General features: G+C 63.7%; 57 protein-coding genes, 1 tRNA gene, 2 pseudogenes and 1 other annotated feature (1 of these 61 cut by a window edge). Of the genes and pseudogenes, 35 read left to right on the top strand and 25 right to left on the bottom strand.

Annotated features, from left to right (window positions below):
- The 11 genes from C7H85_RS06240 to C7H85_RS06185 form a co-directional block, all read left to right on the top strand.
- Window positions 1–372, top strand: partial view of a DUF2802 domain-containing protein gene (locus C7H85_RS06240; RefSeq protein ID WP_106728858.1) — the 3' portion only. It extends 33 nt beyond the left edge of the window; 372 of the gene's 405 nt are visible here — the last part of the coding sequence; its start codon lies beyond the left edge, outside the window; the stop codon is at window positions 370–372.
- 251 nt (window positions 373–623) lie between these two features.
- Window positions 624–1,256: a cytochrome c biogenesis heme-transporting ATPase CcmA gene (gene ccmA / locus C7H85_RS06230; RefSeq protein ID WP_106728856.1), complete on the top strand. Its 633-nt coding sequence runs from the start codon at window positions 624–626 to the stop codon at window positions 1,254–1,256.
- Window positions 1,253–1,921, top strand: a complete 669-nt coding sequence (gene ccmB, locus C7H85_RS06225; RefSeq protein ID WP_106728855.1) for a heme exporter protein CcmB — start codon at window positions 1,253–1,255, stop codon at window positions 1,919–1,921. The genes ccmA and ccmB overlap by 4 nt, the downstream gene beginning before the upstream one ends.
- Window positions 1,922–2,011: 90 nt before the next feature.
- On the top strand, window positions 2,012–2,758 hold the full coding sequence (locus C7H85_RS06220) for a heme ABC transporter permease (protein WP_106728854.1): 747 nt from the start codon (window positions 2,012–2,014) through the stop codon (window positions 2,756–2,758).
- Window positions 2,748–2,954: a heme exporter protein CcmD gene (gene ccmD / locus C7H85_RS06215; protein WP_106728853.1), complete on the top strand. Its 207-nt coding sequence runs from the start codon at window positions 2,748–2,750 to the stop codon at window positions 2,952–2,954. The genes C7H85_RS06220 and ccmD overlap by 11 nt, the downstream gene beginning before the upstream one ends.
- The gene (gene ccmE, locus C7H85_RS06210) at window positions 2,951–3,445 is read left to right on the top strand and encodes a cytochrome c maturation protein CcmE (protein ID WP_106728852.1); all 495 of its coding nucleotides are present in this window, start codon (window positions 2,951–2,953) and stop codon (window positions 3,443–3,445) included. The genes ccmD and ccmE overlap by 4 nt, the downstream gene beginning before the upstream one ends.
- Window positions 3,442–5,400, top strand: coding sequence for a heme lyase CcmF/NrfE family subunit (locus tag C7H85_RS06205; protein WP_106728851.1), 1,959 nt, complete (start codon window positions 3,442–3,444; stop codon window positions 5,398–5,400). The genes ccmE and C7H85_RS06205 overlap by 4 nt, the downstream gene beginning before the upstream one ends.
- Window positions 5,397–5,930: a DsbE family thiol:disulfide interchange protein gene (locus C7H85_RS06200; RefSeq protein ID WP_106728850.1), complete on the top strand. Its 534-nt coding sequence runs from the start codon at window positions 5,397–5,399 to the stop codon at window positions 5,928–5,930. The genes C7H85_RS06205 and C7H85_RS06200 overlap by 4 nt, the downstream gene beginning before the upstream one ends.
- Window positions 5,931–5,933: 3 nt before the next feature.
- The gene (locus C7H85_RS06195; protein WP_106728849.1) at window positions 5,934–6,401 is read left to right on the top strand and encodes a cytochrome c-type biogenesis protein; all 468 of its coding nucleotides are present in this window, start codon (window positions 5,934–5,936) and stop codon (window positions 6,399–6,401) included.
- A gap of 1 nt (window position 6,402) precedes the next feature.
- Complete coding sequence (gene ccmI / locus C7H85_RS06190) at window positions 6,403–7,614, top strand: c-type cytochrome biogenesis protein CcmI (RefSeq protein WP_106728848.1); 1,212 nt, start codon at window positions 6,403–6,405, stop codon at window positions 7,612–7,614.
- 75 nt (window positions 7,615–7,689) lie between these two features.
- Window positions 7,690–8,481 (top strand): MlaA family lipoprotein, encoded by a 792-nt coding sequence (locus C7H85_RS06185; RefSeq protein WP_106728847.1) that lies wholly within the window; start codon window positions 7,690–7,692, stop codon window positions 8,479–8,481.
- Between the two features lie 115 nt (window positions 8,482–8,596).
- Here C7H85_RS06185 and C7H85_RS06180 read toward each other — a convergent pair whose 3' ends face one another.
- Both C7H85_RS06180 and C7H85_RS06175 read right to left on the bottom strand, forming a co-directional pair.
- Window positions 8,597–9,190 (bottom strand): DUF502 domain-containing protein, encoded by a 594-nt coding sequence (locus C7H85_RS06180; RefSeq protein WP_106728846.1) that lies wholly within the window; start codon window positions 9,188–9,190, stop codon window positions 8,597–8,599.
- A gap of 113 nt (window positions 9,191–9,303) precedes the next feature.
- Window positions 9,304–9,588, bottom strand: coding sequence for a hypothetical protein (locus tag C7H85_RS06175; RefSeq protein WP_106728845.1), 285 nt, complete (start codon window positions 9,586–9,588; stop codon window positions 9,304–9,306).
- Between the two features lie 241 nt (window positions 9,589–9,829).
- Between C7H85_RS06175 and C7H85_RS06170 the strand changes: the two genes are divergently transcribed.
- Window positions 9,830–10,903 (top strand): 3-deoxy-7-phosphoheptulonate synthase, encoded by a 1,074-nt coding sequence (locus C7H85_RS06170; RefSeq protein WP_106728844.1) that lies wholly within the window; start codon window positions 9,830–9,832, stop codon window positions 10,901–10,903.
- A 135-nt stretch (window positions 10,904–11,038) separates the two neighbouring features.
- Window positions 11,039–12,169: a bifunctional chorismate mutase/prephenate dehydrogenase gene (tyrA, locus tag C7H85_RS06165; RefSeq protein WP_106728843.1), complete on the top strand. Its 1,131-nt coding sequence runs from the start codon at window positions 11,039–11,041 to the stop codon at window positions 12,167–12,169.
- A 209-nt stretch (window positions 12,170–12,378) separates the two neighbouring features.
- Here tyrA and C7H85_RS20070 read toward each other — a convergent pair.
- From C7H85_RS20070 to hpf, 3 genes and pseudogenes are all read right to left on the bottom strand, one after another.
- Window positions 12,379–12,867: pseudogene (locus C7H85_RS20070) on the bottom strand (chorismate mutase); the annotation flags it as partial.
- Window positions 12,868–13,125: 258 nt separating this feature from the next.
- A pseudogene (locus C7H85_RS20065) lies at window positions 13,126–14,274 on the bottom strand (chorismate mutase); the annotation flags it as partial.
- A gap of 33 nt (window positions 14,275–14,307) precedes the next feature.
- Window positions 14,308–14,430, bottom strand: a sequence feature (Phe leader region).
- Between the two features lie 187 nt (window positions 14,431–14,617).
- A complete protein-coding gene (gene hpf, locus C7H85_RS06155; RefSeq protein WP_106728841.1) occupies window positions 14,618–14,944 on the bottom strand; it encodes a ribosome hibernation-promoting factor, HPF/YfiA family in 327 nt (108 codons plus the stop codon).
- A 352-nt stretch (window positions 14,945–15,296) separates the two neighbouring features.
- On the opposite strand from hpf, the gene C7H85_RS06150 reads away from it, so the two are divergent.
- Window positions 15,297–17,204, top strand: coding sequence for a transglycosylase SLT domain-containing protein (locus tag C7H85_RS06150; protein WP_245879588.1), 1,908 nt, complete (start codon window positions 15,297–15,299; stop codon window positions 17,202–17,204).
- Window positions 17,194–18,009, top strand: coding sequence for a Rossmann-fold NAD(P)-binding domain-containing protein (locus tag C7H85_RS06145; RefSeq protein ID WP_106728839.1), 816 nt, complete (start codon window positions 17,194–17,196; stop codon window positions 18,007–18,009). Before C7H85_RS06150 ends, C7H85_RS06145 begins: the two co-directional genes overlap by 11 nt.
- On the opposite strand, the gene yjjX is transcribed toward C7H85_RS06145, so the two are convergent.
- Window positions 17,933–18,514, bottom strand: coding sequence for an inosine/xanthosine triphosphatase (gene yjjX, locus C7H85_RS06140; RefSeq protein WP_106728838.1), 582 nt, complete (start codon window positions 18,512–18,514; stop codon window positions 17,933–17,935). The two genes, C7H85_RS06145 and yjjX, sit on opposite strands and share 77 nt — an antisense overlap.
- An 89-nt stretch (window positions 18,515–18,603) precedes the next feature.
- Here yjjX and yciA point away from each other — a divergent pair, with 89 nt between their 5' ends.
- Window positions 18,604–19,002, top strand: a complete 399-nt coding sequence (gene yciA, locus C7H85_RS06135) for an acyl-CoA thioester hydrolase YciA (protein WP_106728837.1) — start codon at window positions 18,604–18,606, stop codon at window positions 19,000–19,002.
- 200 nt (window positions 19,003–19,202) lie between these two features.
- On the opposite strand, the gene C7H85_RS06130 is transcribed toward yciA, so the two are convergent.
- Window positions 19,203–20,321: a LysM peptidoglycan-binding domain-containing protein gene (locus C7H85_RS06130; RefSeq protein WP_245879587.1), complete on the bottom strand. Its 1,119-nt coding sequence runs from the start codon at window positions 20,319–20,321 to the stop codon at window positions 19,203–19,205.
- A gap of 360 nt (window positions 20,322–20,681) precedes the next feature.
- Complete coding sequence (gloB, locus tag C7H85_RS06125) at window positions 20,682–21,452, bottom strand: hydroxyacylglutathione hydrolase (RefSeq protein ID WP_106728835.1); 771 nt, start codon at window positions 21,450–21,452, stop codon at window positions 20,682–20,684.
- 48 nt (window positions 21,453–21,500) lie between these two features.
- Here gloB and C7H85_RS06120 point away from each other — a divergent pair, with 48 nt between their 5' ends.
- Window positions 21,501–22,214: a class I SAM-dependent methyltransferase gene (locus tag C7H85_RS06120; RefSeq protein WP_106728834.1), complete on the top strand. Its 714-nt coding sequence runs from the start codon at window positions 21,501–21,503 to the stop codon at window positions 22,212–22,214.
- On the opposite strand, the gene rnhA is transcribed toward C7H85_RS06120, so the two are convergent.
- Window positions 22,202–22,663, bottom strand: coding sequence for a ribonuclease HI (gene rnhA / locus C7H85_RS06115; protein WP_106728833.1), 462 nt, complete (start codon window positions 22,661–22,663; stop codon window positions 22,202–22,204). The two genes, C7H85_RS06120 and rnhA, sit on opposite strands and share 13 nt — an antisense overlap.
- Window positions 22,664–22,790: 127 nt before the next feature.
- Here rnhA and dnaQ point away from each other — a divergent pair, with 127 nt between their 5' ends.
- From dnaQ to C7H85_RS06085, 6 genes are all read left to right on the top strand, one after another.
- Window positions 22,791–23,525: a DNA polymerase III subunit epsilon gene (dnaQ, locus tag C7H85_RS06110; protein WP_106728832.1), complete on the top strand. Its 735-nt coding sequence runs from the start codon at window positions 22,791–22,793 to the stop codon at window positions 23,523–23,525.
- Complete coding sequence (locus tag C7H85_RS06105) at window positions 23,513–24,640, top strand: hypothetical protein (RefSeq protein WP_106728831.1); 1,128 nt, start codon at window positions 23,513–23,515, stop codon at window positions 24,638–24,640. Before dnaQ ends, C7H85_RS06105 begins: the two co-directional genes overlap by 13 nt.
- Before the next feature lie 140 nt (window positions 24,641–24,780).
- Window positions 24,781–24,857, top strand: a tRNA-Asp gene (locus C7H85_RS06100).
- Window positions 24,858–25,121: 264 nt separating this feature from the next.
- A complete protein-coding gene (locus C7H85_RS06095) occupies window positions 25,122–26,756 on the top strand; it encodes a BCCT family transporter (RefSeq protein WP_106728830.1) in 1,635 nt (544 codons plus the stop codon).
- 83 nt (window positions 26,757–26,839) lie between these two features.
- Window positions 26,840–28,708, top strand: coding sequence for a putative nucleotidyltransferase substrate binding domain-containing protein (locus C7H85_RS06090; RefSeq protein ID WP_106728829.1), 1,869 nt, complete (start codon window positions 26,840–26,842; stop codon window positions 28,706–28,708).
- Window positions 28,709–28,717: 9 nt separating this feature from the next.
- Window positions 28,718–29,449 (top strand): 3'-5' exonuclease, encoded by a 732-nt coding sequence (locus C7H85_RS06085; RefSeq protein WP_106728828.1) that lies wholly within the window; start codon window positions 28,718–28,720, stop codon window positions 29,447–29,449.
- Window positions 29,450–29,451: 2 nt separating this feature from the next.
- Here the strand turns inward: C7H85_RS06085 and C7H85_RS06080 are convergent, their stop codons facing one another.
- A complete protein-coding gene (locus tag C7H85_RS06080) occupies window positions 29,452–30,000 on the bottom strand; it encodes a DUF3750 domain-containing protein (RefSeq protein WP_106728827.1) in 549 nt (182 codons plus the stop codon).
- A gap of 107 nt (window positions 30,001–30,107) precedes the next feature.
- Window positions 30,108–30,731, bottom strand: a complete 624-nt coding sequence (locus C7H85_RS06075) for a DUF2726 domain-containing protein (RefSeq protein WP_106728826.1) — start codon at window positions 30,729–30,731, stop codon at window positions 30,108–30,110.
- A gap of 219 nt (window positions 30,732–30,950) precedes the next feature.
- Between C7H85_RS06075 and C7H85_RS06070 the strand changes: the two genes are divergently transcribed.
- The 4 genes from C7H85_RS06070 to rlmM are packed head-to-tail and all read left to right on the top strand — an operon-like array spanning window position 30,951 to window position 33,937.
- A complete protein-coding gene (locus C7H85_RS06070) occupies window positions 30,951–31,862 on the top strand; it encodes a transcriptional regulator GcvA (protein WP_106728825.1) in 912 nt (303 codons plus the stop codon).
- Entirely contained in the window at window positions 31,859–32,473 is a 615-nt protein-coding gene (locus C7H85_RS06065) for an alpha/beta fold hydrolase (protein ID WP_106728824.1), read from the top strand. The genes C7H85_RS06070 and C7H85_RS06065 overlap by 4 nt, the downstream gene beginning before the upstream one ends.
- The gene (locus C7H85_RS06060; RefSeq protein WP_210433583.1) at window positions 32,463–32,849 is read left to right on the top strand and encodes a DUF423 domain-containing protein; all 387 of its coding nucleotides are present in this window, start codon (window positions 32,463–32,465) and stop codon (window positions 32,847–32,849) included. The genes C7H85_RS06065 and C7H85_RS06060 overlap by 11 nt, the downstream gene beginning before the upstream one ends.
- Window positions 32,846–33,937, top strand: coding sequence for a 23S rRNA (cytidine(2498)-2'-O)-methyltransferase RlmM (gene rlmM / locus C7H85_RS06055; RefSeq protein WP_106728823.1), 1,092 nt, complete (start codon window positions 32,846–32,848; stop codon window positions 33,935–33,937). The genes C7H85_RS06060 and rlmM overlap by 4 nt, the downstream gene beginning before the upstream one ends.
- Here the strand turns inward: rlmM and C7H85_RS06050 are convergent.
- From C7H85_RS06050 to queF, 7 genes are all read right to left on the bottom strand, one after another.
- Window positions 33,914–34,309, bottom strand: coding sequence for a hypothetical protein (locus C7H85_RS06050; RefSeq protein WP_106728822.1), 396 nt, complete (start codon window positions 34,307–34,309; stop codon window positions 33,914–33,916). The genes rlmM and C7H85_RS06050 overlap by 24 nt on opposite strands.
- Window positions 34,310–34,404: 95 nt before the next feature.
- Window positions 34,405–35,412 carry an isocitrate dehydrogenase gene (locus C7H85_RS06045; protein WP_106728821.1) on the bottom strand — a complete coding sequence of 336 codons (1,008 nt, stop codon included), beginning with the start codon at window positions 35,410–35,412 and terminating at the stop codon, window positions 34,405–34,407.
- A gap of 80 nt (window positions 35,413–35,492) precedes the next feature.
- On the bottom strand, window positions 35,493–36,275 hold the full coding sequence (xni, locus tag C7H85_RS06040; RefSeq protein ID WP_106728820.1) for a flap endonuclease Xni: 783 nt from the start codon (window positions 36,273–36,275) through the stop codon (window positions 35,493–35,495).
- Between the two features lie 43 nt (window positions 36,276–36,318).
- The gene (ppnN, locus tag C7H85_RS06035; protein ID WP_106728819.1) at window positions 36,319–37,674 is read right to left on the bottom strand and encodes a nucleotide 5'-monophosphate nucleosidase PpnN; all 1,356 of its coding nucleotides are present in this window, start codon (window positions 37,672–37,674) and stop codon (window positions 36,319–36,321) included.
- Window positions 37,675–37,703: 29 nt separating this feature from the next.
- Window positions 37,704–39,215, bottom strand: a complete 1,512-nt coding sequence (locus C7H85_RS06030) for a GGDEF domain-containing protein (protein WP_106729379.1) — start codon at window positions 39,213–39,215, stop codon at window positions 37,704–37,706.
- Between the two features lie 64 nt (window positions 39,216–39,279).
- Entirely contained in the window at window positions 39,280–41,442 is a 2,163-nt protein-coding gene (locus C7H85_RS06025) for a tetratricopeptide repeat protein (protein WP_245879586.1), read from the bottom strand.
- 215 nt (window positions 41,443–41,657) lie between these two features.
- Window positions 41,658–42,509 (bottom strand): NADPH-dependent 7-cyano-7-deazaguanine reductase QueF, encoded by an 852-nt coding sequence (gene queF, locus C7H85_RS06020; protein WP_106728817.1) that lies wholly within the window; start codon window positions 42,507–42,509, stop codon window positions 41,658–41,660.
- Window positions 42,510–42,564: 55 nt separating this feature from the next.
- Here queF and C7H85_RS06015 point away from each other — a divergent pair, with 55 nt between their 5' ends.
- On the top strand, window positions 42,565–43,095 hold the full coding sequence (locus C7H85_RS06015) for a SecY-interacting protein Syd (RefSeq protein WP_106728816.1): 531 nt from the start codon (window positions 42,565–42,567) through the stop codon (window positions 43,093–43,095).
- A 4-nt stretch (window positions 43,096–43,099) separates the two neighbouring features.
- On the opposite strand, the gene C7H85_RS06010 is transcribed toward C7H85_RS06015, so the two are convergent.
- The 5 genes from C7H85_RS06010 to C7H85_RS05990 are packed head-to-tail and all read right to left on the bottom strand — an operon-like array spanning window position 43,100 to window position 45,760.
- A complete protein-coding gene (locus C7H85_RS06010; protein WP_106728815.1) occupies window positions 43,100–43,873 on the bottom strand; it encodes a Zn-ribbon-containing protein in 774 nt (257 codons plus the stop codon).
- The gene (locus C7H85_RS06005) at window positions 43,873–44,157 is read right to left on the bottom strand and encodes a hypothetical protein (RefSeq protein WP_106728814.1); all 285 of its coding nucleotides are present in this window, start codon (window positions 44,155–44,157) and stop codon (window positions 43,873–43,875) included. Before C7H85_RS06005 ends, C7H85_RS06010 begins: the two co-directional genes overlap by 1 nt.
- A 17-nt stretch (window positions 44,158–44,174) precedes the next feature.
- Window positions 44,175–44,402 (bottom strand): DUF2789 domain-containing protein, encoded by a 228-nt coding sequence (locus tag C7H85_RS06000; protein WP_106728813.1) that lies wholly within the window; start codon window positions 44,400–44,402, stop codon window positions 44,175–44,177.
- Window positions 44,403–44,427: 25 nt separating this feature from the next.
- Window positions 44,428–44,730 (bottom strand): DUF3301 domain-containing protein, encoded by a 303-nt coding sequence (locus C7H85_RS05995; protein WP_106728812.1) that lies wholly within the window; start codon window positions 44,728–44,730, stop codon window positions 44,428–44,430.
- Window positions 44,723–45,760 carry a DUF3549 family protein gene (locus C7H85_RS05990; RefSeq protein WP_106728811.1) on the bottom strand — a complete coding sequence of 346 codons (1,038 nt, stop codon included), beginning with the start codon at window positions 45,758–45,760 and terminating at the stop codon, window positions 44,723–44,725. Before C7H85_RS05990 ends, C7H85_RS05995 begins: the two co-directional genes overlap by 8 nt.
- A gap of 86 nt (window positions 45,761–45,846) precedes the next feature.
- Here C7H85_RS05990 and C7H85_RS05985 point away from each other — a divergent pair, with 86 nt between their 5' ends.
- The 4 genes from C7H85_RS05985 to C7H85_RS05970 are packed head-to-tail and all read left to right on the top strand — an operon-like array spanning window position 45,847 to window position 48,329.
- On the top strand, window positions 45,847–46,182 hold the full coding sequence (locus C7H85_RS05985) for a YqcC family protein (protein ID WP_106728810.1): 336 nt from the start codon (window positions 45,847–45,849) through the stop codon (window positions 46,180–46,182).
- The gene (gene truC / locus C7H85_RS05980; RefSeq protein ID WP_106728809.1) at window positions 46,179–46,910 is read left to right on the top strand and encodes a tRNA pseudouridine(65) synthase TruC; all 732 of its coding nucleotides are present in this window, start codon (window positions 46,179–46,181) and stop codon (window positions 46,908–46,910) included. Before C7H85_RS05985 ends, truC begins: the two co-directional genes overlap by 4 nt.
- A gap of 51 nt (window positions 46,911–46,961) precedes the next feature.
- Window positions 46,962–47,876: a glutaminase B gene (gene glsB, locus C7H85_RS05975; RefSeq protein WP_106728808.1), complete on the top strand. Its 915-nt coding sequence runs from the start codon at window positions 46,962–46,964 to the stop codon at window positions 47,874–47,876.
- A 12-nt stretch (window positions 47,877–47,888) separates the two neighbouring features.
- Window positions 47,889–48,329 carry a flavodoxin gene (locus tag C7H85_RS05970; RefSeq protein WP_106728807.1) on the top strand — a complete coding sequence of 147 codons (441 nt, stop codon included), beginning with the start codon at window positions 47,889–47,891 and terminating at the stop codon, window positions 48,327–48,329.
- 51 nt (window positions 48,330–48,380) lie between these two features.
- On the opposite strand, the gene C7H85_RS05965 is transcribed toward C7H85_RS05970, so the two are convergent.
- Window positions 48,381–49,214, bottom strand: a complete 834-nt coding sequence (locus tag C7H85_RS05965; protein ID WP_106728806.1) for a CvfB family protein — start codon at window positions 49,212–49,214, stop codon at window positions 48,381–48,383.
- 262 nt (window positions 49,215–49,476) lie between these two features.
- Here C7H85_RS05965 and C7H85_RS05960 point away from each other — a divergent pair, with 262 nt between their 5' ends.
- From C7H85_RS05960 to C7H85_RS05950, 3 genes are all read left to right on the top strand, one after another.
- Window positions 49,477–51,315: an SLC13 family permease gene (locus C7H85_RS05960; protein WP_106728805.1), complete on the top strand. Its 1,839-nt coding sequence runs from the start codon at window positions 49,477–49,479 to the stop codon at window positions 51,313–51,315.
- 138 nt (window positions 51,316–51,453) lie between these two features.
- Entirely contained in the window at window positions 51,454–51,720 is a 267-nt protein-coding gene (locus C7H85_RS05955) for a DUF3081 domain-containing protein (RefSeq protein WP_106728804.1), read from the top strand.
- Between the two features lie 10 nt (window positions 51,721–51,730).
- Window positions 51,731–52,105, top strand: a complete 375-nt coding sequence (locus tag C7H85_RS05950; RefSeq protein ID WP_210433582.1) for a DUF4870 domain-containing protein — start codon at window positions 51,731–51,733, stop codon at window positions 52,103–52,105.
- 41 nt (window positions 52,106–52,146) lie between these two features.
- Here the strand turns inward: C7H85_RS05950 and dbpA are convergent, their stop codons facing one another.
- Entirely contained in the window at window positions 52,147–53,523 is a 1,377-nt protein-coding gene (gene dbpA / locus C7H85_RS05945) for an ATP-dependent RNA helicase DbpA (protein WP_106728802.1), read from the bottom strand.
- Window positions 53,524–53,713: the final 190 nt, after the last annotated feature.

Below are 53,713 nucleotides of genomic sequence, written 5' to 3'. Positions count from 1 at the left end.
GCGCTGATGCTGGCCATGGTGTCGCTGCTGGTGGCCTGGATGATGTGGCGCCAGAGCCAGCGCAAGCTCGAGGCCATGAGCCGGCTGATGCGTGAGCTGACCCGCAGCCGGGACAGCTACCGCAAGCAGCTCGAGGAGCTGCAGGTGGCCAACATCGGCCTCGGGAAAAAGATGGCCGAACTGACCCGGCACCTGGGCCAGCTGCACGAGCAGCAGCAGGAGCTGGCGCTCAAGGATCCCCAGAGCAAGCTGTACAGCCGGGCCGCGCGCATGGTGCAGCTGGGGGCCGATGTGGAAGAGATCATGGCCGAGTGCGAGATGCCCCGGGCCGAAGCCGAACTGCTGCTGTCCCTGCATCGCAAGCAAAAGTAGCTTGAAGCGAAAAGCTTGAAGCCGGAAGAAGAGGAGAGTAGATTCGCTTCCAGCTTCCAGCTTCCAGCTTCCAGCTTCCAGCTTCCAGCTTCCAGCTTCCAGCTTCCAGCTTCCAGCTTCCAGCTTCCAGCCAACTCTTGTTCCAGCGCAATAAATCCGGCGATTTTAACCTTCACCACAGCGAAACTAAGGCCATCATGGACGCCCTGTGCTAGACTGGCGCCCATTTTTAACGGCCTGAACATCGACTTATGCTTGAAGCCCGCGCCTTAACCTGTGTCCGCGAAGAACGCACCCTGTTCGGCGAACTGTCGCTGACGGTCGCACCCGGAGATCTGGTGCAGGTGGCCGGCCCCAACGGCGTCGGCAAAACCAGCCTGCTGCGGCTGCTGGCCGGCCTGTCCCGTCCCTACGGCGGGGAGGTGTGCTGGTCCGGTGAAAACATCGAGCAGTGCCGCGACAGCTACCACCAGGAATTGTTCTACCTCGGCCACCAGGCCGGCATCAAGCACGAACTGACCGCCTTCGAGAATCTCGCCTTCTTCCGCCGCATGCATCACGCGGGCAGCAAGGCCAACCTGTGGGAGGTGCTGGCCATGGTGGGCCTGGCCGGGCTCGAGGATCAGTACGCCGGCCAGCTCTCCGCCGGACAGAAGCGGCGGGTGGCCCTGGCCCGGCTGTGGCTGGGCGGCCCCCGCCTGTGGATCCTGGACGAGCCCTTTACCGCCATCGATAAACACGGAGTCAAGGTATTGGAGCGGCTGTTGCTGGAGCATACCGATGCCGGCGGCATGGTGCTGATCACCACCCATCAGGACCTGTCCCTGAGCGCCGACCGGGTGCGCACCCTGCACCTGACCCCCTTCCAGGAGAGCGAGGCATGAGAACCCTGTTTACCGGCGTGGTCCGCCGCGAGCTGGTTTCGGCCCTGCGCCGCCGCGCCGACATCCTCAACCCGCTGTGGTTCTTCCTTATCGTCATCACCCTGTTTCCGCTGGGCATCGGCCCCGAGCCGGCGCTGCTGGCCCGCATCGCCCCGGGCATCGTCTGGGTGGCGGCGCTGCTGTCGTCGCTGCTGGCGCTGGAGCGGCTGTTCCGGGACGATTTTATCGACGGCACCCTGGAACAATTAATGCTGATGCCCTGTCCCTTAGGAGTGCTGGTGCTGGCCAAGGTGCTGGCCCACTGGCTGCTGACCGGCCTGCCGCTGCTGTTGCTGTCGCCGCTGGTGGCGGTGTTGCTGAGCCTGGATCTGGCCGGCTTCCAGGGGGTGTTCTGGACCCTGTTGCTGGGCACCCCCATCCTCAGCCTGCTCGGGGCCATCGGGGTGGCGCTGACGGTCGGTATCGGCAAGGGCGGCGTGCTGTTGAGCCTGCTGACCCTACCGCTGTATATTCCGGTGCTGATCTTCGCCACCTCGGCGATAGAGGCGGCGACGGTGGGGGTACCCTACAACGGCCAGCTGGCGATTCTGGGCGCCATGCTGGCGGGCAGCGTGACCCTGGCCCCCTTCGCCATCGCGGCGGCGCTTCGGGTCAGTGTCAACTAGTTGGCGGTAGCGGTTTTTTGAGCGGCGAATTTAGGGTATCTTGAATTCGTGTGAACAATAGGTAATACAAAAAGAAGGTTTGTGAGCAATATGTGGAAATGGTTGCATCCTTATGCCAAGCCCGAAGAGGCCTACCGGCTGGCCGGGCTCTGGCTGCCCTGGTTTGCGGTCTTCAGCGCCGTGTCGTTTGCGGCCGGCCTGATCTGGGGCCTGGCCTTCGCGCCCGCGGATTACCAGCAGGGCGATGCCTTTCGCATCATCTATATCCACGTGCCTTCCGCCATCATGTCGATGGGCGCCTACTCCTCCATGGCGGTGGCCGCCTTCATCGGCCTGGTGTGGCAGCTCAAGACCGCCGATATGGCGGTGGCGGCCATCGCCCCGGTGGGCGCCGTCTTCACCTTTATCGCCCTCTTTACCGGCGCCGCCTGGGGCAAGCCGATGTGGGGCACCTGGTGGGTGTGGGACGCCCGGCTGACCTCGGAGCTGATCCTGCTGTTTCTCTACCTGGGCGTCATCGCCCTGTACAACGCCATTTCCGACAAGGTGCTGGCGGGCCGGGCCGCCGGCATACTGGCGCTGGTGGGGGTGATCAACCTGCCGATCATCCACTATTCGGTGGAGTGGTGGAACACCCTGCACCAGGGGGCCACCATCACCAAGTTCGCCCGGCCGTCCATTTCCAATGACATGCTCTGGCCGCTGCTGCTGATGATTGTCGCCTTTGTCTGCTACCTCGGTGCACTCACCCTGATGCGGCTGCGCAACGAGTTGATCCGGCGGGAGTCGCACCGGCCCTGGGTACTGAAGATGGCGGAGGAACAGGATGAAATTTGAAAGCTGGTCCGCATTCTGGGCCATGGGCGGCTACGGTTTTTATGTCTGGCTGTCCTTTGCCGTGACCCTGCTGGCCCTGCTGGGCCTGCTGGCGATCACCATAACAACGAAGAAACGCTTGCTGCGCGAGGTCAAACAGAAACAAGCCAGGGTCGCCCGTCGCAAGGCCGCCCAGAAGTTGGAGAACACCTTATGAACCCAAGACGTAAGAAGCGAATGACCCTGCTGGCGGCCGTGGTGATCGGCCTGTCGGCCATGACCGGGCTGGTGCTCTATGCGTTGCAGCAGAATATCGACCTCTTCTATACCCCCACCGAACTGGTGCAGGGCAAGGGCAAGGAGCAGCTCAGGCCGGAAGTGGGCCAGCGCCTGCGCATCGGCGGCCTGGTGGTACCCGGCTCGGTGCGGCGTGATCAGCAGAGCCTGAAAGTCAGCTTCGATCTGGTGGATGCGGGTGGCGAGCAGGTGACGGTTCGGTTCGACGGCATACTGCCGGATCTGTTCCGGGAGGGGCAGGGTATCGTGGCCCAGGGCCACCTGGAGAATGCCCGTACCATCAGCGCCTTCGAGGTGCTGGCCAAGCACGATGAAGAATACATGCCGCCGGAAGTGGCGGAAGCGCTCAAAGGGATGGAGCACTTCAAGCCGGAATATACCGAAGAGCAGCTGAAAGGGAGCCGTTCATGATCCCTGAGATAGGCCAATTCACCCTGATCCTGGCCCTGGCGGCGTCCGTCGTCCTGAGTATCTACCCGCTGCTGGGCGCCGCCCGCGGCAATGTCGGCATGATGCTGCTGGCCCGGCCGCTGGCCTATGCCCAGTTCGGCTTCCTGCTGGTGTCTTTCCTGTGCCTGACCTGGGCCTTTGTCGTGCACGACTTCACCGTGCTCTACGTGGCTTCCAACTCCAACAGCCTGCTGCCGCTGGAATACCGCATTTCGGCGGTGTGGGGCGCCCACGAAGGCTCGCTGTTGTTGTGGGTGTTGATCCTGGCGGGCTGGACCGCCGCCGTGGCCCGCTTCAGCCGGGCGCTGCCGCTGGATGCGGTGGCCCGGGTGCTGAGCGTGATGGGCATGGTGGGCATCGGCTTTTTGCTGTTCGTGCTGCTCACCTCCAACCCCTTCGAGCGTACCTTGCCCTATTTCCCGGTGGACGGCCGGGATCTCAACCCGCTGCTGCAGGATCCGGGGCTGATTTTCCACCCGCCCATGCTGTACATGGGCTACGTGGGCTTTTCCGTCGCCTTCGCTTTCGCCATCGCCTCGCTGATGACCGGCAAGCTGGATTCGGCCTGGGCCCGCTGGTCCCGGCCCTGGACCATGGCCGCCTGGATCTTCCTGACCCTCGGCATCGCGCTCGGCTCCTGGTGGGCCTACTACGAGCTGGGCTGGGGCGGCTGGTGGTTCTGGGATCCGGTGGAAAACGCTTCCTTCATGCCCTGGCTGGCGGGCACCGCCCTGATCCACTCGCTGGCGGTGACGGAAAAACGCGCCACCTTCAAGGCCTGGACGGTGCTGCTGGCGATCATGGCGTTCTCGCTCAGCCTGCTCGGCACCTTCCTGGTCCGCTCCGGGGTGTTGGTGTCGGTGCATGCCTTTGCCTCGGATCCGACCCGTGGGCTCTTCATCCTGGTGTTCCTGATGCTGGTGGTGGGTTCCTCGCTGCTGCTTTACGCCATCAAGGGCGCCGAGGTCAAGAGCCACGGCAAGCACGAGCTGGCCAGCCGGGAAACCATGCTGCTCGGCAACAACATCATCCTGATGGCCGGCCTGGTGGTGGTGCTGATCGGTACCCTGCTGCCGCTGGTGCACAAGGAGCTGGGGCTGGGCAGCATCAGCATCGGCGCGCCCTTCTTCAACAGTCTCTACGCCTGGCTGATCATCCCCTTCGCGCTGCTGCTGGGGGCGGGCCCGCTGTTCCGCTGGCGCCGCCAGCAGATGCGGGAAGTCAACGGCAAGCTGCTGTTGGCCCTGGTGGTGAGCATGGTGCTGGGCCTTGGACTGCCCTGGTGGTTTGCCGAGAGTTTCGAACCTTGGGCGGCGCTGGGCCTCGGCCTCGGGGTCTTTATCGTCGTCACCAGCCTGCAGGAAACCTGGGTCCGCGCCACCCACAAGCATTCCTTCGGGGTGGGGGTACGCAAGCTCGGCAACAGCCACTGGGCGATGATCCTCGGCCATGTCGGCCTGGCGGTGTCGATCATCGGCATTGCCTGCACCCAGATCTACAGCATCGAGCGCGATGTGCGCATGGCCAAGGGCGACAGCGTGACCTTCGCCGATTACACCTTCACCTTCGAGGGCATCGAGCGGGCCGACGGCCCCAACTACGAGGGCCACAAGGGGGTGATCAGCGTGGCCGAGAACGGCCGGCCGCTGAGTGAGCTGCATGCCGAGAAGCGGCTCTATCTGGTGCAGCGCATGCCGATGACCGAGGCTGCCATCGACGCCGGCTTTACCCGGGATCTCTATGCCGCCCTGGGGGAGGAGCTGGATGACGGCGCCTGGGCGATCCGGCTGTACTACAAGCCCTTCGTGCGCTGGATCTGGTTCGGTGCCCTGCTGATGTCGGCGGGTGGCGTCATCGCCATGGTCGACAAGCGCTATCGTTTCGGCCGCAAGCAAACCGGGGAGGGGGCCGCATGAACCGCCGTATCCTGATCCTGTCCATTCCGCTGCTGCTGTTCCTGGGCGCCAGCGTTTTCCTGTACAAGGGACTGTTCTCCGATCCCACCCGGCTGGAGTCGGTGCTGATCGACCAGCCGATCCCTGAGTTCACCCTGCAGGATCTGCACGATCTCGACAAGCAGCACGGCAAGGACATCTTCACCGGCCGGCCCATGCTACTCAACGTGTGGGCCACCTGGTGCCCGACCTGTTACGCCGAGCACGAATACCTGAACGAGCTGAAGGCGAAGGAAGGTATCCACATCATCGGTATGAACTACAAGGACGAGCGGGACAAGGCCCTGCGCTGGCTGAGCAACCTGGGCAATCCCTACGCCATCGACCTGTACGATCCCCGCGGCATGCTGGGGCTGGATCTGGGGGTGTACGGCGCGCCGGAAACCTTCCTGATCGACAGCAACGGGGTTATTCGCTACCGCCATGTGGGGGACGTGAACGAACAGGTGTGGACCCAGACCCTCAGGCCCATTTTCGAGCGGATGGAGTAAGCCATGCGTTATTTGCCGATATTGATGCTGCTCGCCGGCTTCTGGCTGGCGCTGCCGGCCCGGGCCGCCATCGACGTATATGAGTTCGACAGCCCCGAGCAGGAAGACGTGTTTCGTGAGCTGGTGCGCGAGCTGCGCTGCCCCAAGTGCCAGAACCAGGATATTTCCGACTCCAATGCGGAGCTGGCCAAGGATCTGCGCGACAAGACCCACGAGATGTTGCTGGCGGGCAGCAGCAAGCGGGAGGTCATCGACTACATGGTGGCCCGCTACGGCAACTTCATCCTTTACAAGCCGCCGCTGATGGCCTCCACCCTCATCCTGTGGCTGGGGCCGGTGCTTGTGATCCTGCTCGGCCTGGGGGTGGTGCTGGTGCGTACCCGCCGGAGCCGGCGCGGCCGGAGCGAGGCGCTGAGCGCGGAAGAGCAGAAGCGCCTGGCGGAACTGCTGAACAAAGACAAAGAGAACTGATATGACCTTATTCTGGATCTTCAGCGCCGGGCTGACCGCCCTGCTGGTGCTGGTGATAGTGTTGCCCCTGCTGCGTGGCCGGATCGAGTCCGTCGCGAGCCGTAACGAGCTCAATACCCGGCTGTATCGACAGCGGCTGCGAGAACTGGAGCAGGACCGTGAACAGGGCCTGCTGGAAGACAGTGAGTCGGCCCGGCTGGAACTGCAAAAGAGCCTGCTGGACGACGTGGTGCCGGAGCCGGCGCTGCAACGCCGGCGCAGCCCGCTGCTGTGGCTGCCGGCGGTGCTGATGGTGTTGGTGATCGCCTATGCCGGCTACTGGCAGATCGGCGCCCATCGGGAAGTGGCCCAGTGGCAGGACGCCAGCGGGCGGCTGGCGGAGCTGTCCCGCCGGGTGCTGGTGGAGCAGGACGAGAGCGTGACCGAGCAGGACGTGCGCGAGCTGATGCTGGCGCTGCGTACCCGCCTGCACCAGCAGGGGGACGACTACCGCGGCTGGCTGCTGCTGGGCCGGCTGGCGCTGGAGATGCGCGACGGCGAAACCGCCAGGGAATCCCTGGAGAAGGCGCTCGGGCTGACCGACGATACCGGCGCCGTGGTGGTGCCCTATGCGGAGGCCCTGGCCATGACCGGCGAGACCCTGCGGGCCGAAGGCCTGATCAAGGAAACGCTGGCCCGGGATCCGGACAACCTGGAAGCCTGGTCGGTGTTCGCCTTCATGGCGTTGCAGCAGGACGACTATGCCACCGCCGCCGAACGTTGGCGCGACATGCTGGCGCGGATGTCGCCGGACAACCCGCGCCATGTGATGATAGAGCGCTCCATCGCCTTCGCCGAGCAGCGGCTGGCCGCGGCCGACGCCACGCCGGTGGCCGGGCCCCGCTACGAGGTGGAGATCAACACCGCCAGCGCGGTACCCTACCATCCGGGCGCCGTGCTGTTCGTGTTCGCGGTGGATGCCGAGGGCGGCGAGATGCCGCTGGTGGCCCGGCGCATCGAGCAGCCGGCCTTTCCGCTGACCATCACCCTGTCCAATGCGGATGCCATGGTGGCGGAGAACAACCTGAGCGGTCGGGAGGCGGTGATCATCAAGGCCCGCCTGGCGCCCAGTGGCAACGTGGCCGACAGTACCGACGCCTGGGAAGGTCGCAGCGTGGCCCTCGGCACCGAAGAGGATCGCCGGATAGCGGTGATGATCGATACCCCGCTATAGCGAATCGGCCGCCCGTCAGCGGCCGGGCGGCCTACACTGGATAAAGCAATAACAATAAAACAAAGGGTTACGACGATGTGGCGAGTGCTGATGTTATCTGCCGGGTTGATGATGAGCGGTTGTGCCGCGCACCAGGGCGTAGAGCAGCCCCGGGTCAATGATCCCTTTTCCTCCGCCAAGCCGGCGGACTACGCCAGGGCGACGGCCAACGATCCCCGGGATCCCTTCGAGCCGGTGAACCGGGCCGCCTGGGTGATCAACTATGACCTGCTGGAGCCGTATGCGGTGCGGCCGGTAGTGCACGGTTATGCGGACTATGTGGCGGATCCGCTGAAGGAAGGGGTGCAGAACATGATGCTGAACCTGGAGGAGCCGGCCAGCTTCGTCAACCACCTGGTGAGCGGGGATATTCCGGGGGCGGGCACCAACCTGGCCCGTTTCGGGCTCAACAGCACCGTCGGGGTGCTGGGGTTTTTCGACGTGGCGGAGAAGGTGTCGCTGCCGCCCCGGCCCAAGGACTTCAGCCAGGTGATGGGGGGATTGGGCATCGAGGACGGTCCCTACCTGATGGTGCCGCTGATGGGGCCGACCACGCTGCGTCAGCTGTCGGGGGATGTGGTGGATTCGCTGTACTTCCCTTATGACGTGATGACGTTCGCCATGCGTGCCGGCAAGTGGGCGCTGATGGGCCTCTACGATCGCAGCCAGCTGATCGAGCGCGAGAGCATCATCGACAACTCGCTCGACCCCTATGGTCTGACCAAGGATTTCTACCTGCAATACCAGGCGACCAAGGTGGGCCGGGAGGCCGGCGCCGTGTCGGACGACGAGGATCTGTCCGACTTTATGGACGAGATCGACGGGTAAAAGAGAGCGGTAAGCCAGCAGCTTGAAGCCGGAAGAAGGAGGCTTCAAACTCCTTTCCAGCTTCCAGCTTCCAGCTTCCAGCTTCCAGCTTCCAGCTTCCAGCTTCCAGCTCCCGTCAGGGCTTGCCGGTCACCCCGCCGCTGACGATAAAGGTGGTGACCTTGCTGGCGCCGGCTGCCAGCGGCTGGATCTTGTCCTTGTCCACGATCACCAGGTTGCCGGCAAAGTTGTAGGACTGGGGCAGGTAGACCGCCACCTTGTCCTTCAGTCCGAACTCCTCCATGTCTTCCCGGGTGATAAAGCCCAGCAGCATCAGCTCTCCCTGCATCAGGCTGACCGCCACCGGCTTGTCGAAACGCTTGTTGTCGCCGAGCAGGGCGTTGAACAGGTCCTGCAGCGAATGGTAGAGCAGCTTCACCAACGGGATCCGGGTCAGGATACTGTCGAACAGCGACAGGAAGAAACGGCCCAGGTAGAAGGAGGCGAACATGCCGGTGAGGATGATCAGCGCCAGGGTCACCAGGCCGCCGGCCAGATCCGAGATCCAGCCCGCCTCCAGGGCCGGGAATATCATGCCCAGCAGGGAGCCGAGGGCGGAAAACAGGGTTTCGTTGAGCATGTTGAAGATCAGGTAGACCAGGTAGATGGTCAGCACGAAAGGCAGCAGGATCAGCAGCCCCTGGAAGAAAAAGCGGACGAAGCGTTGCATTCTGGGCATCCTTGTTGGGTGAGGCGTCATGATGGCAGATACTGGGACTAATGATAGTCCTCCCGCTGCGGGGTTGAGTCAGGCGGGGTCGCGGGCGGTGGCGGCGCTCCGGGTCAGCGGCGGCCCTGCCAGCGGCGCAGCCATTTCCGGTACCAGGGCGGGGCGAAGCGCCGGCTCTGCTCGGCGCTGAACAGCGCCCGCTGCAGCAGCTGCGGGCTGGGCTGGTGGCCGTAGTGGGCCAGCCAGCTGCGGCTCACTTCCTCCACGATCAGCCGGCACTGGTGATCGTAGAGGGTATCGTTATTGTAGGACGGCGGGCTCTGGCGGTAGTCGACGGCGTAGTGATCGAGGATCCGCCGAAAGCTGGCCACCAGTTGCCGGTATTCATGTTCGTTCATAAGCGCTCCTCTCCTGCCCCAAGTATATGCCTTCCATCGCCCTATTCTGGCTCTTTTCTGCTCATTCGGCCTGCGTGCGGAAAAATAACCGGCCTTTGGTTCCCATCAGCGCTTTGCAAGCCGGCCCAGCCTTGGTATGGTGAAGGCGGTTGCGTAAGAGAGAAATCATCATATGTCAAATAAGTGATGATTTTTCTTTAAGTTTGGTTGTAATGATTTGTTTACAAGTGAGGATGTCATCATGCAGAAAGACACATTGAATAATATTCATATCCAATCCGAGAAGGTGATGATCACCCCGGCGGAGCTGAAGGCCAAGCTGCCGATCTCCGACCGGGCCCTGGGTTTCATCGGCCAGGCCCGGCAGACCATCTCCGATATTATTCATCGCAAGGATCACCGCCTGCTGGTGATCTGTGGTCCCTGCTCGATTCACGATATGGACGCAGCCAAAGAGTACGCAACCCGCCTCAAGAAACTGCATGATGACTACCGTGACAGCCTTTATATCGTGATGCGCGTCTATTTCGAGAAGCCGCGCACCACCGTCGGTTGGAAAGGCTTTATCAACGATCCTCACCTGGACGGCACCTTCGACATCGAACTGGGCCTGCACAAGGCGCGCGAACTGCTGTGCTGGCTGGCCGAGCTGGAACTGCCGCTGGCCACCGAAGCGCTGGATCCGATCAGCCCCCAATACCTGGCCGAGCTGTTCTCCTGGTCGGCCATCGGTGCCCGCACCACCGAATCCCAGACCCACCGGGAGATGGCCTCCGGACTGTCGATGCCGGTCGGCTTCAAAAACGGCACCGACGGTAATCTGGGCACCGCCATCAACGCCATGAAGGCGGCGGCCGAGCCCCACGCCTTCATGGGCATCAACCAGGAAGGGCAGGTGGCGCTGTTGGTGACCCAGGGTAATCCGGACGGCCATGTGATACTGCGCGGCGGCAAGCAGCCCAACTACGATTCGGTCAATGTCTCCCTGGCGGAAAAGGCCATGGTGTCCGCCAAGCTGGCGCCGAGCCTGGTGGTGGATTGCAGCCACGGCAACTCCAACAAGGACTACAGCCTGCAGCCGCTGGTGGCGGAGAACGTGGTGCACCAGATCCAGGAAGGCAATGAGTCGATCATCGGTATCATGCTGGAATCGCACCTTGCCGAGGGTAACCAGTCGAGCGAGCAGCCCAAGAGCGACATGCGCTACGGGGTGTCCATCACCGATGCCTGCATCGGCTGGGACACCACCGACCAACTGCTGGCCCGGTGCCATCAGCAGCTGGCCGGACCGCTCAAGGCTCGACTCGATAAATAAATCGCAGGCATAATGGGCCACCGGCACCGCGAGGGGGTCCGGTGGCCACGGCCGCTGTAACCGCTGACGAATCGCGGGCATAATAGAGCACCGGGTCCGGGATGGGCCGGTGCTTTTTTTATTGGGATGGGACCAATGGTAGATGAATTAAAAGTCCTGCGGGATCAGATTGATGAGGTCGACCAGCAGTTGGTCGAACTGTTTGCGCGCCGGTTGAAGCTGGTGGCGGGGGTGGGGGAAGTAAAAAGCCGCCAGGGCGTGCCCATCTATGCCCCGGATCGGGAGGCCGCCATGCTGGCGCGTCGCCGGGCCGAGGCCGAGGCTCGGGGAGTGCCGCCGGATCTGATTGAAGACGTACTGCGCCGGGCGATGCGCGAATCTTACGCCAGCGAGAAAGACACCGGATTCAAGTGCGTTAATCCCGAACTGGGCAAGGCGGTGGTGATCGGCGGTGCCGGCCAGCTGGGCGGCCTGTTCGCCCACCTGCTGACCCTGTCCGGCTACCCGGTCACTATCCTGGAGAAAGGCGACTGGGAGCAGGCCGACAGCCTGTTGAGCGGGGCTGGGCTGGTGGTGATTGCGGTGCCCATCGAGCAGACCATAGCGGTGATCGAGCGGCTGCCGGCACTGGCGGACGACTGCCTGCTGGTGGACCTGACCAGCGTCAAGAGCGAGCCGCTGGCGGCGATGATGAAGGCGCATGGCGGCCCCGTGCTGGGGCTGCATCCGATGTTCGGACCCGATGTGTCCAGCCTGGCCAAGCAGGTGATCATCTATTGCGAGGGCCGCGGTGCCGAGCGCTACGAGTGGCTGCTGGCGCAGATGCGGATCTGGGGTGCCCGGCTGCAGGCGGTGACGGCGGACGATCACGACGAGGCCATGAGCCTGGTGCAGGCGCTGCGCCACTTTACCAGCTTCGCCTATGGCGCCCACCTGTGTGCCGAGCAGGCGGACCTGTCCCAGTTGCTGCGGCTGAGTTCGCCCATCTACCGGCTGGAGCTGGCGATGGTGGGGCGGCTGTTCGCCCAGGATCCGGTGCTCTACGCGGATATCATTCTGTCGTCGCCCCGCAACTTGGAGATGATCCGTCGCTATCACCGCCGTTTCGGCGAGCTGCTGGCACAGCTGGAAAACGGCAAGCGCGATGCCTTTGTGCAGCAGTTCGAAACCGTCAGCGACTTCTTCGGCGATTATGCCGGTACCTTCCTCAAGGAAAGCCGGATGTTGCTGGCCCAGGCCAACGACAGCCGCCATCATGCGGACTAGAACACCGATTGGTTTAAATTTAACCAATCGATTGTTTGTCTGTTGCAATGTAGACAAGAGGCAACAGAGCCACCTCCGCCGACATACTGTGGTCTGAATAGTCGCGTCCTTTGGCCGAGGTCATCGGTCATGACAGGCCACTTGCTCAACAAACTGACGGGCCCGCAACTGCGGGCCCGTCTCGTTTACATACGTCAATGCCGCGGAAGTCAATCCTGATACAGTCGCTCTGCCAGCTGCTGCAGGGGAGCCAGGGCGTCGCCTTCCTCCCGGCCGTCGAGTTCGAGGCAGAAGCCCTGCACGCCGGCTGCCCGCAGGGCGTGGCCCAGCGCCGGCAGCAGGACGGCGTCGCCGGCCAGCAGGCTGACCAGCGGCAGATGGGTGTGTTGCTGCAGATCCAGCAATTGCGACACGCCGAGGCCTTGACCGTCCAGCAGGGCCACCTGCTGGTTGCCTTCGCCGAGAATGGCCTCGGCGGCCGCCAGCCAGCCGTCGGCATCGCCCGGCTGCTCCAGCAGTACCGGCCGGGTGCTGCGGCCGGCGGCGGTGAGCAGATCGCTGTGCCGGGCCTCCTCGGCGGCGATATGAAGCAGATCGATGGACTCCGCCGCCCGGTTCAGCTCTTCCGGCTGGCGGACCCGGGTCATGGCCGCCAGATCGAAGCGGGCGGCGATATTGCGCAACTGCTGCAGGCGCTCTACGCCCAGGGCGAGGTCGCCGTTGTCGAAGCAGGGCGCGGCCAGCACCTGGCCACCGGCTTCTTTCAGGCGGCGGGCATATTCCTGCAGCTGCTGCTCGCCGGGCCACTGCGCCAGACGGGCCATCAGCAGGGCATCGTCGCCCCCCAGGTAGAAGCGGCCGACCTGCAAGCGGGTACCGCTTTGCTTGTAGTCCCGACTGTAGCGGGGCTGTGCCTTTTCATCCCGCCGCGGATGCGGCTGGTTGAGCGCCCTGGCCGGGATCCGGGTCGGCGCCACCTCGGCGCTGGGGTAGCAGCCCAGCACCTTGATAAAGCGGGTGATGCGGCCGAGCTCCTTCAGCGCCGACTGCATCTCGGGGCTGTTGACGTTGGCGGCCACGTCCACGTAGAACATCTCTTCCCAGGGATTGCCGATGATCGGGCGGGATTCGAGCTTGCTCATGGTGATGCCGTGGCTGCGCAGCACCAGCAGGGCTTCCACCAGGGCACCGCTCTGCTGGCCGGTGGACATGATAAAGCTGGTTCTGGCGGGGATCTGCTCGGCCACTTCGATCGGCTTGCGCGCCACCACGATGAAGCGGGTCATGTTCTGTTTCTGGTTGGCCAGGCCCTGCACCAGCGGCTTGAGCCCGTGCAGCTCACCGCCGTCGGCACTGCCCATGGCGCCGACGTCCGGTCGCCTGAGGCTGGCCACCAGCTCCATGGCGTTGGAGGAGGCGGCGCAGAACTCGACCTTGACCCCGGGCAGCGTCTTCAGGTACTGGGAACATTGCTGATACACCTGGGGGTGGGTATACAGGGTTTTCAGCCGGGAGACGTCGGTGTCCACCGCCACCAGCAGGCAGTGCTCTATGGGCTGGGTCAGCTCGCCGACGATCGACAGGCTGGTGTGCTGCATCAGATCGAACACATCGTTGATGGAGCCGGAACTGGTGTTCTCGATGGGCAGCACCCCGTACTGGGCCTGGCCGGATTCCACGGTATCGATGATCTGCTGGAAGGTTTCGCAATTGTGCTCGACGATGCCGGCCTGGAAGCGGGACAGGTACTTGCGGGCCGCCAGGTTGGAATAGGAGCCCTTGAGCCCGAGAAAGGCCACGCTGATGGCGGGCGCCTTGTCCTGCGGGTTGAGCAGGTCCTGCAGCAACGCCTGCTGGGCCAGCACCGAGTCTTCGATGATGGTGTGGTAGATCCGGGTGACGTAATGGGCATCCAGGCCGAGCTGGCGGCCCTGATTGACCAGCTCCACCAGCAGGGCCTGTTCCCGCTCCTGATCCCGTATCGGTCTCGGGTTTTCCAGCTTGGCGCGGGCCACGTCCAGGCTCAGGGTCTTGCGTTTGGCCAGCAGGGTCAGCAGCTCCCGGTCCAGGCGGCTGATGTGCGTGCGTATATCATCCAGATTCATGAATAGGGCTTCCTTCGTCGCCAGTCTCAGCTAAATAAAAAAGCCTCCCGGTGGGAGGCTTGGCTGTTCGTCTTTCGCTTATCTCTTGCCAGACAAAATGCCTCCCGGGATCAGGATGCAAAAAAGAAGCGAAAGAAAAACAGGACATCGGTCATGGCTGGATCACGGTAAATTCAGAGTCCCCATAGGAATACTGAAAAGCGCCGGCGCTGGCAAGCCTTTTCCGGGATTTTTTGCCGCCGCGGCGGCAGCCTTCGACAAAAAAGCAGAAAACGGCGTTGTGCCGTTTTCTGCCTCTTGTCCGCTCGAACTTGAGTCAGGGTTATCCAGAAGCCGGGCGGGGCTATTCGTCTTCCTCGGTGACTGGCTGGGCCGCGTTGGCGCGCTGGGCCAGGGGCTTGTCCGCATAGCGGTTGAGCTGACGCTCCAGCTTCTGTCCCAGTTCGTTGATGGCGGCGAAGAGATCTTCGTGTTCCGCCTGGGCAAAAAGGGTATCGTTCGGAACTCCTGCCTTGGCTTCCACCAAGTAATTCAGACCTTCTTTCTGAATCACCACATGGGGGTTGATGAGCACGATTTGACGCCGGTTCAGTTTGTCGAAGCGACTCTCGATCCGTTCACGGATGGCGGGAGAGATGTCGATAACATGGCTGGTAATCGCAATGGACATAAGGACCCCCTCACTGTTTCATCTTTGGTGTACGGCTCCAGATTACCCCAGTAACCAATAAATTTTGTGATTGAAATCACCTTTCGGTGGGCACGGAGCCAAGAATGGCGGTATTTGTGATGGCACCGGGGCTACCGGGAAAAAGCGCTTGCCAACACCGGCGGGAAAAGGTCAGACTCGAACGGATAAATTATCCGGGGCAGGGGCCTGCCGTGCCCGGCTCCGTCCCGCCATTCCCCCAGCCGAGCCGCCCGTTGCTGTTTCATGGCCCCGGAGAATTTCTCGTGGCCCATTGGCAGTCCTCCCCGTATTCCTTAGGATAGCTGCATACCATACAGAAAGGGGGGGAGCCGTGAAACGCTGGTTTGGAGTAGGACTGTTGCTGTTCGGCCTGGGGATGACCGCCGAGGCGTCGCCCGTGCGCGAGCGTTATCAGCAGGCAGAGCAGGCATTAAAGAAGAATGAACTGGCCCGTTTCGAGCAGCTGCGCCAGGGACTGGACGGCTATCCCCTGACCGTTTACCTCGACTATCAGTACCTTGCGGACAGAATGAACCAGTTGACGACGGCCCGGGTGCAGCAGTTCATGCGCCGTTATCCCGACTCGCTGCAGGCGGACCGGCTGGAACGGCAGTATCTGTTCCGCCTGGCCCGGGAGCAGCGCTGGCGCGAGTTTCTCGAACTCTACCCCGCCCTGCCCAACAGCATCGAACTGCAGTGTGCCCATTATCGTGCCAAATGGACCACCGGCGACAGGGCCACCGCCATTGCCGGGGCCGAGCGCCTGTGGCTGCACGGCTATTCCCGCCCCGATGCCTGCGATCCCCTGTTCGATGCCTGGAAAAACGTGGGCGGGCGCAGCGACGACCATGTCTGGCGGCGCATGGAGCTGGCCTATGAAGCCGGCCAGAGCAGCCTGATCGGTTACCTCAGCCGCCAGCTTAGCCCGGGCGCCCGCCCGGCGGGGGAGTGGCTGAGCTCACTCGATGCCAACCCCGGACAACTGGGCAAGCCGGAGCAGGTCCGGGCCGGCAGCGGGCGTCACAAGGCGGCGGTGTCGCTGGCGCTGGCGCGCCTGGCCGACAGCGAGCCCGAACTGGTGATGAGCCTGTATCCCAAATACCAGCGCAGCCTGGGGCTGAGCCCGGAGCAGGTCGCCCGGGTGGAACGCAGACTGGCTCAGCGACTGATGTTCAACCGCACCCGGGACTATCGCGGCTGGCTCGACAGCCGCGTACCCGTGGTTGGGGATGCGGAGCTGTTTGAGCTCCGCGCCCGGCTGGCCATCTGGGAACAGGACTGGTCCCACCTGCTCGGCTGGATCGATCGTTTGCCGGAAGAGGCCCGCCGCGACAGCCGTTGGCTGTACTGGCGCGGGCGGGCGTTGGCGGCACAGCGGCGCACCAATGAGGCGGACACGGCCTGGCAGGAAGCCGCCCGCTCCCGGGATTATTACGGCTTTCTGGCGGCCCAGCAGAGCCGGCGGGAATTCTCGCTGCAGAAAAAACCGCTCTCGCCGGCCCCCTCCTGGGCGGCCGCGGCGGCCAGGTGGCCCGCCCTGCTGCGGGTGGAGGAGTGGATGGCGCGGGGCGACAAGGCGGCCGCGCGCAGTGAATGGTATCACCTGCTGGGCAAGGTGGATGAGCAGGCTGGCGTCGAACTCGGCAGCCTGGCGCTCAGCCGGGGCTGGTACGACAAGTCGATCCTGGCCAGTATCCGGGTGCAGGCCTGGGATCACCTGGAGCTGCGTTTCCCGGTGGTGTACCGAGACATCTTCCAGCGCCAGGCCCGCCGGCTCGGGCTGGACGAGTCGACCCTGTTCGCCATCGCCCGCCAGGAAAGCGCCTTCTATGAGCAGGCCCGCTCCCCGGTGGGGGCCGGCGGCCTGATGCAGCTGATGCCGGCCACGGCCAGGGAAACGGCGCGCAAGCACGGCATCAGCCAGTATCGACACCCGACGGACGTGTATCGGCCCGATATCAACGTCCAGCTCGGCTCCAGCTATTTCAAGGAGCTGCTGGTGCGCTACGGCGACAACCGGATCCCGGCCATCGCCGCCTACAATGCCGGACCGGGTCGGATCAACCGCTGGCTGCGGGACAGCGGCAGCCGGCCGATGGATGTGTGGGTGGAGAACATTCCTTACCGTGAAACTCGAGGTTATGTGCAGAACGTGCTGGCATTTTCGGTGATCTACCAGGATATGCTGGGCCAGCCGAAGTCCTTCCTGAAACCGGCGGAGCTGAGTCATGTCTACTGAGTCCACCGTCGTCATCATCGGCCTGGGCTGGCTGGGTGAGCCCCTGGCCAGGACGCTGCAGGCCGGGGGCCATCGGGTGGCCGGCACCACGACCGATGCCGCCAAGGCGGCGCGGCTGCGCCGGGATGGCGTCCCCGCCGAGGTGCTGGATCTCAATACCCCCCTGCCGCCAGCCTGGCCCGCGCGGCTGGCGGCCGACACCCTGGTGTTGTGCGTACCGCCCGGCAAGGTGGAGCAGTACGCCGCCACCCTGGGGCGGGTGGCCACGTTGGCGGCAGGGGGCGGGGTCCGGCGTTTGCTGTTTACCAGCGCCACCTCCGTCTACGGCGGCCGGGGCAACAAGACCGAAGCGGATGCCGGGCCGGATTCCGAGCGCGGCGAGCGGATGCTGGCGGCGGAGCTGGCGGTGCGTCAGAGCGGCATTCCACAGGTGCTCTGCCTGCGGCTGTCCGGGCTGGTGGGCGGCAGCCGGGAGCCGGGCCGCTTTCTCGCCGGGCGCCGGTTCGAGGGCGGGGAGGAGCCGGTCAATCTGGTGGCGCTGGAGGATCTGCTGCGCTTTATACCCGCCATACTGGCGCGGGAGGACTGGCCGGCAACCCTCAATGTCAGCGCGCCCCATCATCCCAGCCGGCGGGACTTCTATACCCGGGCGGCGCAGTTGCGGGAACTGCCGCCGCCGGTATTCGACGGCGGCGGTGCCGGCGGCAAATGCATCGACGGTGCTGCCCTCAGTCGCTGGCTGGGGCTGGATTATCTGGTGACGGACTGGTTTGCGTGGCTGGCAGCGCGTAAGGCGCGGGACTGATCAGCGGTGCCAGCGCCAGGATCAGGGCATCGCGATAGACGCGGCTGCGGTCCAGGGCGTTGTTGGTCAGTACCCCGATGGCGCCGCCCTGCTGCTTGCAGTTGGTGAGGTTGAATAGCCGATCCATGGCGTGACCCAGTTCTTCTCCCCGGGCCAGGGCGTCGGCCACGAAGGGGGGCAGGGTCAGGCTGGCACTGCGTGCCGCGTTGTCGAGGCCCGGACCCAATACCTGCAGCCAGGCGAAGGTCATGGTCTGCGCCTGCAGCCGCTCGATACCACCTTCCATGCCGATCCACAGATCCGCCTCCGGTTGCCGGCGGCGGGCGGCCAGGGCCCGGTTGCGGGCACCGCGGCGGGTTTCTTCGTCATCCATCGGCTGGGCCGCCACGCCCGAAGGCACGGCGATACCCAGTACTTCCCGGTCCCGTTCCGGAAAGAGCAGCTCCAGGGCCTGACGGGCGGCGTTGATCTTGGCCGGATTGAGCGAGGCGACGATAACTTTCATGGGCAACCTTTTGTTGTTCGAAAATTGCGGGGTCGGGGCAGGCTGATTATTATGCCATTTTCGTCACCCTGTTGGAGATTTTTGCACAAATGACCGAACAACGTAGCCCCAGAGGGGAACTGCTGCTGCGCACCGTGGCCATGCCGGCGGACACCAATGCCAACGGCGACATCTTCGGCGGCTGGATCATGTCGCAGATGGATCTGGGGGGCAGCATACTGGCCAACGAAATCGCCCTGGGGCGGGTATGTACGGTGGCGGTGGAGGGCATGACCTTTCACCGGCCGGTACAGGTCGGCGACGTGGTGTGCTGCTATGGCGAGCTGCTCAAGGTCGGTTCCTCGTCGATCCGCATCAAGCTGGAAGTCTGGGTCAAACCGGTGCTGGAGCCGGAAAATGCTAACCGTTACTGTGTGACCGAAGCCCTGTTCATCTACGTTGCCATCGATGATAACGGGTGTTCCCGTGCGGTTCCCCGGCCGGATTAACCGGCGCCGGTTGGCGGTCGTGCTGCTGGCCGCGGCCCACGGCCGTACCAGCCAGATCTGCGGGCAGCGCATCCTCGAGCCGGTGACCCGAATTTCCAAGTCGCGGCCGTTCAGCCGCTGCCATCTGGCCGGGTTCATCGCTGATGAGAGATAGCTTTAGTCAACAAACAAGAAGGGAGCCGAGCGGGCTCCCTTGAGAATCAACCGGAGTTGACTGAGACGATAAGTCGCTGTCCCGCTCGCAGGCTGTGCTTGTCGGCCAGCTGGTTCCAGCGCAGCAGATCGGTGATGCTGACACTGAAGCGGCTGGCGATGGCCGAGAGCGAATCGCCGGCTTGCACCAGGTAGACGCCATCGGACGGCACCGGCTGGCGCGACGATACCGCGGTTGGAACCATCAGGGTCTGGCCGACGCGGATGGTATTGCCGCGCAGGTTGTTGGCCTGCCGGAGCGCGCTCACGCTGGTGCCGTAACGGCTGGCGATCACCCCCAGGCTGTCGCCGCCCCGTACCTGGTAACGCTGATATTCCTTGCGATCCTGTTGCGGCAGGTCGGCCATGGCCAGTTCGAAGCTCTGGGCATGGTTGACCGGCACCAGCAGCTTTGCATTGCGGGCCGGCGAGGTCGCGGTGCGCTTGAACGCCGGGTTAAGCTGCTTGAGCTGGCTGCGATTCATGCCCGCCAGATCCGCCGCCATGTTCAGGTCCACCTGGCCTTCCACCGCGATCACCACCACCTGCGGCCGGTTGGGAACCTCGGGGACGTCCATGCCGTAGTGGGTCGGATGCTTCAGGATGTCGACCAGGGCCAGCAACTTCGGCACGTAGTTCTGGGTTTCCTTCGGCAGAGACAGCGCCCAGTAGTCGGTCGACTTACCCTGCCGGCGATTGGCCTTGACCGCCCGCTGCACCCGGCCTTCGCCCGAGTTGTAGGCGGCCAGGGCGTGCATCCAGTTGCCGTCGAAGAACCCGTGCAGATACTCCAGGTAATCCAGCGCCGCATTGGTGGAGGCGATCACATCATAACGGCCGTCGTACCAGCTGTCGTAATGCAGGCCGAAGTTCTTGCCGGTGCCCTGCAGCATCTGCCACAGGCCCGCCGCATGGCCCCGGGAATAGGCCTTGGGATCGAAGGTGCTCTCGATCACCGGTAACAGTACCAGCTCCATCGGCATGTTCCGTTTCTCTATCTCTTCCTTGATGAGATAGAGAAACGGTCTGGCGCGTTCGGATACGGAACGCATGTATGCAGGATGCTTGAGGTACCAGTTCCGTTGGGCCACCACTCGGGGATGATCCAGCGGGATGTCGAGTTCCATTTGCCCGGCCAGCTCCAGCCACAAGTTCGGCTGCTGTTGCTGGGGCTGTGCCTGTTCACTTTGTCGTCGGCCACTCGAGGAGTGGGATACTTTGCGGTAAAACCGGCCCCCGTCGGCAGATGCCTTGCCGGTGACCGAAAGCGACGAATATGCCGCCGATTTGGGGTAAAGCTGACTGCCGGTCATGCTTCCCCCACCTGTTTCCTGATGGCCATAGGGATGCCTCGCCGAATCGGAGGGCACCGCCTGGCAGCCCGCCAGGAGCAAGGCACTGGATAAAATACAGAGTCTTCTCATGGTGTCTGCGTCTCACAAAAACGGCGGCCAGTGTATGCTTTGTGAGCAGTTTAATCAAGTTCGTTAAAAATCGTCCTTCCAGCGGCGAAGTGCGGCGAACACCTGATAGTCTTCATTTAGCTCCTGCATGGTGTGGTGTTGGGCCGCCGCCCGGACCCCGGGAATCCGGGCGCGAAGAAACACATTGACCGCCTTTTCCAGGGCGATGGAACTGGGCAGGGTGGGTATCCCCTGCTGGCGCAGTTTGGCTACCTTTTGCATGTATTTCTTGAGCTCGGGATTATTTGGCTCGACAGCATGGCAAAATGCCAGGTTTGCCTGGGTGTATTCGTGGGTGCAGTAGACCAGGGTGTCGTCCGGCAGGGCCGCGAGCCGGCCGAGCGACTCGTGCATCTGCTGCGGGCTGCCTTCGAACAGCCGGCCACAGCCGCCGGAAAACAGGGTGTCGCCGCAGAACAGCAGGCCGTTGCCGCAATAGGCGATATGGCCCAGGGTATGGCCCGGTACCGCCATGATCTGCAGCTCGAGATCCAGGGCGGGCAGGGCGATCCGCTGGCCGTCTTTCAGGGCGATGCCCCCCGGGGCCGGCATGGGCTCGGCCGCCGGCGCGTACAGGACGGCGTCGGGCCAGTCCCGGCACAGGGCGGCCACACCTCCGGTGTGATCCCGGTGATGGTGGGTGATCAGGATGCCGTCCAGCTCCAGCTCCCGCTCGGCGAGGGCGGCCCGGACCGGTTCTGCATCGCCCGGATCGACCACCACGGCCCGGCCGGCTTTGCTTATCAGCCAGATGTAGTTATCGTTAAACGCAGGGATGGGGCTAACTTTAAGCATCACGCTGTCCTTGAATTGCAATCCTGTCGATAGCTTATCAGAGGCGCCATGATATCAGCCAGCATACCACAGATACCTTCCGGCTGGCGGCAGTTGCCGCGGGGCGCCTTTCTCGCCGAGCAACTGCAACTGTGTCTGGATGACTGGGCGCCGGGGTTGTTTGGTTTCAACCTGCTGAAAATCGATGCCCTGGGGGCGGCGCTGTCGCTGGACAAGAGCCGGATCCGCCAGTCGGTACTGATGGGACAGGTGCCGTTCGAGGGCATGGACCTGCTGGCGGACGCCACCGCCATGCCCTTTGCCCCGGGCAGCCTGGATGCCTGCCTGCTGGCCCATGTGCTGGACTACAGCGAACATCCCCATGCGATACTGCGGGAGACCGAGGTAGCGCTGCGGGATGACGGCTGGCTGATCGTGACTGGATTCAATCCCTACAGCAGCGCCGGGCTCGGTTGCGCCTTGCCGGCACTGCGGCGGCGGCTGCCACGCTGGCGGCAGATGCTGGCCCCGCGGCGGCTCGAGGACTGGCTCAAACTGCTGGGGTTCGAGGTGATCGAGCGGGATTATCTCGGCTTTACCCGGCTGATGCTGCCCCGGGTGGGGCATTGGCGGCGCCGGCTCTGCCCTCACTTCTGCCCTTCGCTGGCGGCGGTGTACATCATACTGGCACGCAAGCGGCGTTTTCCGCTAACCCCGATACGGGAGCGCCGGGCGGTACAGAATACGCTGGCGCAGCCGGGCATGGCGCGTCAGCGGGAGTAGCCGGTATCCTCGCGCACCGCGTCGTGCAGGGCCGCCTGCCGCGCCAGCTCGTCGCAACGCTCGTTTTCCGGGTGGCCGGAGTGGCCCTTGACCCAGTGCCACTGCACCTTGTGCCGCTGGCAGAGGCTGTCCAGCTGTTGCCACAGATCGGCATTCTTCACCGGGGTCCTGGCGGCGGTTTTCCAGCTGTTGCGCTTCCAGCCGTGGATCCACTGGGTGATCCCCTGGCGCACGTACTGGCTGTCGGTGGTCAGCTCCACCAGGCAGGGATCGCCGAGGGCGGCCAGGCCCTGGATGGCGGCCATCAGTTCCATCCGGTTGTTGGTGGTCAGGATAAATCCCTGACTGAGCTCCTTGCGGTGCTGCTTGTAGAGCAGTACCGCACCATAGCCGCCGGGGCCGGGATTACCGAGGCAGGAGCCGTCGGTGTACAAGTGGACCTGTTTCATGAGTACCCGTTCAGGAAAAACAAAGGGCGCAGTCTGCCACAGAGCCGGGCGGCGGGCCAGCCGCGGGCCTTATCATGGCGGCGGCGGCCATATATACTGGCGGCCGGATACCGCGGAGGAAGCAGTGATGACCCAGCAAAGCCACCATCGGCAGATCGTGCTCGATACCGAAACCACCGGCATGAACATGGACTCGGGCCCCCATTACCTGGGCCATAGAGTGATTGAAATCGGCTGCGTGGAAGTGGTCAACCGTCGGCTGACCGGCCGCCACTTCCATGTCTATCTCAAGCCGGATCGAAAGGTGGACGAAGAGGCGATCCGGGTACACGGCATCACCGATGATTTTCTCGCCGACAAGCCGCCCTTTACCGTCGAGGTCGAGCGTTTTCTCGACTTTATCGCCGGGTCCGAGCTGGTGGCCCACAACGCCCCCTTCGACGTCGGCTTCCTCGATTACGAAATGGAGCTGATGGGCCGGCCTGAGCGCATGGCCCAAATGTGCAAGGTGACCGATACCCTGGCCCTGGCGCGTCGGCTGTTTCCGGGTAAACGCAACAACCTGGACGTGTTATGCGACCGCTACGGCATAGACAACAGCCACCGGTCCCTGCACGGGGCTTTGCTGGATGCGGAGATCCTGGCCGACGTCTACCTGTTGATGACCGGCGGCCAGACCAAGCTGAACCTGCAGAGCGACGGCGGCCAGCAGGAGGGGGCCAATGCCCAGGGTATCCGCCGCCTGGCCGCCGACCGGCCGGCCCTGCGGGTGGTGCGCGCCGCCGAGCACGAGTTGCAGGCCCATGAGGGTAGGCTGGATCTGGTCATGAAAAAGGGAGGCAGCTGCCTATGGCGCGAGTGAGTCGCCTGCCGATGCTGGTATTGGCGCTGCCGGTGACATTGGCCGCCGACGAGCAGCACGCCCGCTGGCTGAGCAATACCTTTCGCATCGATCCTTCGATTACCGAGATCACCCTGGTTATCGAGCGGGAGCCGGCCAGCGCCCCGGTGGTGCTGATCCGCCCGGACGGCAGCAAGTATTATTACCAGCGCCACCCGGACCATATCAGTTGGGCATCCACCGCCAACCGGGACCTGATCACCCTGTGGCAGCCGATACCCGGTCCCTGGCAGGCGAGCGGCAACATCGACGAGCAACGCGGCATTACCCTGGTGAGTCCGTTTCGCCTCGAGGTCGATGCCCTGCCGTCCAGGGTGTTCCAGCACGAGCGGATCAAGCTCAACGCCGAGCTGCGCCAGGACGATGTCACCCTGGATGCGAATTATTACCTCGACGGCCTGTCGCTGAACGCCCGGTTGCTGCCACGGCGGCAAGGGGAGGGGGAGGGGTTCGAGCTGGCGCCGCTGGCGGTGGGCACCTTTGCCGACGACGGCACCGGGCTGGATGAATACCCGGGGGATGGCAAAATGACCGCCGAGCTGGCGTTCAATGCCCTGCCGGGGAACTACCTGTTTCAGGCCCAGGCCAGCAACCAGGTGCTGGCCCGCAGCCATGAACAGGAGATGATCGTCTATCCGATGCCGCTTAGCCTGCGCTTCACCGTGCCGGACAAGGCCGACAAGTGGCAGCTGCTGATCGAAGCCGACAGCGTCCTGCAGGCGGACAGCCTGGTGATCAACGGCGAGCTGACCAATCCGCTGGAGCAGAAGGTTGCGGTGTCCGGCCAGGGGAACCGCATCGCCTTGCCGGATGCCCTGCACCCCGGCAACTACCGCTGGCGGGGCCGGGCCTTTGCCACCACCCAGGATGGACGAGAGGTCCAGTTGAACCTGGCCGAACAGGTGATCCGGGTGGCGCCGCCGGTATCGGCACCGGTGTTGTCCGGTGACATCGAGGCGCTCCCGTTCTGGCAGCGATGGCCGGTGCTGGCGGCCGCCGCCGCGCTGCTGTTACTACTGCTTTCAGGCGCCGGCTTCTGGTGGCGGAAAAAAAACGTGAAAAAGGCCAAAAAATAACCTTTTTTCATTGCCAGGCAAGCGGTTAGCGGTCAGGGTGGTTGAAAAGTGTGCGCTCGGACAAAAAATGTTTTTCAAGGCTTGACCCTCGCCTGGCGCCACATTAATATCCGCTCCGCTTGCAGTGAAAGCCAAGCGCCGGAGCGGTAGTTCAGTTGGTTAGAATACCGGCCTGTCACGCCGGGGGTCGCGGGTTCGAGTCCCGTCCGCTCCGCCACCTTAAAAGCAAAACGGCCACCTCAGGGTGGCCGTTTTGCTTTTACTTTATCGTAACCCTGCCGGCGTGTTCCCCGTTTTCCTCCGGTCGCGGCGCGACCCCTTCGGCGTCTGCCGTCCTTCCCCGCCGACATCGCACCGGCCTGCTCCGGCGACGGGCGCGGAATTGTCTCCAATTGGGGCGGCTCCTGTAATTGAGTTACATTTCTATGCTATTCTTATTGGCCTCAGGATGATAATCGTTTGATAAACGAGGAAATTATGTATGGCAGAGAAAGATAACCACGATGTGATTGCCCCGGAGGGAAAGGTCAATCTCATCGATACCGACTATCAGATCGGGCAGGACAATATCGCGCTGAAGATAGGTCCCTTCGGGCTCGATATTCATAACCGGGTCTTTATGATCTCCGGACTGGCCATCGTCGCCTTCGTGTTCCTGACCCTGGCATTTCAGAACCAGGTCGGCCCCCTGTTCGGCGATCTGCGCGGCTGGCTGACCTCCAAGCTGGACTGGTTTTTCCTCATCTCCGGCAATATTTTCGTGCTGCTTTGCCTGGGGCTGATCCTGTCGCCCCTGGGCCGGGTGCGCATCGGTGGAACTGAGGCAAAACCGGACTTTACCTATCTCGGCTGGTTTTCCATGCTGTTCGCCGCCGGCATGGGCATCGGCCTGATGTTCTACGGGGTGTCCGAGCCGCTGGCCCACTACGGCACCGCCATGGGCGGCATCAGCGTCGAGAACGGGGTTCGTACCGACTGGGCGCCGCTGGGTGGCGCCGTCGGCGACGCGGAAGCGGCCCGGCGGCTGGGCATGTCGGCCACCATCTATCACTGGGCGCTGCATCCCTGGGCCATCTACGCGGTGCTGGCGCTGGGGCTGGCCATCTTTTCCTTCAACAAGGGGCTGCCGCTGACGGTGCGTTCGGTGTTCTATCCGCTGCTGGGCGAGCGGGTATGGGGCTGGCCGGGCCATATCATCGATGTGCTGGCGGTGGTGGCGACCCTGTTCGGCCTGGCCACTTCGCTGGGGCTCGGCGCCTCCCAGGCCAGTGCCGGCCTGAATTACCTGTTCGGGTTGCCGACCGGCACCACCACCGAGATCGTGCTGGTGATCGGGATCACCGCCGTGGCCACCCTCTCGGTGCTGGCCGGGCTGGATGCCGGGGTCAAGCGCCTGTCCGAGATCAACATGGTACTGGCGGCACTGCTGCTGCTGTTCGTGATCATCGTGGGGCCGACCCTGGCCATCGTCACCGGTTTCTTCGCCAACCTGGCGGCCTACGTGGAAAACCTGCCGGCGCTGTCCAACCCCATCGGTCGTGAAGATACCAACTTCTCCCAGGGCTGGACTGCCTTCTACTGGGCCTGGTGGATCTCCTGGTCGCCGTTCGTCGGCATGTTCATCGCCCGGGTTTCCCGCGGCCGTACCGTCAGGGAGTTCCTGGTGTCGGTGCTGCTGGTGCCTTCCGCCGCCTGTGTGCTGTGGATGACCGCCTTCGGCGGCACCGCCATCAGCCAGCTGGTGAACGACGGTTACCAGGCGGTGGCCGAGGCGGCCCTGCCGCTGCAGCTGTTTACCATGCTGGATGCGCTGCCGCTGGCGCAGATCACCTCCTTTATCGGCATCATACTGGTGGTGGTGTTCTTCGTGACCTCTTCCGACTCCGGCTCCATGGTGATCGATACCATCTCCGCCGGCGGCAAGGTCAACTCACCCAAGCCCCAGCGGGTGTTCTGGTGCACCTTCGAAGGGCTGGTGGCCATCGCCCTGATCCTGGGGGGCGGCCTCGTCGCCCTGCAGGCGATGGCGGTGTCCACCGGCTTTCCCTTTACCATAGTGCTGCTCATCGCCTGCGTAGCGCTGGTTAAGGGACTGCTGTCGGAGCCGAGGAACTGACCATCGCCGTGCCGACCGTTTGAACGTCGAGGCAGGCCGGGCCATCCGGGCCTGCCTTTTTCATCCCCTGCCGAGAGACCGCCATGGAAGTGGAACAAATTGAAATTCTGGGATTTGTTCGCCAGTTTTCCCCCTTCGACAGCCTGCCGGAGGAGACCCTGGCGCGCATCGCAACCCAGGTCGAGGTGGCCTATTTCCGGGCCGGCACCCCTATCCTGAAATACGGGGAGCAGGTGCATGAGTTCTACCTGGTCCGCAGCGGCGCGGTCGAAATCTACCGGCGCAACGGCGAGCTGTACAACCGCCTGAGTGAGGGCAGCCTGTTCGGCCAGATGGGGCTGCTGATGCACAACCGGGTGCGGCTGCCGGCCACGGCGCTGGAAGACACCCTGCTCTATTGCCTGCCCGAGTCGCTGTTCAACGAGCTGTTCGAGCAGTTCGAGTCCTTTGCCGATTTCGTCGAGGTGGAAGACCGGACCCGGCTGCGCCAGGCGGTGTCCAGGCGGGAGGCTAACCCGCTGATGACCTCCTCGGTGCGGACGCTGATTGCCCGCGAGCCGGTGATGATCCCCGATTCCGCCACGGTGCGCGAAGCGGCGGAGAGAATGACCGGAGAAGGGGTGTCCTCGATCCTGGTGACCGGTACCGATGACGGCGGGGAGCCGAGTATCGCCGGCATTATCACCGACCGGGATCTGCGCACCCGGGTGCTGGCGGCCGGCCTGCCGGGAGAGACCCCGGTGGTGGAGGTGATGTCGGTGGAGCCGGTGACGCTGGACAGCGGTCAGTTCGTGTTCGAGGCCATGCTGACCATGCTGCGTTATAACCTGCATCACCTGCCGGTACTGCACCGGGCTCGCCCGGTCGGGGTGATCGCCCTGTCGGACATCATGCGCCACGAGTCCCAGAGCAGCCTGTTCGTGGTGGGCAGCATCTTTCGCCAGCAGACGGTGGCGGAGCTGGCGGCGCTCGGCGACGAGGTCAGGGCCTGCTTCGTGCGCATGGTCAACGAAGACGCCAACTCCCGGATGATCGGCTCGGCCATGGCCGTGATCGGGCGCAGCTTCAAGCAGCGACTGCTGGAGCTGGCCGAAGCGGAGCTGGGCCCGGCGCCGGTGCCCTACTGCTTCCTGGCGCTGGGCTCCATGGCGCGGGATGAACAGCTGATCGTCACCGATCAGGACAACGCCATCATCCTCGACAACCGTTACGATCCCGAATTGCATGGCGACTATTTCGCGGCCCTGACTCGGTTCGTGTGCGACGGGCTGGCGGCCTGCGGCTACAGCTACTGCAAGGGCGGTATCATGGCCACCAACGTCGTCTGGCAGCTGACCCGCCGGCAGTGGGAGCAGCACTTCAGCACCTGGATCGAGCAGCCGGATCCCCAATCGTTGCTGAACAGCTCGATCTTTTTCGATCTGGACGGGGTCTGGGGCAAGACCGAGTGGGCCGAGCAGTTGAATGCGCTGATCGTGCGCCGGGCCCGGCGCAGCCCGCGCTTTCTCGCCTGCATGGCCCGCAACGCCCTGGGCCGTACGCCGCCGCTCGGTTTCTTCAAGAGCTTCGTGATGGAGCAGGACGGCAAGCACAACAACTCCATCAACCTCAAGCGGCGGGGCACGGCGCCGCTGGCGGATCTGATCCGGGTGCACGGACTGGCGGTCGGCTCCCGGGCACAGAACTCCTTCGAGCGGCTGAACGACGTGATCGAGGCGGGCATACTGCCCCGGGGGAGGGGCCAGGATCTGCGTGATGCCATGGAATTTATCGCCATGGTGCGGATCCGCCACCAGGCGCTGGATCTGGCGGCGGGGCGGGAGCCGGACAACAATATCGAGCCCGAGCACCTGTCGGAATTCGAGCGCAGAAACCTGAAGGATGCGTTCCAGATCCTGAGCCATGCCCAAAAATTCCTCAAGTTTCGTTACCAGCCCAATAGGGCTGGTTAGGGAGGCGGCATGTTTTACCTGAGGCCCGACACGGCACCCCGGGCCGAGACGCCGGACTGGCCGACGCTGTTCGACGCCCAGGCCCGCGGCGCCCGGGACTACCGGCTGCAGCGCTTTTACCGGGCCGGGTCGGTGAGCGGTGATACCCCCCTGGCGGAAGTGCCCTTCGTGGCGATGGATTTTGAAACCACCGGGCTCAACCTGAAGAAGGATGCCATCGTCAGCATCGGCCTGGTGCCCTTCAGCCTGCGCCGGATCCGCTGCCGTGAGTCCGCGCACTGGATCCTGAATCCGCACAAGCCGCTGGCCAGGGAGTCGGTGGTGATCCACGGCATCACCCATTCGGAAGTGAAGGCGGCGCCGGATCTGCTGCTGGTGCTGGACGAGCTGCTCTGCGCCCTGGCCGGACGGGTGGTGGTGGTGCACCATAGGAGCATAGAGCGCGGTTTTCTCGATATAGCGCTGAAGGCGCGGCTGAACGAGGGCATTCTGTTCCCGGTGGTGGACACCATGGATCTGGAAGCGCGCCTGCACCGGCAGAAACCGTTTGGGCTCTGGGCTCGGCTGCGGGGTAAAAAGCCGGTGTCGATCCGGCTGGCGGACAGCCGCCGCCGCTACCACCTGCCTTATTACCAGCCCCACCATGCCCAGACCGATGCGCTGGCGACCGCCGAGTTGCTGCAGGCCCAGGTGGCCTACCATTACCGCCCGGACACCCCGCTACGCGAGATCTGGCGCTGAATTCAGGGGGCGGTGGCGGGCAGGGTCCGGATCCAGCCGCTGCCGATGGCACTGAACGGCAGCTCCAGCCCCAGCCCGGGGACCCGCCGGGCCACCCAGGCCGGAAAGGTATTGCTGTTGGGGCCGGGAAAGACCCGGTATTCGTCCTTCCAGGGGTAGTCCCGCACCGCCTGTTCGATCTCGGTGATCAGCCGGTCCACCCCGTCACCGCGCTTGTCGAGCAGGACCTCCGGTTCTGCGCCGAACCAGTAGCGATCCGGATGCACTTCCTGAGCCACCCGCAGGGCCGACAGGCCACGCCGGGTGCGCCAGCCCACCACCTCGTAGACGGTGTAGCGGTCGGCATGGCTGGGCTTGACCGCAATCCAGGTATGAATGGCGAACCAGCCGCGCCAGCCCCAGGCATCGGCCCCGTAAACCTGGATCACCGCCTCCGGAGTGGTGGCCGGATCCGGCGCTATCCCGGCCGGTGCCCGGCTGGCCGACTGCCAGCCTTCCGCCGAGCAGGCGCCGAGGGTAGTCAGCAACAACAGCAGGATCAGTCTGGCCATGGTTTCGGCTCCATATGAAAAGAAGGAATACAGTAACGGACCCGCTCTCGCCCCGTTGTCATTCAGTCGGCCGAACTGGCCGGGTCCCGGGCCGGAGACACCGGCTGCTACAGCCGGAAGCGGGGCTCGTTGTTGTCTGCGTCATCCTCGTCGGGCAGCTTGAGCACCGGCTCGACCCGGCCGCGGCCGCTAGCGACGGCGGAGGGCGCGACCGGCTGGCGCTTGATGGCCGCCAGGATTTCCTCGCGCAGTGCTTCCGGGGTGGGCCAGTCCTTGGGCGACAGGTGGATCAGCGGCAGACCGGCGTCGCTGATGCCCTGCAGCAGCCGGTGCCGGTGGCGGCCGTCGGCCTCGCTCAGGCTGTCGTCCACCAGCGCCACCCCGACCCGGACCTTCAGATCCTTGGGCGAGCAGAGCACAAAGTCCAGCTTTTCGCCGTACAGGGCGTGCCAGGCCTGCTCCCTGTGGGCCTTTTTCAGCCGGGGATTCAGCTCCAGCAGGTCACAGAGGCGCACGGCGGCAAAGACCCGCAGCTCGCGGCCCATGGTGTGGTCGAGCAGGCGCAGGGCGGCGGCGGACTCGGGGCTGAACAGCAGTTTCTGCTGATAGGGATGTTTGGGAGCCCCCCGCCACAGCCGGCGCAGCAGGCCGAACAGCAGGAAAACGACCAGCAGGCTGACCAGGCTGAGCACCAGCCAGTCGAGCAGGGACACGGGAAGCAGATCAATCATAGGATGCAGGGTCTGTCGCTGAAAAGTGGGATCGATGCCGTCCCAGTGTAACAGAGGCGGGCGGATAAAATGAATCTTCCTCGCACCGTTTCGGGGCCGGTCCGCCGGGCGGAAGGGGGGAGGCGGATAACGAATATCGCACTGGCCGATGGCGGCGCTGGCTTGTCGCACGCCGGCCACCTATAATCCCCGCCATTAGAAAACCTTATCGAGGTCTGGATGTCCCGGCGACTACCCCCGCTCAATGCGCTCAAGGCATTTGAAGCCGCAGCCCGCAACCTGAGTTTTACCCGGGCGGCGGAAGAGCTGTTCGTGACCCAGGCGGCCATCAGCCATCAGATCAAGGGGCTGGAAGAATACCTGGGCATCAAGCTGTTTCGCCGGCGCAACCGCTCCCTGCTGCTGACCGAGGAAGGACAGAGCTACTTTCTGGAAATAAAGGACATCTTTTCCGCCATCTCCGATGCCACCGAGCGGCTGCTGGCGCGCAGCGCCAAGGGGGCGCTCACCGTCAGCCTGCAGCCGAGTTTCGCCATCCAGTGGCTGGTGCCCCGGCTGGTGCGGTTCAGCGAGGTGCACCCGGACATCGACGTGCGCATCAAGGCGGTGGATTTGGACGAAGGCTCGCTCACCGACGATGTGGACGTGGCCATCTACTACGGCAAGGGCAACTGGCCGGGACTGCGTGCCGACAAGCTACACACCGAGTACCTGATCCCGGTGTGCTCGCCGATGCTGCTGATGGGCACCAAGCCACTGAAAACACCGGAGGATCTGACTCGCCATACCCTGCTGCACGATACCTCGCGGCGGGACTGGAAGGCCTGGTTCAAGCAGCTCGATATCCAGGCGGCCAATGTCAACCAGGGGCCCATCTTCAGCCACTCGTCGATGGTGATCCAGGCCGCCATCCACGGCCAGGGGGTGGCCCTGGGCCACAGCGTGCTGACCCAGCCGGAGATCGACGCGGGCCGGCTGGTGTGTCCCTTCGAGCAGGTGTTGATGTCCAAGAACGCCTATTACCTGGTGTGCCACGAATCCCAGGCGGCGCTGGGCAAGATCGCCGCCTTTCGCGAATGGATGCTGGCCCTGGTGACCAAGGAAGAAAAACAGAAGGCAGTGAACGGATGAGCAAGGTACTGTTCAACGGTTCCGACCAGGCGCCGAACCGGGTGCTGCTGGCCCACGGCGCCGGCGCGGGCATGGAGCACCCGGTGATGGCGAGCCTGGCCGAAGGGCTGGCGGACGCGCACATCCAGGTGATCCGTTTCGAGTTTCCCTATATGCAGAAGAGCCAGCAGGACGGCCGCCGCCGACCGCCAGACAGGGAACCGGTGCTGCTGGACTGCTGGCGGGACATGGCGGCGGCCTTCGCCCATCCCCGGTTGTTCCTGGCGGGCAAGTCGATGGGCGGGCGCATGGCCTCGCTGGTGGCCGACGAACTCTCGCCCCGGGGACTGCTCCTGCTGGGCTTCCCCTTTCATCCCCCGGGCAAGCCGGAACGCTTTCGCGGCCAGCACCTGGCCAGCATCGCGACTCCGACCCTGCTGGTGCAGGGAGAGCGGGACAGCTTTGGCAACCGCGACGCCGTGGCCGGCTATGACCTGGCCGACGGGGTGGAAACCTGCTGGGTCAGGGATGGCGATCACGGCTTCAGCCCGCGCAAGTCGTCGGGTACCACCCTGGCGCGCAACCTGGCGCTGGTGGTGGCGCAGATGAGGAGTTTTGTTCTTGCTGACTAAATGGTGGTTTTACCTGGCGGGGCTGTCCGGCCTGAGCGCCACCGCCCTGGGCGCCTACGGTGCCCACGGCCTGGCCGGCAGTGGCGTGTCTGCCGCCCAGCTCGCGGCCTTCGGCACCGCGGTACAGTATCAGTTCTATCACGCGCTGGCGCTGCTGCTGGTGAGCCTGGCGCTGCGCTACAAGGCGGTGGCCGGTCTGCACTGGGCCGGCGCCGGTTTCGCCCTGGGCACCCTGTTGTTCAGTGGCAGTATTTACGCCCTGGTGCTGCTCGGCAGCAGGGGCATTGCCTGGCTGACCCCTGTGGGCGGCCTGTGTTTTATGGTGGGCTGGCTGAGCATACTGCTGGCTGGTCGTGCCTGGTTGAGGTCTGAATGAAACAGTTATTGATTTATTGCCGCCCCGGTTTCGAGAAAGAGGCGGCAGCGGAAATTCAGGACAGGGCGGCGACAATGGGTTGTCCTGGTTTTGCCCGCGCCAAGGACGACAGCGGCCATGTGGTTTACGAATGCTTCCAGCCGGAAGACGGTGATCTGCTGGCGCGTAAGCTACCGTTCCGGGAGCTGATCTTCGCCCGCCAGATGCTGGTGGTGTGGGCCGAACTGACCGAGCTGCCGCTGGAGGATCGCATCGGCCCCATACTGGCGGCGGCCGAGGGCATGCCCCTGTGCGGCGATATCCGGGTGGAAACCCCAGACACCAACGAGGGTAAGGAGCTGTCGCGTTTTTGCCGCAAGTTTACCGTGCCGGTACGCCAGGCGCTGCGCGGCAAAGAGCTGCTGACCCGGGCCGAGGCCCGCAACAGGCCCACCCTGCACCTGTTTTTCCTGGCCAACAACCGGCTGATGCTGGGTTATTCCTATTCCTACAACCACTCGCCCTTCCACATGGGCATTCCCCGGCTGCGCTTTCCCGCCGATGCGCCCAGTCGTTCCAGCCTTAAGCTGGAAGAGGCCTTCCATGTGTTCATTCCCCGGGAGGAGTGGGAAACCCGGCTGACTTCGGGCCTGCGCGCGGTCGATCTGGGGGCGGCGCCCGGCGGCTGGACCCACCAGCTGGTGGCCAGGGGCATGATGGTGGCGGCGGTGGACAACGGCCCCATGAGCCCCTCGCTGATGGAGACCGGCCAGGTCAAGCACTATCGGGAAGATGGCTTCAAGTTCCGGCCGGTGCGCAAGAACGTGTACTGGCTGGTGTGCGACATGGTGGAAAAACCGGCCCGGGTGGTGGCGCTGATGGCAGACTGGCTGCTCAGCGAAGACTGCCAGGAGGCGATGTTCAACCTCAAGCTGCCGATGAAGAAACGCTACGCCGAGGCGGTGTACAACCTGCAACAGCTGAAGGACAAGCTGGAGGAGCTGGGCGGCTTTCAGGTGCAGGCCAAGCAGCTGTATCACGACCGGGAAGAGATCACCGTGCACGTGTTCCAGCCGCGCAAGGTGTCAAAACTTGTACCTAAGGTCTAGGCCGGACTCGTCGTCGGTCACCTTGAGGTCGATTTCCAGCCGGTTGCGCGGATCGGTCGGCCGGATGCTGAGTTTGACCCCATCCCCCCGCAGCCGCAGCGACGCCTTGTAGCGACGGCCGTCGAAGTTGAGATTGGGCCTGTAGTCCTTGAGCGACAGGCTCACCGAGCTTTGCGGGGTCAGCTGCAGCCGCGGATAGGCGGCCAGCCGTGCGCGGCCTTCTTCGTTTTCCCTGAGCTCGATGTCCAGTCCGTAGCGCCGGGGCTGCTCGCCGATCATGCTCGGGGGATTGAGGGTAAAGCGCCATTCCGGGTCGTTGGCCAGCAACGGCAGGGGAAGTAGCCAAAAGATGAGAACCAGCCGTCCGTCCATGAGCGGTGCCTCATTAAGCGATATCACTAACTATAGCAGCGCCGGACCGGCGGGGGCGGGATTAAAGCGGCTCCCGGGCGGGAGCCGCGAGCCGGTTACAGGTTGGCGATAATGGCCTGGGTGAACTCGGTGGTGCTGGCGTTGCCGCCCAGATCCCGGGTGACCGTCTTGCCTTCGGCGATGGTCTTGCGCACCGCCTCGCGGATCCGGCGGGCCTTATCCTGCATCCCCAGGTGCTCCAGCAGCTGGATGGAAGCCAGGATCACCGAACAGGGGTTGGCGATGTTCTGGCCGGCGATGTCCGGCGCGGAGCCGTGCACCGCCTCGAAAATCGCCACTTCCTTGCCGATGTTGGCGCCGGGCGCCATGCCCAGGCCACCGACCAGGCCGGCGCAGAGATCCGACAGGATATCGCCGAACAGGTTGGTGGTGACGATGACATCGAAGCGCTCGGGGTACATCACCAGGTTCATGCAGGCGGCGTCCACGATCATCTCGTTGGTTTCGATGTCCGGATAACGCTGGGCGACTTCCCGGGCCACGTCCAGGAACAGGCCGGAGGTGGACTTCAGGATGTTGGCCTTGTGCACTATGGTGACTTTCTTGCGTCCTTCGTTGCGGGCCAGCTCGAAGGCGAACACCACGATGCGCTCGGCGCCTTCGCGGGTGATGATGCTCATCGCCTCGGCGCTGGCGTTGTCGTCGGCGCGCTTCTGGCCGGCACCGGAATACATGCCTTCGGTGTTCTCGCGAATGGTGATGATGTCGATGTTCTCGAACCGGCTCCTGGTGCCTTCGAAGGAGACCACCGGACGGACGTTGGCATACAGGTTGAAGAGCTTGCGCAGGGAGACGTTGATGGAGGTGAAGCCGCCGCCAACCGGGGTAGTCAGGGGGCCTTTCAGGGTAATCTTGTTCTTGGCTATCAGGTCGAGGGTGTCTTGGGGGAGAAGTTCACCGTGTTTTTCCAGGGCTACCAGGCCTGCGTCGGCGTAGTCGTAATGAAAGTCACAACCGGCGTGATCCAGGATTTGCAGGGCGGCATCGATAATGCTGGGACCAATACCATCGCCCGGGATCACGGTAATACTGCGTTTACTCATGGGCAGCGTTCCGTTATCAGTTTATAAAGGTAGGGGAAGTTGTGTTGCCCCGCTTTTATAACATTTTTGCCGCTTTTTGCCTATGGCTCTTTAGTCGAAGGCCGGTATCGCAGATCCTTCAGGTTGAAGCCCAGCTCAATATCATCCACCAGTTTCACCAGCTGCCTGGCGAGTAATGCTTCATTCTTATGCAGGTGAACGATTTTTTCCTCTTTCGCTACCGGGGGCGTGACCAACAGAGTGTCCAGGTTGCCGAATTGTTGCAACAGCGTCTTCGCCCGCTTGGGGCCGATGCCCGGCACCCCCCTGATCTGGCTGCCGGACTGGCCGGTCAGCGCCCAGTAATCGACCAGTTGCTCGGGGTCGAGGCCATGGTGCTGCCGTACATGAGCCGCGTCCAGCCAGCGCTGATTAAAGTGATCCCAGATGCGGATATGGGGATCGAGCAGCTGGCAGAAGCCCTTGTCGGTGGAGACGATCAGCGTTTTCCCGGCGTGCCGGGACAGCCGCCGGGCCAGGGTGGCGATCAGATCGTCGGCTTCGTCGGTGTCGGAGAGCAGGGCGTCGATCCCCAGCCGCCACAGTCCCTGCTGCAGCTGGCCGAGGTAACCGGCGAGCTCGGCGGGCATGGGCGTGCGGCCCGCCTTGTAGTCCGGGTACAGACGGTGGCGAAAGCCGACGGGCGCGCCGTCGAACACCGCCACTACGTGGCTGGGAGCGAATTGGCCGAGCAGCCGGCCGGCGGCATGGTTCAGGGCCGCGCCGGTGGCCGCCAGCCGGGTGGCCGGGTCCGGGTGCCGGTTTTCCTGAACCGCGTAGAGCCGGCGGATAAGATTGAGGGCGTCGAGAATAAGCAGTTGCATAGGCCGGAAGGAGGAGGCCGGGCGGGGCCCGGTCTCATCGTCGTTATCGGTTGATCTGGTAGCAGGGCACGTACTGGGCGCCCGGCAGTTTCATGCGCTGCTGTTCCACGAACTGTTGCAGCAGCTTGTCCATCATCTTCATCAGCTTGGGATCGCCATTGATCAGGAAGGGGCCCTTCTTCTCGATGGCGCGAATGCCGCCTTCCTTGACGTTGCCCGCCACTATACCGGAAAAGGCCCGGCGCAGGTTGGCGGCCAGCTGCTGCGGGGCCTGCTCCCAGTGCAGGTTGAGATTGGCCATGCTGTCATGATCCGGCAGAAACGGCAGCTGGAACTCGGGCTCTATCTTCAGCGACCAGTTGAAGGAGTAAGCGTCGCCCACCGACTTGCGGTAGTCCCGCACCAGCGGCATGGCGCTCTTCACCCGCCGCGCCACTTCGGCCGGATCATCGATGATGATCTGGTACAGCGACTGGGCATCGGGCCCCAGGGTATTGCCGATGAACTCATCGACGCTGCGGAAATAGCTGGCGCTTTCCTTGGGCCCGGTGAGGATGATCGGCATGGGCTGATGGCGGTTTTCCGGGTGCATCATGATGCCGAGGATATAGAGGATCTCCTCGGCGGTACCCACGCCGCCGGGGAAGATGATGATGCCGTGAGCCAGGCGGACGAAGGCCTCCAGCCGTTTTTCGATGTCCGGCAGTATCACCAGCTCGTTGACGATGGGATTGGGTGGCTCGGCGGCGATGATCGAGGGCTCGGTCAGGCCGATATAGCGGCTGCCGCTGACCCGCTGCTTGGCATGGCCCACGGCGGCGCCCTTCATCGGGCCTTCCATTGCCCCCGGGCCACAGCCGGTGCAGATGTTCATCTCCCGCAGGCCCAGTTCGTTGCCGACTTCGCGGGTATACTGGTACTCCACCGGATTGATGGAATGGCCGCCCCAGCAGACGGCCAGGTTGGGATCCACCCCCGGATGCACCGCCCGGGCGTTGCGCAGGATGGCGAACACCAGATCGGTAATGTGCAGGGAAGCGGTCAGGTTGAACTGGCCCTGGCTCTGCAGCTGGCTGTTGACGTAGATGATGTCGCGCAGCACCGAGAACAGGTGATCCTGGATGCCGCGGATGATGTCGCCGTCGACGAAGGCGTGCTCGGGTGGATTGAACAGCTCCAGCTTGACCCCTCGTTCGCGCCGGATCACGTTGATATTGAACGACTTGTAGCGTTCGAGTATCTCCTTGGAGCTGTCGGTCTTGCTGCCGGAGTTGAGTACCGCCAGGGCACAGTTGCGAAACAGCTGATACAGATCGCCGGAGGCGGACTGTTTCAGGCGATCGACTTCGAGTTGCGACAGCAGGTTCATGCTGCCGACCGGATTGATATGGGTGATCATCGCCACTCCCGTGAATTAAGGTGATGTGTTCAGGCCACGACTATCTGATTGCGTCCCGCGCGTTTGGCTTGGTACAGGGCCTGGTCGGCGCGCTCCATGGCTGAAGTGGTGCAGTCCCCTTTCCTGAGCAGGGTGGCACCGATGGATGCGGTGATGGTGACGCGCTCGTCTTTGAATCGAAACGGAATATTCTTGATTTGCTCCCGCAGTTTTTCCAGTGGTTTTTCGAGTTTGTCCGGGTTGACCCCGGGCAGCAGGATCACGAACTCTTCGCCGCCGAAGCGGGCCACGAAGTCGGATTCCCGCAATGACTTCTGAATGATGCGGGCAATCAGGCGCAGGGCCTTGTCGCCGGCGAGGTGTCCGTAGTTGTCGTTGATTTCCTTGAAGTGATCGATATCGAGCAGGGCGATGCAGAGCGGATCCTGGTGGCGCAGCCAGCGCCGGTATTCCACTTCCAGCCGCTCTTCCATGGCGGCTCTGTTGTAAATCTGGGTCAGGTTGTCGATGAACAGTTTCTCATTCTGGGCGCTGAGCCGCTGTCTGTATTGCGCGGTCTCGTTTTTCAGCTCGTTGATCTGCTGTTCCATGGCGTTCATGCGGTTGAGCAGGGACTGCTCCCGCTCCTGCAACCGTTCGTGCTGGGCCATGATATGGGTGATGCTGCGCATGCGCAGCTCGATTTCCTCTTTCAGCCGGGCATTGCTCTGGCTGACCAGATGTTCGCCGATGGCCCTGAGCTCGCCGGCGATATGGTGGCCATGATGGGTGCGGGCATCGAGCAGGGCCTGGCCCTCGCTGAGGGAAATGGCAACGTTATGATGCATTTCACCGAGGTTTTCGTTCAGTTTGAGGAGAAAGGTCGCCGAATTCTGGCGTTCTTGCCGGCACCCTTCTATGGTGAGCTCGATCAGGCGAAGGCAGAGCGGGGGCAGGGCCGATATGCTGACCTGCTGTAGTAACTTTTGCTGTATCTTGCCGAGCTCATCGCCGATTTCACCGGAAAAATGCAATTCATCTATGAGTTGCTGCAGCTTGGCGCAGAGCTCGTGGTGATGGCTTTGGCAACGGCGTTCCTGCTCGACCAACTGGCGCAGGGCGGCATGGTAATACTCCAGCAGCGCCCAGATATGGGGCTGATGGTCGTCCCCGTCCAGGCGAACGAGCTCGGCCAGCAGGTTGTCGGTGTGGGCCGAGCGGAACGGCGACTGCTCCAGCTCGCGCGTCGCCTGCTGAAGTTTCTGGCCATCCACCTGTTGTTTGCGGCCGAACAGCAGGGCGGCATGGCGCAGCCGCTCCAGCAGTTGCTCAAACTCTGCCGCCAGGCCGGTGTCGGACCGGGGCGGGGGGGGCGGCTCTGCGCTTTTTTCCTTCTGGCCCGGAAACAGCTTTTGCCAGTGTTCGAGCAGGCTGCCGAGGGGGGCGGGCTGGGGCGGCGGTTGGCCGGCCCGGGAAGGCATGGCCACCTGACCCTCGTACTGCCGCAGATGGGGGAGCATATCGCCCAGTTTTTCAATAACCGATGCCAGTTCCATTAACATCTGTTTATCGTTGATATCGTCCATTATTCACCATTAAACCCGAGCGCAGGCGGGCCTGTGAAAATTATATTAAGGCTGCTGGCTCGGGTGCCAGGGCACGCCAGTCAATCTGTTGTTTTTTATGTGAACTGTTTACCTTGACCAGCCCTTTCAGAATAGCCCGGATACAGCAGTGGCGAATATCGCCATTGAAAAAAGCGGCCTGCTGGCAGTCTACCGCCAACAGCTCCACCCAGGCCAGTTCGCCGGTCTGTTCGGCCAGCTGGTGGGCGGCCGCCATGGCCAAGTAAAGAATATCTCCCAGTCGCATGTCGTCCAGGGCATGGGGGGCTTTGGGCAGGAACGGATGTCCGATAATACCGATAGCCAGGCGGCGATCAAGCTCGAAATTGCAGGGAAATTCAGCAAACATCCGCTCCAGGCTGGACAGGGTCTGGTGCAGATCCACCACCTGGCGCTGGGAGATCACGTAGATGAACTGGCCTTCGCGCAGGTCGTAGATCCGGGCCTTGGGATGAATGCGCCCCTGCAGGTAGTCGCCCAGCTTTTTCTGGATCTGACGGGCGTGATCCAGCCCCAGCCGTTCGCTGAGATCCGCCATGAAGGGCACGTGCAGCAGGAAGTAGTAAATCTTGTCGTTGAAGGGCTGCGCTTCGGTTTCATTCAGATACCACTGTTCCGAGCGCTGTTGGCGTTTGGCCATTTCCTGGGGCAGCCGCTGCATCAACTGGCGCCAGTTGGGCAGGCCGGTCCTGGGCTCGAGTTGCAGCGACTGGTGCAGCTCCCGGTTCTCCTGCTGTAGCCGGCGACTGCGAATATGGTTGCGCACCAGACCATAGAGCAGCAAGGGTGCGATCAGGCTCAGGCTGGTGGCCAGCAGAGCGAAGCGCTGCCGGTCCTGTTGCAGCAGTTCGTTTTGCCGGCGCAGCTCGGCCAGTTCCCGCTCCTGTTGCAACTGCTGATCGCTTTCCTGGACCAGGCTCTGGGTGAGCAGCCGGTTGAGTTGCGAGGCCCGCTCGTAGTAGGCATGAAACGCCTTCTGGTGGTGCAGCGCCTGGGTCATGTTGCCGCTGCCTTCGAACAGCCGGGCCAGCAGGCGGTGACTTTCGATCAGGCGGGGCACGTCGTCTTGCTGCTCCGCCAGTTTACGGGCCTGCTCCAGCTGCAGCAGGGCGAGCCCCGGTTCCTGCTGTTCCTGATGCAGTTGGCCCAGTTGCAACAGGGTGTCGGTCTGGCGGGGAATGTCCTGATTGAGCTCGAAGCCGGTACGGGCCAGGTTGAGGTAATGCCGGGCCTCGGCAAAGGTTTTCAGGTGCCGGTAGGACTGGCCGATCTCCAGGTAAAGCCGGGCCATCAGTTGGGTGTCGCCCTGGACCCGGACCAGGTCGAGGGCATTGAAAAAATACACCAGGGCCAGGTTGGCATCGCCGCCGGCCCGGGTGACCCGCCCCAGGTTGAGCAGGGAGCCGATCAGCAGCGGACTGTTGCCCAGCAACTCAAATTCGGTGGTGGCCAGGTTGGCGTAGTGTACCGCCTGCTCGCCGTCGCCCTGGTTGGCGTAAAGGGTGGCGGCCTTGTCCGCGGCCATCGCCTTGAGATAGTACTGGCGGCGCTGGCTCAGCAGATCCAGGGTTTCCACGAAATGGGACAGGGCCAGCTCGCCCTGTTGCAACAGCAGGTAATACTCGCCCAACTGGTAATTGGCCCAGGCCTGGAGGGTACTGTCGCCCTGCTTGAGCGCGGCGAGCCGTATCTGCTCGAACCCGGAGCGGGCCTCATCGTATCGTTGCTGGCCGAGCAGGGTGGCGGCATCCAGCAGTTGCCAGGATTGTCGCAGCGGGTCGGGCTCGTCGTCTTCGGCGGGTGCCGGCAGCAGGGGCATGGCGTTGTCCAGCAGCTGCCGGGCCTGCGCGGGCTGCCGGCCGGCCAGGGCCAGCTTGGCCTTGAGCAGCAGGCTGGCGGCTTGCACCTCCGGCTGCCGGTGGCGCCTGGCCAGTTCGATGGCCTGGTTGATGCTGACATCGGCCGGCAGCAGCAGACCTTCATTGGCCTGGCACAGGGCCTGGATCTGCCAGGCGGCGAAGGTCTGCTCCCGGGTGCGGTAAAGGCGGGCCTGCTCCTGGTGATCGAAGTCCTGCCGCGAGCTTATCATCTGCGCCGGATCCGCTTCCTTGCGTTGCAGGAAGTAGTTGGTCAGGGCGACGCACTCGTTGGGACGGCTCAGCATGAGCTGTCGCGCCCGCTGCAATTCAGTGGGCTCGGGTTGGTATGGGGACAGCGCGGGCGCGCCGGCCAGATGCGATACCAAAACGGCGACAGACAAGATCACAATAACGATTACCGAAAAATGCAGTGAGACAGGCAGTTTACGGAGCCGGCCGGGCTGAGTCCAGTTGTGGCGACCGTCCGGCCGGGGTAATGTGCGCTGGCCCGGGGCTCGGTTTACTGGCGCAGCAGCCGGACATTGGCCGCCTTGCCGGCCACGTTGCTGCGGTAGGGATTGATGTCCAGGCCGCCACGACGGGTATAGCGGGCATAAACGGTGAGCTCCCGGGGGCGGCAGTGCTGCATCAGATCCATGAAGATGCGCTCCACGCACTGTTCATGGAATTCGTTGTGCTGGCGGAAGGACACCAGGTAGCGCAGCAGGGCGTCCCGGCGTATTTTCGGGCCCTGGTAGCGGATCATCACGCTGCCCCAGTCGGGCTGGCCGGTGACCAGGCAGTTGGACTTGAGCAGGTGGGAATGCAGGGTCTCGTGTACCTCGAGCGGCTCGGTGGCGTCGTTCAGCAGGCTGTCGTCGGGCTGGTAGCGGTCGATCTCGATATCCAGATCGTCGATGCAGTCGCCGGGCATGACCCCGAACTGGGCGGGGGCGGCGCCCAGCTCGTAGAGCCGCACCCTGACCCGGCCTTCGGCACAGAGCGACAGATCCCGGGTGAGGATGTCGGCCACCTCGTCCATGCTGTCGAACTTGCTCTGATTGAAGCTGTTCAGATACAGCTTGAACGACTTGGACTCGATCAGGTTGACGCTGGTGGCGGGAATATGCACTTCGCCCATGGCCACCACCGGTTTGCCCCGAGGGGTGAGCCAGGAGAGTTCGTACAGGTTCCACAGGTCTTCGCCGCCGAAGGGCAGGTTGTCGGCGGTGAGGCCGAGATCGTCCCGGTTCAGGCTGCGCGGCACGGGTTGCAGCTGGCCGGCGTCGTATTCGCACACGTAGCTGCTGTGTTTGCCCAGGGGCAGGGCATCCAGTGCCTGGCTCTGCTGGTATTTCTGTTCGGGTGTCATTTCGGGTTCCGGTTGCTAGAATGCGCCTATCTAGGCCTTATTGTGGGACTTTGGCATGCAAGATCAAGTGGAGATGGCGCTCGGCGAGTTGTTCGAACGATGCCGGCGCACCGGCCAGGGGCTGCTGGCGGTGCATGATCCGGCGGCGCCATCCCCGGCCGAACTGTTGCCGGCCCACCAGGGGCGGGTCGGCTGGCAGCCCTGGCGCCGTCCCGAGCCCGGCCGCTTCGACAATGTCGCCGATGCCCTGGCGATGCAGGTGCATCCGAGCCTGGGCGCCTTCTATGGCCATTACTTCGCCGGCAACCTCGAAGTCTGTTTCAAGGGGCTCTTTCTCAGCCTGCTGCAGCCCTGGAACCAGGACGACTACGAGCGGCTGCAGCAAAACCAGATCGGCCATCAGCTGATGCTGCGCAAGCTGGGGCTGCCGGCGAGCTGGTTTATTGCCTCCTGCCGCGACGAGCAGCGCCTGGTGACCCTGGACAACACCAGCGGAGAAGTGTTGCTGGAGCGGCTGGGGAAAGGCCGGATCGGCGTGCTGGCGCCGAGCCTGGCCAGCTTTCTGCGGCGGCTGGAGCCCTGTTAAGGGCTCAATCCTTGAAATCCCAGGACAGATTGGACACCAGCCGGCAGGGCTCGCAGATAAAGTCGAAGATCTCATGTACCGGCTCGGCCAGTTGCCAGGCGCCGCCACAGCCGGGGCAGGGACGTTGTCGTTCATGCTCCAGACTGTCTCCGCCCACCCGGTACAGATAATAGAAGGTGGGCACCCGGGTCAGGTATTCGATGCGCTTGGCCAGATCCCGTCCGCGCCGGGCCAGCCGGCTGTCGGGCTCACTCAGCTCGAGCACGGCACCGTGCTCGAGGATGGAGCCGTTCATCTGCAGCTGATCGCAGGCTTCCCAGTCTTCCTGCCACTTCAGCACCTGCTTGAAATCCCCGTTGGCCACCGGCGGTATCCGGTACAGCGGGACAGGGGCGAAATGCTCGCCGCAGCGCAGCGGCGAGCAGGTATGCAGATAGCTGGTGTACAGCACCTGCCAGCCGCGTTCCGCGCAGTGGTCGGTGGTGTCCGAATTCAGATCCTGGCCCCGCAGTTGTACCTTGGGGCTGGTCAGCCCGACCTGATGCAGCCGGGCGATGGCCTGTTCCACCTGGCGGCTGTAATGACGGGGATGCAGGCTGTCCTTTTCCGGGCAGACCACCCGGCTGCCGAGCCAGCCCTGGTGAATGGCGGTGGGAAACTCCCGCCCCAGGATTTGGCCGTTGTAGCGCAGTGCGTCGAGCAACTGACGGATGGCCGGCTCCGCCTCGGCCAGCTCGATATCCTGATAGCAGTCGAAACTGAGTTCGCAGATCCACATCAGCGCTTTTGCTCCAGCCACTGTTCCAGCCGGGCCACCCGGGCCTCCAGCTCGGCGACCCGGGCGGCCAGCTCCGGTTGCTGGCCGGCCGTTTCGGGTGCGGCCGGGGCGGGGTTGTCCGCCGCCGGCAGGCTGTCCGGCGACTGTTTGTAACGGCTGACCAGCTGCAGCAGCTGTGCCATGTTGACCGGTCCGTTCAGCCGGGCCTTGACCGAGGCGGTGGTGATGCTCTTGCCTTCACGCATCAGGCCGTGAATGGCGTTGATAATATCCTGGTTGGACATCTTGGCTCCGTTTGGGATTATCGCAGACTGGCATTGAGCTGATCGATGACTTCGGCCCAGTCCGAGTCGTTTTGCAGTCCCTCCTTCAGAAAACCGGCCTGGGCACGGCTCCAGAAGGGCGCATCCACCAGCTCGACGTCGGGTGGCAGCCGGTGCGAGCTCAGAAAGTGCTCAATGCCCTGGTGGCTGGCGTCCAGCCCCAGTTGCTCAAACAGTTCGCTGAAAGGGTGGGTAATATGTTCCATAACTGCCTCCTTTGACACCATGTCATTAAAGCATAGGCGATGGCGGCTCGCGCAACACCGGCAATGATACTTCCAGGGCTTTCAGGCCGCAAAGCCAGAGCGAGCCCTCATCGCGCTGCAGGCCGTCATGGCTGAATTCGAACTTGAACTGGGCCAGCAGCCGGCCGCGGCGCCAGACATAGCGGTAACGGTACACGCTCAGCAGCTGCAGCTGCTGCCGCCGGCAATAATGCTGCAGCCAGCGCTGGGCGAACTCGCTCTGTTGGCGCACCCGCCAGTAGCCGGCGGCGAGCAGGAACAGCGCCAGCAGCGCCAGCAGCTCAGCCACGGGCCGTGGCGAAGAGCTGGCCGATGGCGTCCCGCAGCGGGGCCGGCAGGGCCGGGTTGTGCAGGTTGGCCAGGATCAGCGGGCGCAGCGCCGGGGTGGCGACCAGTTCGGCGAACAGGCCGTTGAACAGCGTGGGGTGGTGCTCGGCGAGCTGAGCCAGGTACTGTAGCAGCAGGGATTCGTCGGTCAGCTCCTGCCACAGCCGGGCCGCCAGCGCCAGCATCAGCGGGCGGCCCGGGGCCAGAGTCAGCAGGCTGGCGATCTTCCGGCTGCGGGCCGGGAAGGGGGCGCAGCCGGCGGTGGCGCGCAGCAACAGGCTGATGCGCTCTTCATCCGGGGTCTGTCGTTCCTGCTCGATGCTGATCTGCGCCAGCAGCACGGTGGCCAGGGCTGGCGGCAGCGGCTGCTGTTCGCACTGGCTCAGCAGCGCCTGCTGCACCGGCGGCGGCAGCCGGAACAGCCGCTGGCCCAGCTGTTGCGCCAGCGCCGGCTCGGTGGCCAGGCGGGCGGCCAGGTCCGCCAGGCCCTGCAGGCCGAGCTGCTGCCAGTCGCGCCGCTCCGGGGCCTGCAGATATTCCAGCACCGGCCGGTAGTAGGCGGAGGGCGGCAGCCCCAGGTCCTGGCTCAGGCGGGCGTGGAAGGCGGCCAGCTTGTCCTGGGCGGGCTGAAAGGTGAAGGGGGTCTGGGCCAGCCGCTGCTGTTGTTCGTCGCTGAGCGGGGCGCCCGGATCCTGGCCCAACTGCTCCACCAGGGCGGACAGGAAATGCTTGATGGCGGCCTGGTTGAGCAGCCCCCGTTCGTCCAGTGGGATCTTCAGAAACCAGACGTAGCGCTGCGCGCCGGCGCCCTGCTGCCAGTAGCTGACCGCCAGCCAGGCGTGCCGCTGCAACGGCCAGGGGTAGGGCCGCTGGCCGGCCTCGATGGTGGCGAAGTCTGCCCGGGGCAGGGGCTGTAAACGGCGGCCCAGATCATAGAGGCGAAACTCGGTGCCCGCCTGGGTCAAAAACTCGCTGAGGGTATCTATCTGCATGGGCTCCTCCTGTCGGCCAGGGCGAATTATAGGGAGTCGGGCAGCAAGATGGTATAGTACGCCGGTATTTGAAGAGGAACCCGACCATGCATGCCGACCCCCAAGCGCTGCTCCATGCCATAGAGCGCGAACTCAAGCTGCTGTCCTGGTGGCAGGCGGTGCCGCCTGCCCCCGAGGCGCTGGCCAGTGGCGAGCCCTTTTGTCTGGACACCCTGACCTTCCCCCAGTGGCTGCAGTTCGTGCTGCTGCCGCGGATGCAGGCGCTGCTCGATGCCGAGGCGCCGCTGCCGACCCGGATCTCGCTCTATCCCATGGCGACGGAAAGCTTCAAGGAACTGGCCGAGGACACCCGGGCGCTGGAAGAGGCCATCGCCCGCCTGGACGAAGCCCTGTCCGGCCAACGGGTGCCGCGCCAGGAATGACGATTTCGGTGGTTTACGAGGACGATTGGCTGGTGGCGGTCAACAAGGCCGCCGGTTTGCTGGTGCACCGCAGCTGGCTGGATCGGCACGAGACCCGCTTCGCCATGCAACTGACCCGGGATGCGGTGGGCTGCCACGTGTTTCCGGTGCACCGGCTGGACCGGCCCACCTCCGGTCTGCTGCTGTTTGCCAAGAGCGCCGAGGTGGCCCGTACCCTGACCGACAGCTTCGCCGGGCGGCAGGCCGCCAAGGAATACCTGGCGGTGGTACGCGGCTACATGCCGGAGCAGGGCAGCCTCGATTATTCCCTCAGCCATCGGCCGGACGCCATCGCCGACAAGTTCGCCGCCACCGACAAGCCGGCGCAGCCGGCGGTGACCCATTGGCAAAGCCTGGCCCGGATCGAGCTGCCCTTCGCCGTGTCGAAGAAACATGCCACCAGCCGTTACAGCCTGGTGCGGCTGATGCCGGAAACCGGACGCAAGCACCAGTTGCGCCGGCACATGGCCCATCTGTTTCACCCTATCGTGGGCGATACCACCCACGGTGACGGCCGCCACAACCGTTTCTTCCGCGAGCATTATGGCTGCGAGCGGCTGCTGCTGCATGCCGCCCGGCTCCGGCTGGCGCATCCGGTCACGGCGGCGCCGCTGGCGCTGACGGCGGCGCCGGACCCGGGCTGGCAATCGCTGATTTGTGAGTTCGGTTGGAAAAGGGCGCTCGATTAGTGTGCCCCTGTCGGGTTAGGATCTGTGTTTTCAGCCGCTTAGACTCAGTTTGTGACACTTCAGCCCCTACTCGATCGTATCAACCAGCAAGCCCGCCGGCATTTCGGCCAGGGGGTGGTGGCCGACTATATCCCGGCCCTGGCCCGGGTGCCCGCCGAACGTTTCGGCATTGCCCTGTGCACCCCGGAAGGAGAACTCTACAGCAGCGGCGATGCCGCCGAGCCATTTTCCATCCAGAGTATTTCCAAGGCGTTCGCCCTGGCCATGGCCCAGCAGCGCTACGGGGATGAACTCTGGCGGCGGGTGGGCAAGGAGCCGTCGGGCAACGCCTTCAACTCCCTGGTGCAGCTCGAGTTCGAGCAGGGCATTCCGCGCAATCCCTTTATCAACGCCGGCGCCCTGGTGGTGGTGGATGCGCTGAGTTCGCGGCTGTCGGCCCCGGTGCACGCCTTTCTGGAGGCCATGCGCCTGCGCGCCGGCAACCCGGGGCTCCGCATCGACCACAAGGTGGCGGATTCCGAATACGAGCACCGTTTCCGCAATGCGGCCATGGCCAACCTGATGAAGAGCTTCGGCAACTTCGACAACGAGGTCGACGAGGTGCTCAGGGCCTATTTCAGTTATTGTGCCCTGTCCATGAGCTGTGTCGATCTGGCCCGGGCCTTCGGTTTTCTGGCCCATGGCGGCCGTTGCGTGATCACCGGCGAGCCGTGGCTGTCCCGGCTGCAGACCCAGCAGCTCAACGCCCTGCTGTTTACCTCTGGGCTCTACGACGCGGCCGGGGACTTCGCCTATCGGGTGGGCATGCCTGCCAAGTCGGGAGTGGGCGGCGGCATAGTGGCGGTGGTGCCCGGGCGCTTCACCGTCTGCGTCTGGTCGCCGGAGCTGAACGGTTACGGTAATTCGGTGGCGGGGATCTGGGCGCTGGAAGAGCTGTCCCGGGCCCTGGACTTACGACTTTTCTGACAGGAGGAAACGATGGCGGCAGTGGAGATTATTATCGGTACCGTATACGGCTCGGCGGTGCTGGTGGCCGAGACCCTGGAGCAGGCGCTGCTCGATGCCGGGCACAGCGTCCGGCTGCATGAGGATGCGGTGCTGGCGGAGCTGGACAAGGATCGGTTGTGGCTGGTGGTTACCTCCACCACCGGCCAGGGCGACCTGCCCCCCAACCTGATCCCGCTGTTCGAAGAGCTGCGCGAAAGCAGCCCGCCGCTTCCCGGGCTGCGCTACGCGCTGGTCGCCCTCGGCGACAGCAGCTACGACAACTTCTGCGGCGCCGGACGCCAGTTCGACGAGCTGCTGCAGGAACTGCAGGCCCGGGCCATCACCGAACGGCTGGAGGTGGATGCCACCGAGACCCTGGAGCCGGAAGAGCCGGCGCTGGCATGGCTGCAGGGCTGGATGGGAGACATATAGAGCTTGAAGCTTGAAGCCTGAAGTTGGAAGGGGTGTAGATTCGCTTCCGGCTTATTCCTTCGCCACCCGGATACCGTCTTCTTCTATCCGGATCAGCCCCTTCTTGTACAGGCCGCCGATGGCTTTCTTGAAGGTGCCCTTGCTGATGCCGAACAGCCGGAAGATGGTGTCCGGATCCGTCTTGTCACTGACTCGCATCACGCCGCCGGATTGCGCCAGTTTGTCGAGGACCGCCTGGGCGGCGTCGTCCACCTTGCCCGGACCCGGCTTGAACAGGGTCAGATCGAGCTTGCCGTCGTCGCGCACCTGTTTCACATAGCCCCTGGTGGCCAGGCCGGTGGGGACTCGGCCCGAGACATCGGACTTGAACACCAGGCCCCAGAACCGGTTGTCGACGATGGCCTTGAAGCCGAGCTGGGTGTGCTCGGCGATCAGCAGGCCGACCTCATCCCCCGCCTGGTAAGGGGGCCGCTCCCGGCTGACGAAGCTGTCCAGCTTGCTGCTTGCCACCATGCGGCCTTCATGATCCAGATAGAGGTACACCACATAGTGGCGGCCTTCGTGCATGGGCTGGGACTGCATGCGCTGGGGCACGAAGATGTCCTTTTTCATGCCCCAGTCGAGGAAGGCTCCCAGCCGGTTGGTGGTGACCACCTTGAGCGAGGCGAACTGGCCGACCCTGGCCCTGGGCTTCTCGGTGGTGACCACCGGCGCCAGATCCGCATCCAGGTAGATGAATACCGCTATCTCGTCGCCCGGTTGGCAGTTGGCGGGCAACTGGCGGCGGGGCAGGAAGGCTTCGCCGTAGGTGCCGGCGTCCAGCCAGCCGCCCTTGTCGTCCAGTCGCAGCAGGGGCAGGGTATTGTCGTCGCCAAGCTTGATCATGGTGGTTACCGTCGTCGCAAAAGGCGGATCTTAGCTTGCCGAGGCGGGAAAGACCACAACCATGAAACGGGGGGTTTTAAAATGGAAAAATTAAACTCTTAAAATTCAACTAATTATGAGGTATCAATTGCCGCGGCCAGTAGAAATACTGCTACAATCGATAAAGCTTGACGGCAGCGTCGGTAATGCAGACGACGTTTTATCCCGGCATGGCGCAGCTCCTGGCTGATTGCCCCGCCCATGAGCAGGAGCCGAGAACAGCATGACCCACGACCAAATCATCATCCTTGCCATTCTTTTTATCACCATGCTCATGTTTCTGTGGGGCCGCTGGCGCCACGACATGGTGGCAGCGGGGTCTCTGTTGGCCTGTATTCTGACCGGCTTGGTTCCCGCGGAAGATGCGTTCAATGGCCTGAGCCATCCGGCGGTGATTACGGTCGCCTGCGTACTGGTGCTGAGCCGGGGCTTGCAGACGTCCGGTGCGGTTGACGTACTGACTCGTCAGTTGTTGCCGATCAAGGCCGGAACGACCCTGTCCATCGCCGCGCTCACCGGACTCGGTGCCATACTGTCGGCCTTTATGAACAACGTCGGTGCCTTGGCGTTACTGATGCCGGTCGCCATTCAGACCGCCCGGCGCCAGGAGCTGCCCCCGGGACGGGTACTGATGCCATTGGCCTTCGGTACCATATTGGGCGGGATGACCACCCTGATCGGCACGCCTCCCAACCTTATCGTGTCCGGTTTTCGCGCAGCGACCGGTTCCAGTGCCTTCGCCATGTTCGATTATACACCGGTTGGATTGGCGGTGGCGGTGCTGGGGGGGGCGTTTGTGGCTTTGATCGGCTGGCGGCTGGTGCCGGAGCGCAAGCAGGCCGGGGTGGAAGGGTTTGATTCCGGCGCTTATATCACCGAGGCTCGTGTTCCCGAAGGCTGCAAGGCCGAGGGACAGACTCTGCGCGAGATAGAACAGGCTCTGGAACAGGCCGACGCCCAGGTATTGGGCCTGGTACGCAACGAAGTTCGGGTGACTCCCCCCAATCCTCGCCGACGAGCGCGGGCCGGAGATATTCTGATTATTGAAGCCGAGGCTGAAACCCTCGCCAATGCCTTGTCCAGCCTCGGTCTTAAGCTGGAAGAGGCCAAGCCGGCTAAGAATGAGTCGAAGAAAAAGGACGCAGGTACGGAAGCCGAGAATGACGAGCAGGAGGAAACAAGTGAGTCTGTATCCGAGCCATCCGATGAAATCGTATTGATGGAGCTCGTCATTCTGCCCAACTCCGATCTGCTTGGCCGCTCTGCGCGAGGTATCCAGCTGCGTACCCGTTACGGGGTTAACCTGCTGGCGGTGTCACGCCAGGGACAGCGTTCGGTGACAAGGCTGCGGGCGCTCGTATTTCAAGCCGGTGATCTGCTGCTGATGCAGGGGGCTCCCGAGGCACTCTCCGAGTTTGCGACCAGCGCCGGTTGTGTGCCCCTGGCAGAGCGTGACCTGCGGATCCCCGATAAGGGCAAGGCATTGACTGCCGCCGCCATCATGGCGACGGCGGTGGGGGCTGCCGCCTTCGGTATTCTGCCGGCAGCGGTGTCGTTCGCCGCCGGTGTGCTGGCTTCCATGGCGCTACGTACGGTACCGCCACGCTCGGTATACAGTGCCGTGGACTGGCCAGTGGTGGTGTTGCTCGGTGCTCTTATCCCGGTAGCCGGCGTGATGGAGTCCACTCATACCGCTCAGCTGATTGCCCGCCTGCTGTTGGATGGTGTGGCTCAGGGACATGCCATCGTGGCGCTGGCGCTGATCCTGGTCGTGACCATGACCCTGTCGGATTTGATGAATAATGCGGCGACGGCGGCGGTCATGTGCCCTATTGCCATCGGTACTGCCAACCAGCTGGGAGCGAACGCGGATCCTTTCCTGATGGCGGTGGCCATCGGTGGCTCCTGTGCCTTTCTGACACCGATAGGGCATCAGAACAACACTCTTATCCTGGGGCCTGGCGGCTTTCATTTTGGCGACTACTGGCGTCTGGGCTTGCCCTTGGAACTGCTGGTGGTACTGGTCAGCATACCCATGTTGTTGTGGGTATGGCCGCTCTGAGCGGGCGCTGGGGCAACGGGCACCCTAGGGAAAAGAGCGGTACGGCGCCATTGTTCGGCCATCATTAAGGCAAATGGATTGGGATTCTTATGAATCCCTTTCGGTGAAAAGCAGACTGACCATGACGAGGACATCACCATGCATAACGAACTGGATAGCAAGGTCGTACTGGAGGTTTTTGAAAAGATTCAGCGTCTGGGCGAGCCCTACGAGGATGGCCATATGCTGGAGGGAATAGTGGCGCGCAGCGATTTCGACGGTTACAGCGTCAACCTGTCCGGCAGCGGGGTCAGCCTGCAGCTCAACTTCCACCAGAGCTATCATTTCGATTACGACAGCGAGCAGGCCAAGGCGCGCTTCATGGCCAAGGTCGACTACATTCACCGCCATTTCAATGACCGATAAGGACGCCGCCGTGTCCGGACCGACACCGGAGCGCGCCCATGCCGGTCCCGGCCCGGATGAGAAGAACTGGGCTATGTTCTGCCATCTTTCGGTCTTCGCCGGTTTTATCATTCCGCTCGGCAACATCATCGCCCCGCTGGTGCTGTGGCTGATGAAACGCAGGGCGTCGGGATATGTGGACCACCATGGCAGGGAGGTGCTGAATTTTCAGATAACCCTGCTGCTGGCCATGGTGGTGTGCTGGCTGCTGGCCTTGGTGCTCATCGGTTTCGTGCTGATGGCCGTGCTCGGCATCGCCGCCCTGATCCTCACCATCGTCGGCATCGTCAAGGCCAGCCGGGGGGAATATTACCGTTATCCGTTCAGCCTGCGGCTGGTGAACTGAGCGGCGGCGCCCGGCCTGCTCCGGGAGCCGTGCTGTTGGGGCTAGATCTTGCGCGCCTTGACGCTGCGGCCCTTGATCTTGCCCTGCTGCAGGTGCTTCAGCGCCTGGCGGGCCGCATCCCGGTGTACCGCCACGTAGGACTGCATTTCCGTGATGTCGATCTTGCCCACCTGGCTGCCGGCGATGCCGGCCTCGCCGGTCAGGGCGCCGAGGATGTCGCCGGCGCGGATCTTGATTTTACGGCCGCCGGCAATGCACAGGGTCACCATTTCCGGTTGCCGTGGTGCCGCGCCGCCGTTCAGCTCGGCCAGCCGGCCCTGGGGAATGGGTGCCTGCTGGTATTCTTCGACCATGTTGACCCGGTAGGCTTCCTTCGGGCTGTAGAGGGTGAGGGCCAGGCCCTGCTGGCCGGCGCGGCCGGTACGGCCGACCCGGTGCACATGCACTTGTGGATCCTGGGTGACTTCGTAGTTGACCACCATCGCCAGTTCCTTGATATCCAGGCCGCGGGCGGCCACGTCGGTGGCCACCAGCACATTGGCGCTGCCGTTGGCGAAGCGGATCAGCACCTGATCCCGCTCTTTCTGCTCCAGATCCCCGTTCAGGGCCAGGGCGGCGAAGCCCAGGCCGTTGAGGTGATCGGCCACCTCCTGGCAGGCGCGTTTGGTATTGCAGAACACCACGCAGGAGACGGGCGCATAATGGCCGAGCAGGGTGGCCAGAGCCTGCCGGCGCTGTTCGGGCGCCACCTCGTACAGGGTCTGTACGATGGCGTCAGCCCGTTGCGGCTCGGCCACCGACACCTGTTCCGGCTGCCGCTGCAGGCCCCGGCTCATCTGCTCTATGCCCTCGGGATAGGTGGCGGAGAACAGCAGAGTCTGGCGCCCCCTGGGGGCGAAGGCGACCACCCGCTGGATGTCGTCGGCAAAGCCCATGTCCAGCATGCGATCTGCCTCGTCCAGCACCAGGGTGTTGAGGCCGTCCAGTTGCAGGGTGCCTTTGTCCAGGTGCTTGAGCAGGCGGCCCGGGGTGCCGACCACTATGTGCACACCGCCGGCCAGAGCGGTGAGCTGGGGACCGTTGGGCGAGCCGCCGCACAGGGTGACCAGGCGGACGTTGGCCATGGCCCGGGCCAGGCGGCGCAGCTCCCGCGCCACCTGATCCGCCAGCTCCCGGGTGGGGCACAGCACCATGGCCTGTACCACCAGCCGGTTGACATCCAGCCGGGCCAGCAGGCCCAGTCCGAAGGCCACCGTCTTGCCGCTGCCGGTACTGGCCTTGGCGATCACGTCCTTGCCGGCCAGCACCAGGGGTAGACTCTGGGCCTGAATGGGCGTCATTTGGGTGTATTCCAGGCTGCTCAGGTTGTCGATCAGCGCGGGGGCCAGGGGCAGGGCGGAGAATTCGGTATGGTTCACGGCAAGCTCTTGATATCGGGTAAATGGGGTGCCGAAAGGCGGGCGCGCATTGTAGCAGAAAAGTGGATGCGGCTGCGGTTTTTTGCAGCGGCAAAAAAACGTCTTCCGGGGGAGAGGGTTTGCTTGAAGGACAGGCTGGAAAAAACGGGGAAAGAAGGCAGGCTGCTGACAACCCTTCGGGCTTATTTAA

The organism is Zobellella endophytica (assembly GCF_003012775.1).
Taxonomy (GTDB): domain Bacteria; phylum Pseudomonadota; class Gammaproteobacteria; order Enterobacterales; family Aeromonadaceae; genus Oceanimonas; species Oceanimonas endophytica.
The sequence above is the reverse complement of the archived record's forward strand: the minus strand, read 5'-3'. Positions and strand labels throughout refer to the sequence as shown.

Bases quoted from the DNA above. Each gene is read 5' to 3' on its own strand.
- rlmM (WP_106728823.1), top strand. From the start codon at position 32,846: ATGAAACAGTTATTGATTTATTGCCGCCCCGGTTTCGAGAAAGAGGCG.
- C7H85_RS06015 (WP_106728816.1), top strand. From the start codon at position 42,565: ATGCAAGATCAAGTGGAGATGGCGCTCGGCGAGTTGTTCGAACGATGC.
- truC (WP_106728809.1), top strand. From the start codon at position 46,179: ATGACGATTTCGGTGGTTTACGAGGACGATTGGCTGGTGGCGGTCAAC.
- ppnN (WP_106728819.1), bottom strand. From the start codon at position 37,674: ATGATCACCCATATCAATCCGGTCGGCAGCATGAACCTGCTGTCGCAA.
- yciA (WP_106728837.1), top strand. From the start codon at position 18,604: ATGACCGAACAACGTAGCCCCAGAGGGGAACTGCTGCTGCGCACCGTG.
- C7H85_RS05955 (WP_106728804.1), top strand. From the start codon at position 51,454: ATGCATAACGAACTGGATAGCAAGGTCGTACTGGAGGTTTTTGAAAAG.
- C7H85_RS06090 (WP_106728829.1), top strand. From the start codon at position 26,840: ATGGAAGTGGAACAAATTGAAATTCTGGGATTTGTTCGCCAGTTTTCC.
- queF (WP_106728817.1), bottom strand. From the start codon at position 42,509: ATGACACCCGAACAGAAATACCAGCAGAGCCAGGCACTGGATGCCCTG.
- ccmD (WP_106728853.1), top strand. From the start codon at position 2,748: ATGAAATTTGAAAGCTGGTCCGCATTCTGGGCCATGGGCGGCTACGGT.
- rnhA (WP_106728833.1), bottom strand. From the start codon at position 22,663: ATGAAACAGGTCCACTTGTACACCGACGGCTCCTGCCTCGGTAATCCC.
- C7H85_RS06105 (WP_106728831.1), top strand. From the start codon at position 23,513: ATGGCGCGAGTGAGTCGCCTGCCGATGCTGGTATTGGCGCTGCCGGTG.
- ccmA (WP_106728856.1), top strand. From the start codon at position 624: ATGCTTGAAGCCCGCGCCTTAACCTGTGTCCGCGAAGAACGCACCCTG.
- C7H85_RS06145 (WP_106728839.1), top strand. From the start codon at position 17,194: ATGTCTACTGAGTCCACCGTCGTCATCATCGGCCTGGGCTGGCTGGGT.
- yjjX (WP_106728838.1), bottom strand. From the start codon at position 18,514: ATGAAAGTTATCGTCGCCTCGCTCAATCCGGCCAAGATCAACGCCGCC.
- C7H85_RS06085 (WP_106728828.1), top strand. From the start codon at position 28,718: ATGTTTTACCTGAGGCCCGACACGGCACCCCGGGCCGAGACGCCGGAC.
- C7H85_RS06025 (WP_245879586.1), bottom strand. From the start codon at position 41,442: ATGCTGAGCCGTCCCAACGAGTGCGTCGCCCTGACCAACTACTTCCTG.
- dnaQ (WP_106728832.1), top strand. From the start codon at position 22,791: ATGACCCAGCAAAGCCACCATCGGCAGATCGTGCTCGATACCGAAACC.
- C7H85_RS06030 (WP_106729379.1), bottom strand. From the start codon at position 39,215: ATGTTAATGGAACTGGCATCGGTTATTGAAAAACTGGGCGATATGCTC.
- xni (WP_106728820.1), bottom strand. From the start codon at position 36,275: ATGCAACTGCTTATTCTCGACGCCCTCAATCTTATCCGCCGGCTCTAC.
- C7H85_RS05990 (WP_106728811.1), bottom strand. From the start codon at position 45,760: ATGCAGATAGATACCCTCAGCGAGTTTTTGACCCAGGCGGGCACCGAG.
- C7H85_RS06000 (WP_106728813.1), bottom strand. From the start codon at position 44,402: ATGGAACATATTACCCACCCTTTCAGCGAACTGTTTGAGCAACTGGGG.
- C7H85_RS06010 (WP_106728815.1), bottom strand. From the start codon at position 43,873: ATGTGGATCTGCGAACTCAGTTTCGACTGCTATCAGGATATCGAGCTG.
- C7H85_RS05985 (WP_106728810.1), top strand. From the start codon at position 45,847: ATGCATGCCGACCCCCAAGCGCTGCTCCATGCCATAGAGCGCGAACTC.
- C7H85_RS05965 (WP_106728806.1), bottom strand. From the start codon at position 49,214: ATGATCAAGCTTGGCGACGACAATACCCTGCCCCTGCTGCGACTGGAC.
- C7H85_RS06195 (WP_106728849.1), top strand. From the start codon at position 5,934: ATGCGTTATTTGCCGATATTGATGCTGCTCGCCGGCTTCTGGCTGGCG.
- C7H85_RS06095 (WP_106728830.1), top strand. From the start codon at position 25,122: ATGGCAGAGAAAGATAACCACGATGTGATTGCCCCGGAGGGAAAGGTC.
- C7H85_RS06170 (WP_106728844.1), top strand. From the start codon at position 9,830: ATGCAGAAAGACACATTGAATAATATTCATATCCAATCCGAGAAGGTG.
- C7H85_RS05970 (WP_106728807.1), top strand. From the start codon at position 47,889: ATGGCGGCAGTGGAGATTATTATCGGTACCGTATACGGCTCGGCGGTG.
- ccmI (WP_106728848.1), top strand. From the start codon at position 6,403: ATGACCTTATTCTGGATCTTCAGCGCCGGGCTGACCGCCCTGCTGGTG.
- C7H85_RS06065 (WP_106728824.1), top strand. From the start codon at position 31,859: ATGAGCAAGGTACTGTTCAACGGTTCCGACCAGGCGCCGAACCGGGTG.
- C7H85_RS06120 (WP_106728834.1), top strand. From the start codon at position 21,501: ATGATATCAGCCAGCATACCACAGATACCTTCCGGCTGGCGGCAGTTG.
- hpf (WP_106728841.1), bottom strand. From the start codon at position 14,944: ATGTCCATTGCGATTACCAGCCATGTTATCGACATCTCTCCCGCCATC.
- tyrA (WP_106728843.1), top strand. From the start codon at position 11,039: ATGGTAGATGAATTAAAAGTCCTGCGGGATCAGATTGATGAGGTCGAC.
- C7H85_RS06005 (WP_106728814.1), bottom strand. From the start codon at position 44,157: ATGTCCAACCAGGATATTATCAACGCCATTCACGGCCTGATGCGTGAA.
- C7H85_RS06075 (WP_106728826.1), bottom strand. From the start codon at position 30,731: ATGATTGATCTGCTTCCCGTGTCCCTGCTCGACTGGCTGGTGCTCAGC.
- ccmB (WP_106728855.1), top strand. From the start codon at position 1,253: ATGAGAACCCTGTTTACCGGCGTGGTCCGCCGCGAGCTGGTTTCGGCC.
- C7H85_RS05960 (WP_106728805.1), top strand. From the start codon at position 49,477: ATGACCCACGACCAAATCATCATCCTTGCCATTCTTTTTATCACCATG.
- C7H85_RS06220 (WP_106728854.1), top strand. From the start codon at position 2,012: ATGTGGAAATGGTTGCATCCTTATGCCAAGCCCGAAGAGGCCTACCGG.
- C7H85_RS06175 (WP_106728845.1), bottom strand. From the start codon at position 9,588: ATGAACGAACATGAATACCGGCAACTGGTGGCCAGCTTTCGGCGGATC.
- C7H85_RS06080 (WP_106728827.1), bottom strand. From the start codon at position 30,000: ATGGCCAGACTGATCCTGCTGTTGTTGCTGACTACCCTCGGCGCCTGC.
- C7H85_RS06130 (WP_245879587.1), bottom strand. From the start codon at position 20,321: ATGGAACTCGACATCCCGCTGGATCATCCCCGAGTGGTGGCCCAACGG.
- C7H85_RS06070 (WP_106728825.1), top strand. From the start codon at position 30,951: ATGTCCCGGCGACTACCCCCGCTCAATGCGCTCAAGGCATTTGAAGCC.
- C7H85_RS06200 (WP_106728850.1), top strand. From the start codon at position 5,397: ATGAACCGCCGTATCCTGATCCTGTCCATTCCGCTGCTGCTGTTCCTG.
- C7H85_RS06180 (WP_106728846.1), bottom strand. From the start codon at position 9,190: ATGCAACGCTTCGTCCGCTTTTTCTTCCAGGGGCTGCTGATCCTGCTG.
- gloB (WP_106728835.1), bottom strand. From the start codon at position 21,452: ATGCTTAAAGTTAGCCCCATCCCTGCGTTTAACGATAACTACATCTGG.
- ccmE (WP_106728852.1), top strand. From the start codon at position 2,951: ATGAACCCAAGACGTAAGAAGCGAATGACCCTGCTGGCGGCCGTGGTG.
- C7H85_RS06205 (WP_106728851.1), top strand. From the start codon at position 3,442: ATGATCCCTGAGATAGGCCAATTCACCCTGATCCTGGCCCTGGCGGCG.
- C7H85_RS06045 (WP_106728821.1), bottom strand. From the start codon at position 35,412: ATGAGTAAACGCAGTATTACCGTGATCCCGGGCGATGGTATTGGTCCC.
- C7H85_RS06185 (WP_106728847.1), top strand. From the start codon at position 7,690: ATGTGGCGAGTGCTGATGTTATCTGCCGGGTTGATGATGAGCGGTTGT.
- C7H85_RS06050 (WP_106728822.1), bottom strand. From the start codon at position 34,309: ATGGACGGACGGCTGGTTCTCATCTTTTGGCTACTTCCCCTGCCGTTG.